The organism is Akkermansia muciniphila, from assembly GCF_900184965.1.
Taxonomy (GTDB): Bacteria; Verrucomicrobiota; Verrucomicrobiia; order Verrucomicrobiales; family Akkermansiaceae; genus Akkermansia; species Akkermansia muciniphila_A.
Genome location: NZ_FXYA01000123.1, coordinates 1 through 57671, shown reverse-complemented (window position 1 = coordinate 57671; position 57671 = coordinate 1). Strand labels below are relative to the sequence as shown.

The window sequence follows — 57671 nt, the reverse complement described above, 5'->3', positions numbered from 1 at the left end:
GATCTGCCCCACATCATTGATGATGACGCGGGTCCCGTTGTTGGCCAGCACATTGTAGGCGGCATACCCGCCCTCGCGCTGCAGATAAGTGGCACCGGAACCGCCCAGGTTCAGGCCAATATAATTATTTCCCTTCCCTTCAATGAACAGGTTGCCTTCACCCGTCTTCCTCCATTCGCGGGCGTAATCCGCGGAGTTCGTAAGCTCCACATGCACGTCCACCCCCGCGTCCACGACATATCCGGCGGAATTCAGCATGTAGCTTTCCCCTTCCGCGGAAGTCAGGCGGAAGGTGGCGGTTCCGCTACCAGCCGCCTTGCTGAAGCGCGTATAGCCTACCCCCTGGTCCACATTTCCATTCAGCACAACACGCTGGACTTCATCCCCTGAAGCGGTGAACACCAGGTCCTGGGTCACGAACAGGTCCGGTATACCGGCGTTCAGGTATCCGTCCCCGTAAGCGTACCAGTTGTTGCTGTTCATGACGTTGTTCAGGCTTTTCCATGTATTGGACCCGGAACGCAGGCCGATGAAGTCCGCCAGCTCATTGCCGGCGGCGTCAGTCACGCTCCCGTGCCACGGCCTGGTGGAAGCGGTGTTACCCTGAATGACCTCTCCCCCGTCCCTCGTCACGGCATTGACGTAAACGGTGTGGTCCGCGCCGCCCAGGGCGCTCCCGCAGTCCACGGCCACATTGTAGTTATCGACTATCTTGCTGGTCCACGCGCAATTGCCGTTAAACTGGGAAAAACGGAAGGAATCACCGGATTGCAAACAGGCCAGGAACTCATACTGGTTCGTCTCCTCATTCCAGATATAGGCGGGACTTCCAGAGTCCCCGCCCAGAGAGACAAAGGGCAGAGGCTTGGCCGCAGTAATGCCGGACGCGCTGAAATTGCTATCTGAAACCGATGTGCGGAAAGCATCCGCGTTATAATGGGTTTCCCCGGTAAGCGTTTCCACGCCGCCGGTAATATACCTGTAGCCGGCGGTCAAACCCGTTTGCTGCATGGAATGGTTATAAACCCCCATCGTGCCGGAGCCGCTGCGGTAAACCTGCTGGCCAACCAGCGCGCTGCCGGAAATATCGCCGCTGTAAATGGCGGCAGGGGAAACATCCGTGATGATTTTGCTCAGGCGCCCCGCCTTGTAATCCGTGGCGGCGCTGCCCGTCTCAAATTTTCCGCTCTTGTCGCGGGTTCTGGAATCCAGCTCTATCGTCTGGTAGCGGATGGCGTAGGAAGCTCCTATGTCATTCGCGGAAAAAGTCACATTGCTATTAAGCCCCACCGTATCAAGCATGTTGGTGGGGTTATGCCATACGGTGGCGATGAAATTATAACCCACGGCGGCGGCGTTCCCCTTGTCCGTCTGGCTTTCAAAGCTGATCATTTCATGGGCCAGCTTCTGGTCCGCCTGGCCGCCCGTGTAGGAAATAATCACCCCGTCAGCATGAAGATGTTGAAGCAGCGCGTTGGTGGCTCCTGTGGAGTAACGCCCCATATTCTGGCCGAAATCCGTATAAGTCTGGAAAGAAGCGTCCTGGTGCATGATGCCGCCCATGGAAACGGACCCAAGCGTAAAACACGGAACGGAAAGAATGCGAATAAGCCGACGGAACAGTTGCAGAGGTAAGCGTACTTTCATACAATTTTCGCGTTAGGGACAAAGCAAAGTTGAAATACGTTTAAAAAAATACGCTCATGAAGTTATTTTTCAAGAGCATTTTTCCAACAAAAACAGATAAAATATTCAACTGCGCCCCGTTTCCCAGCCTCCGCAATCCGGGGAGAAAACATCTTCCCTGCCGGCATCTTTTTGCGTCACCACGCGAATACGTCGTTTCATTCCGGCTCCCGCCTTCGTATACTGTTTTATCCATCATGGGTTCTTCTATCTGGAACAGACGAGATTTTCTGAAAACCGCCGCGGGAACGGCCGGGTTTCTGGCCGCCATGCCCTGCCTGAACGCCGTGGAAGCCCCGGCGGACGCCAAACCGCTCAAGGTGGGCCTGGTAGGGTGCGGAGGCCGCGGCCTGGGCGCCATGAAGAACGCGCTGGACGCCGACCCCGGAACCGTGGTCTGGGCGCTGGCGGACGTGTTCCAGGAACGGCTCGATTTCGGCGCCAACCTGCTGACGGAACAGTACGGCGGCCGCGTCCGGCTGGACAAGAGCCGCCTGTTCAGCGGTCTGGACGGTTACAAGAAACTGCTTCAAACGGATATTGACGTGGCGCTGCTCTGCACCCCTCCCGCTTTCCGCCCGGAACACCTGGCGGCGGCCATTGACGCCGACAAACACATTTATGCGGAAAAACCCGTGGCGGTGGACGTTCCCGGCGTGCTTTCCGTGCTGGAATCCGCACGTCTGGCAAAACTCAAAAACCTGGTGATTCTGGACGGCTTCTGCTGGCGCTACGACAAAGCGAATGAAGAAGCCCACCGCAAGCTTTCCTCCGGGCTGCTGGGCCGCGTGCTTTCCTTTGACGGGTTATATTACACCACTCCCCCCAAGTCTCCGCTGGCCCTGGATTCCCGGCCTGCCTCCGATACGGACGTGGCATGGGCGCTACGCAACTGGACCGCATGGAACTGGCTGAGCGGAGGCCAGTTTGTGGAACAGATCGTCCATACGATTGACGGCATGGTGTGGTCCATGGACGAGCAGCTCCCTCTGGCGGCTTTCGGCTCCGGAGGACGCGCCCAGCGCCGGGATGACGGCGACGTATGGGATCATTACGACGTTTATTTTGAGTACGACCATAACGTAACGGCCCACATTTCATGCAGACAGTGGGTTGGCTGCCACGGGGAAATCGCGGACCGCACCATTTGCGAAAAAGGAACGCTGGTCACCCCCTACCGCCCCTGCATCCAGGCGGATAACCGCTGGCGTTTCCGCGGGGAGCGCGGCAATATGTACGCAGACACGCACGTGGCCTTTTACCGTTTCCTGCGCTCCGGCGTCTGGACCCAGACGCTGGAAAGCGCGGCCAATAAGACCCTGGCCGCCATTATGGGGCGTGAAGCGGCCCATACGGGCCGGCGCATTACCTGGGAACAGATTAAGAAGAGCTCCACGCGGCTGGCGCCCGAAGACCTGACGATGGATACGCCCCTGCCCCCCGCCCGCATCCCGCGCCCGGGCAGAACGGCCTGACGGAGGCGCCAGCCCTTTCTCCCTACGCTTCATGGCCAACATCTTTCCACCCAACACCAACAGGCGCTTTTACGGGATTGCCGCCCTGACGGCGCTCGCTGCCGCGTTCGCGCTGGGGGGAATCTATTACGTTCATTTCTGCATTCCGGAGTATGAACCCGTGCAGCCCGTCCGCTTTTCCCACAAACTCCATGCCGGAGACCTGAACATGGGCTGCACGGCTTGCCATAGCGCCGCACAGCGGTCACCCAGGGCCGGCATTCCGGACACGAAGTCCTGCCTGGGCTGCCACCAGCATATTCTTCCGGACAGCCCTCTCATCGCCCCCCTGAGGGAGGCGGCGGACCCGCAATATCCCGGCTACACAGGGGAGCCGGTCCGCTGGGTGATGGTCAACCGCCTGTCCGGCCACGCCTATTTTAACCACATGGCCCACCTGAACCGGGGCATCGGCTGCACTTCCTGCCATGGGGACGTGGCGGGCATGGAACGCATCAGGGCTCCGCGCGACGCCCGCATGCCATGGTGCCTGGACTGCCACCGCGATCCGGCGCCCCATCTGCGCCCGCTGGAGGAAACGGCCAGTTCCCATTATTCCGCCGCAGATTACCTCCGCACGCATTCCATCCGGGATGAAGAAGGAAAACGCATCCAGACCCCGCTTCAACTGGGAAATTTCCTGAAACGCCAATGGACCATTCAGCCGAAGACGGATTGCACCGCATGCCATCACTAACCACCCTGGCCTGTTTGACATCCGCGGCATTCCCGGATACGGCGTCATCAACGCCTCCCGTTCCCTGCCGATCCGTGATTGGCCCGGAGACAACAACCGCCGTCAATCACCGCTTGATTTCACTCTCCGGATTTCCTAAAAAAAGCCATTCCTGTTTCATCAATCCCCATCACTGCCCGGTTTGACGTCCCCCCCGCCATTTTCCCAGAATGAAATTCCCCGTAACCACCCCGCTTTTCTTCCCGAAGAAGAGCGGGGAATAACGCGGCGTTCCTTCATGAAATGGATGGGCGCGGGAGCGGCCCTGGCGGGGATAGGGCTTCCGGCCTGCCGCCGTGTGGAAAAATACCTGGTGCCCTACAATGAAGGGCCGGAATGGTCCGTTCCCGGCGTGGAAACGGCTTACGCCACCTGCCTGGCCATGGGCGGAAACGCGCAGCCCGTACTGGCCGCCTGTTATGAAGGGCGCCCCGTCAAATTGATTCCCTCCCTGCAATACCCGGAAGGTCCGGGGCTGCCGGCCGCGGCCCAGGCCTCCATTCTGGACCTTTACGACCCCGGCCGCAGCAAGCATATCCTGTTCAACGGCAAGCCGGCCTCCGAAGACGAATTCCGGGGAGCCTTTTCTTCCTGGTCCCGCAATCTTCGGAACGGGGGCAGCGTCGGCCTTCTCCTCCCCCCCTCGAATTCCCCTCTGCTCCATTCCCTGCTGGAGGAAATAACCAGGAAAAACCCGCTCGTGCGCATCTACCGGCATTCCCCTGTGCCCGAACCGGGTTCCGGCATGCAGGCAGGGCTGCCGGAAGAAGTACGATTCCGCGTGCGTTTTGCGCGCGCCAGGCGCATCCTCTCCCTGGATTGCGATTTTCTTCATCAAAACCCCTATGGAAATACGCGCGACTTCATTGCGTCCCGCTCCCCGGAAGGGCTTCATTACAAAGAAGAGAACCCAAACCGTACACGCCTTTACGCTGTAGAGGGCCGCGTTTCCCTGACCGGGGCCCATGCCGACCACAGGCTGCCCGTTTCCCCCGCGCGCCTGGCGTTTTTCCTGGAGGAACTGTTCCGCTATCTTTCCGGCAAAAAAAACTCCGTCCAACCGCCTTCCCCCCCGGAAACGGACTGTTCCCTGACGGAAAGGGAACTCGCCTGGCTCCGCTGCTGCGCGGATGACTTATCCGGCCACCCCGGAGAAAGCGTGGTTCTTCTGGGAGACAATCATCCGAAACTGTCCGGCCTTGTCTGGAAAATCAACCGTCTTCTCGGCTCCCTGGGAACATCCATCCAATTATTCAAGGCTCCGCGGCCGGCTCCTTATGGGACGCTGGAGGATTTCATTCGGGACATCAGGGAGAAAAAGGCGGAAATCGTCTTCTTGCTGGACGCGGGAAATCCCGTGCTGGATTCCGGGCGCAGTTCCGGCCTGTCGGAAGCCCTGAACGGGGTGGAAAGCATCCACCTTGGAATGTATGAAGATGAAACCTCCCGCGTCTGCCGCTGGCATCTGCCGGCGGCCCACTTTCTGGAATCATGGGGAGTGGATCGGGACTGCCGGGGCAGATTCTGCTACCGCCAGCCGGTCATACTTCCCCTGTACGGGGGCGTTTCTCCGGAAGAAGTGCTCTCCGGTCTGCTTTCCACCAAAGGCCAGCTCACCACAGCGGACAATTCCCCCGCCCGCCTCTCCCCCGTTTACCACAGAGCACGCAAATGCTTTGAACGGGCCGTGAATCCGGAAAATAAAGCGGCGGCCTGGGCCCGGGCGCTCCAGCGCGGTTATTCGGAAGAAACGGCCTATGCCCCCCTGTCCCCGCAGGAAGAAACGGCTCTTGGAACCGCCATGGAACAAACGCCCGCAGCATCTCTCGGAGGCCGAGGGAAAAAACCGGAAAACGGGATGCTGGAACTGCAATTCTGCCCGGACTATTCCGTTGGGGACGGGCGCTGGAAACGCAACGCCTGGATGCAGGAATGCCCGGACCCCGTAACGGGCGTCAGCTGGGCGGCGTCCGCACAGGTCTCCCCCGCCACCTTTCTGCGGCTGGGAGGGTCGGATTCCGGGCCCATGCGCTGCACGCTCGCCGCCCCCTCCATGCAAATGGAAGTCATCCTGTGTCCCGTTCCGGGAGTGGCGGATCATCTCATTGTTCTTCCTCTGGGTTACGGCGGCATCAACCACGTAGCGGAAAAGCAGGAAAATTCCGCCGGATATGAGTTCCGCAGACAAATGGAAGAAACGGCGGCACCCGGCATTGCCCCGGCACAGATTGCTCTGGCCCCCCTTCCGGAGCGTACGGAGGCCGTTCAAAGCCCCGTTATGCAGCCTGCCCCTTTCTCCCGGCATCCCGGCCCGGCCCGCTCCTCCTCTCCCCCTCCCGGCGCGGATGCCGTTTACCAGTGGAAAATGGCCATTGACACGTCCCGCTGCATCGGCTGCAACGCCTGCATGATTGCATGCCGCGCGGAAAATAACATTCCCGTGGTGGGCCGTGACCAGATGGCCAGGGGCCGCGCCCTGGACTGGATACGCATTGACAGGTATTTCACGGAGGAAGGGACGCTCACCGCCATCCCCGTGGCCTGCCAGCAGTGCGGCAGCGCCCCATGCGAATCCGTATGCCCCGTCAATGCCACCGTCCATACTACGGAGGGCCTGAACGCCATGGTGTACGCCCGGTGCTGGGGCACCCGGTACTGCGCAACCAACTGCCCGTACAAGGCGCGGCGCTTCAATTTCTTTGATTACGCCAAAGCATCGGAACGGGCCACGCGCCTTCAGCGCAATCCCAATGTCACCGTCCGCTCCCGCGGCGTCATGGAAAAATGCACCTACTGCGTCCAGATGGTGGAACGCGCCAAAATCAGGCACAAAGCCCGCTTGATGAAGGAGCATCCGGGCCAGCCGTCCACCTCCATTCATGTGACGGCTCAAGACATGCGGCTTCCGGACGGGGCGGCTCAAACGGCCTGCCAGCTCGCATGCCCGATGGGGGCCATCACCTTCGGCAATGCGCTGGACCCCGCCGCAGCCGTTTTCCGCGCCAAGTCCCTGCCGCGCCACCAGGACCTTCTCTCCCGCCTGGGCACGTCTCCCGGCACGGGCTACCTGATTCCGGCAGAAAACCCCAACCCGGCCATGGAGAAATTACATGCCCTGCCCGGAAATTGATGAACAACAGCCTTTTATTAAAGAATAAGGCCGCCTTCTTCGGGAGGCGGCCTTACCAGTCAAAGGTTTTTTGATAAGCTGGTCACTTAATCTTCCACAATTTGCTCCACGGTCGTAATCGTTTCCACCACGTCGATGTTGGCGGCGTCGGCAAAATCATTTACCGCCTTGAGCAGGGCCGGCGTCATCAACTTATCCTTTTGAATGCGTTCGCAATTTTCCAGCATGTCCACGATGGTGTCCTGGGCATCTCCGTTCAATTTGGTGATGCGGATAGCCTGCTCGGAAGTAAGTTTCATCTTTTCCATGGACTTGTCCAGCTGCTTGGCCTGCTGGGTCAACGCATTGAGCTGCTTGATGGCGATTTCGACAGCGGCGTTGTCCTTGACGTCGTCCAAAACCTTGTTGGCGGACGAAATCAGGTCGATATTCTGCTTGACCATCTGCACGGGATCGGCAGCGTTCTGGGCAAAGGCGGAGGCGGAGCATACGATGGCCACCACAGGGAGTACTTGATACGTTTGAATCATTGTTTTATCGGTGTTCGGGTTGAAGAAGAAACATCTTCTTTGCCTCTTTAGACGCATTCCGGCAGGCAAATCGTTGCCTTCTTATCTGTCATGCGCCCCTTACAGGCTGACCGTCAGCAAACGGCAGAAAAATAATCTTAACCGGCCACACGCCTCTCCGCCCCGTTTTCCAGCAGAAAACGGAGAGGGCGGTATTTGGCGGATTCCAGATTGGGATCTTCCGCCAGAATAGCCTCCGCCAGCTGACGGCCGCGGTGGATCAGGCGCGCGTCCAGCAGCCATTCCTCAAAGCGCACGCCCTTCAGGCCGCTCTGGGACGTGCCCAGCACGTCTCCTGGGCCGCGGAGCCTCAAATCCTGTTCCGCCAGGTCAAACCCGTTCGCCGTAGTCTCCACGATACGCAGCTTCTCCCATTGCTCATCCTCCGGACGGGCGGCCGTCATCAAAATGCAGTAGGACTTGTGCGAACCGCGGCCGATGCGCCCCCGGAGCTGATGAAGCTGGGAAAGCCCGAAGCTTTCCGCGTTGTTGATAATCATCACCGTGGCATTAGGGACATCCACCCCCACCTCCACCACCGTGGTGGACACCAGCACGCTGACGCGGTTGGCGCGGAAGTCCTTCATCACCGCCTCCTTTTCCTCTGAAGACATCCTGCCGTGCAGCAGCCCCACATCCACATGAGGCAGCAGCGCCTTCCACTCGTCCCATTCCTTCGTCACGGCTTTCCCCTTCCGGGAATCCTCCCCGTCAATCAGGGGGGAAACCACGTAAATCTGCCTCCCTTCCTCCAGCTGGTTCCGAACGAATGCCAGCACTTTTTCCTTATCCTTTTCCGTACGGATGGCCGTCACGACGGCCCCGCGCCCCCCGGGCACGCCGTCCAGGATGGAAACGTCAAGCTCCCCGTAAAAAGTCAGCGTCAGCGTGCGGGGTATGGGGGTAGCGGTCATCACCAGCACGTCGGGGCGCTCTTCCCGGCCAATCAGCTTCTCCCGCTGGTTCACGCCGAATTTGTGCTGTTCGTCAATCACGACCAGCCCCACGCGCTCCGGCACATTTTTCCCGTACAGCAGGGCATGCGTGCCGACCACAATCCCCCCCTGCTTGCCGAACGACACATGGGATTCCTCCTTCCTGTCCGCCGTCACCAGGGAAACGGGCACATCCAGCCTGTCCAGCATCTGCCGGAACTTCAAATAATGCTGTTCCGCCAGAATTTGCGTGGGAGCCATCATCACGGCGGAATAACCGTGCTCCACAGCCAGCAGCATGGCGCACAGAGCCACCAGCGTCTTCCCGGACCCCACATCCCCCTGGAGCAGGCGGTTCATGGAACGGGGAGCTTTCATATCCCGGTAAATCTCCCTCACGCAGCGCTTCTGGGCCTCCGTCAGCTCAAACGGCAGGGAATCCGCCAAATCCTTCACCAAATGGCAGGAGCCTGCGGTCCGCATGCCGGGCACTTCATCCGCCCGCCTTCTCCTGTAAGCCACATTCAACTGCTGAGCCAGGCATTCCTCCAGCGCAAAACGGCGCCTGGCCCGGTCCCGCGCCTCTGCGGTCTCCGGAAAATGAAGATCCCTCAATGCCGTTTTGCACGGAACGTCCGGCACAAACTCGTACACCTCCGGTTCCGGAACCGGGGAAAGCCCGGACAGCGTCTCCCACACGATTTCCCGCAGCCTGCGGACGGCAATCCCCATGCGGCCGCCATACACGGGAACAATGCGGTTCAGATGAATGGACTGCTCATCCCCCTCCCGGATTATTTCAAAATCCGGATGAACCATGCTGAGCTTTTTCCCATACGGTTTCATGCGCCCGTACACAATCATCTCCTGCCCGGCGCACAACATCCTGGCTACGCCCGGCATGCTGAACCACAGGCAGGAAAAACGGGCCTGCCCCAAAGACTGCTCATCCGCCAGCACGGCTTCCACATACCGCCCCCGGCTCTTGCCGCCCCGTCCGCCCCAGCCTTTCCAGCCCACATCCACCACCCTCCCTCTCAAACAGACGGGAACGCCGGAAGACAGGGAATCATAGCGGTCAAACATGCGGCGGTCCTCATACCTGCGCGGAAGCATGAACAGCAAATCCCGTACGGAAGCCATTCCCGCCGCCTGCATGGCCGCCAACTCTCTGGGGCGGATAAAAACGCATTCCTCCAGAGGAGTCGTTAACAGCAATTCTCCAGCCATGAATCCAAAAACATACCCCACCTCAATTCCATCGCGCGCCTCCGTCAGAGCGCCGCGGCGGGACGCGTCTCCAGACAGCGCCTGTAATAGTCCACGCGGGAAATGAACCAGCTCCATTTATGCCCCGGGCGGCCGTTGGTCAGCAGCGGGGCCGGACAGTTCTTGCCCGTCCAGTAATAATGGGGAACCACATTGCGGAGCGGAATATGGTACTGTTTCATCAGCACTGCCGTCAGCTTGGCGGAGCGGTTCCAGGTAACGATGGGGTTGTGGCTCCTTACCTCCCCCATCTCAATGCCGATGGAATACATGTCTCCGGGGCCGCCCCGGTCCGCATGGCGCCCCGTCTCATTCAGCGGAATATGCTGGACGGCATGGTACTGGTCCACCGTAAAATGCCAGTTCAGGGACCCCATGGCCCCCCTTTTCAACGCCCGGGCATGCGCCGCGGCGTCACCCTTGGGATTGGCGGTGCTGTGAATCGTGATAAACCGCGGATGCATGGAATGGGCGGCACGGCGCGCACGGGAGCGCGGGGACATGAAATCGCGGCTGATATGCACCTCTCTGGACATCTGGGACATGGTGCGCGGCACGGGAGGCGCATTCTGAATCCTGAAGCTGACGGCAGGCGGGCGCGGGACGTCCGAACACGCCGCCAGCAGAACCGACAGCATCAGAAACGCCACATTTGCCGACAACATTCTAACATTCATGATTCTTCCCTAGACTATCGCGGGCGAGCTGGCAAGCAGATTTCCAGTCAAAACAGTCTTTTTCACTCTTTCCGGAACACGGCGCCAGGAAAAAGGGCAACCCTGAAGGAAGCCCCCGCGCACGGCCATCCGGCAATCAGGGCAACGCCTTCCCCCGCATGCGGTTTCCATGCCCGGAGAAACAAAACCGCCCCACAAAAAGCCGCACGGGAGACTTGCCAACGGCTATTTCCGCGCGTACACTGTCTGCACCATGAGTACCACTCACGAAGCAGCTAAGAAGTGGGTCGAAGAAATCGCCCAGCTTTGCCAACCCGACTCCATCTACTGGTGCAACGGCTCTCAGGAAGAAAATGACGAGCTTTGCAACATGATGGTAGAAAAGGGCACCTTTATCAAACTGAACCCCGAGAAGCGCCCCGGATGCTTCCTCGCCCGTTCCACCCCCTCCGATGTGGCCCGTGTGGAAGACCGCACGTTCATCTGCAGCGAGAAGGAAGAAGACGCCGGCCCGACCAACCACTGGGCCGATCCCGTTGAAATGAAGGCCAAACTGAAGGGCCTCTTCAATGGCTGCATGAAGGGCCGTACCATGTACGTGATTCCCTTCTGCATGGGTCCCCTGGACTCCCCCCTGGCCAAGATCGGCATTGAAATCACGGACTCTCCCTATGTCGTGACCAACATGCGCATCATGACCAAGATGGGCGAACAGGTTCTCAAGCGCCTTGAAGACGAAGTCAAGGGCGGCGGCAATCCGAAGCGTGACGGTTACGGGACGTTCGTTCCCTGCCTCCACACCGTAGGCGCCCCGCTTGCAGACGGCCAGGTGGACGTGCCGTGGCCCTGCAACGAAGAAAAATACATCTGCCACTTCCCGGAAACGGAAGAAATCTGGTCCTTCGGTTCCGGTTACGGCGGCAACGCCCTGCTCGGCAAAAAGTGCCTGGCCCTGCGCATCGCCACCGCCATCGCCCGCAAGAACAAGTGGATGGCCGAACACATGCTCCTTCTGGGCATCGAATCCCCGGACGGCACCAAGGCCTACGTCGGCGGCGCATTCCCGTCCGCCTGCGGCAAGACCAACCTGGCCATGCTCGTTCCCCCCGCCTCCTACCGGGAAGCCGGCTGGAAAACCTCCATCATCGGTGACGACATCGCCTGGATCTGGCCCCATGAAGACGGAACCTTCCATGCCATCAACCCGGAAAACGGCTACTTCGGCGTGGCTCCCGGCACGTCCTACAAGACGAACCCGATCGCCATGGACACCATCAAGGAAAACGTCATCTTCACCAACGTCGGCCTGACCGACGACGGCGACGTCTGGTGGGAAGGCATGGACGGCCCCGCTCCCGCCCACGCCATCGACTGGCAGGGCAATGACTGGACCCCGGACTGCGGACGCAAGTGCGCTCATCCGAACGCCCGCTTCACCGCCCCCGCCTCCCAGTGCCCGACGATCGATCCCGAATGGCAGAACCCGGAAGGCGTTTCCCTCTCCGCGATCCTGTTCGGCGGCCGCCGCGCCACCACCATGCCCCTTGTCTTCCAGTCCCGCGACTGGACGCACGGCGTTTACGTCGGCGCGACGATGGGTTCCGAAATGACCGCCGCCGCCTTCGGCAACATCGGTCAGGTCCGCCGCGACCCGATGGCCATGCTTCCCTTCATCGGCTACCATGTGGGAGACTACTGGCAGCACTGGCTGGACATGGGCAAGACCGTTGCCAATCCTCCGCTGATCTTCAACGTGAACTGGTTCCGCAAGGACAAGGACGGCAACTTCATCTGGCCGGGCTACGGCGACAACATGCGCGTTCTCGACTGGATTCTGCGCCGCGCCAAGGGCAAGGCTGAAGGCCAGAAGACCGTGCTGGGCGTCTCCCCGACCTATGCCGAACTGGATAAGACGGGCCTCGACTACAGCGAAGAACAGTTCAACGCCAACATGGCTCTCAACCCGAGCGAATGGCAGGCGGAACTGGAAAGCCAGACCGAACTGTTCGATAAGGTGGGCAAGAAGCTCCCGGCCGAACTGGAAGAACAGCGCCAGATCCTCATCAAGAGCTTCTCCTAAAGAACCTCATTTAAGAGAAATCTCTTAATACCCGGACACCGCCCTGTTACCAGGGCGGTGTCTTGTTATTCTGAAAAGAGACTTTCCTGAGAATTAAACTCCTTCCATCATTACTCGCGGGATTACTTCTGCACTTTGGCTTCCTGTTCCGCATTGTAGCGGCTTCCGGCAAGGCCAGAAGACCGTTCCGGGTGTCTCCCCGACCTATGGAACTGAAAAGCCAGACCGAACTGTTCGACAAGGCAGGCAACAAGCTCCCGGACGAACTGGAAGAACAGCCCAAATCCTCATCAAGAGCTTTTCTTAAAAACTCCCCAATTTAGAGCCTCCCTCCTGACATAAAGGCGGTCCACTCAATAAGGAAGGCCTCTTCTGTTCTCCGGCAACGGATTTCAAATCCGTTTTGCAAGGGTAAAGTTCATAATTTTTTCATTTTCTTCATCAAAGAATACAATCGAATAAATGAGAATACAGAAAATTGTATGGTAAAATATTTTCAAAAAACTATCTATCAATGAACAAGGCAGGATAAAAATGCGACGGATTTGAAATCCGTTAAATATTTTTGCATTTACCCATTACTTTGATGATGATCAATCCATTTATTAAAAAGTTGTTTGCCTTGGGAACAGGACTGTTTCTCTGTGGTGCGGCACAGGCAGCGGAGACAACTTATACATGGGATTTTTCCTCCGCAGCTCCCGTCATGGGGGGGACTGCTACAGGCAATTTCACGACCTCCCAGGATCCAGAGAAAGGGTTGGTGCTTACCGGCTCCACCTTTGACGAACGCGGTACAAATGTATTCCGGGAAATGCTGAACGGAGCCCTTTCCGGGGAGGGGACCATGAGCATCACCATGAACATCTCATGGGGAGGCAACAATTCCCTTGAGAATATCATTCACGTTGCCCGCAGCGGGAACGGCTTCAGCCTGGGGCTCAGCAACGGGGCCATTTCCATTAACTCCAACGGCAATCTTTCCGCCGCAGGAGCAATCCCGGGAGCCGGACTGACGGCAAACACGTGGACGAAGGTAACCGTTGACATTCTGGGTCATGACGTAACCGTCACTCTTGATGACGGCGCCGCCACCAGCACAGCCACCGCTTCCATCAGCGACATCAACTGGTATACCGGAAACCTTGACGGAGGAGACACTCAAAATGAGATGTACAGCATTGGACACCGCGCCCCCGGTTGGAATAATGACGGCCTGAACGGCACGAAACTGAGTTCGCTCTCCGTTTCTTATGCCTCTGTTCCGGAACCCTCCGCAGCGGCATTGTCCCTGCTCGCGTTCATGGGATTTGCCGCCCGCAGAAGGAGAAAATAATTTCCTCTTCCTCTTTTATACCGGCCGTTCCTTTCTTCCAAAGGAACGGCTTTTTTATTGCGCCAAAGCAATAACGGCGGCGGCGGCGCTCAAACCGGAATGGGTCATGGTCAGGAGCCAGCCCGTAATGCCCAGCTCCCGGGCGGTTACGCCCGCAGCCCCGTGCAGAAGAATGGAAGGGGCCCCCGCATCATTGCGCACCACTTCCACATCCGTAAAAGCGCACTTCGCCCCAATCCCCGTTCCCAGGGCTTTCGCCACGGCTTCCTTGGCCGCAAAGCGGGCCGCCAGGCGCGGGACGGGGTCCGCGTGCTTCCGGCAATAAGCCCACTCATCCGGGGTGCAGATGCGCAACGCAAACGCCTCCCCGTTTTTCTGAAGGGCCTGGCGTACGCGTTCCAGATCCGCCAAATCCATTCCTAATCCTGCAATGCGGCTCATATTCCGGCAATCGGAATTAATTGAAACGGAAAAATCAGTTCAGGCGGTCGATCGCCTGGCGCATTTCCCTCACGGCCTGTTCCATCCCCACAAAAAGAGCGCGGGATACAATCGTATGGCCGATGTTCAGCTCATGCAGGTAAGGGACGCCAGCCAGCAACTGTTCCAGATTCTGGTAATTGATGCCATGGCCCGCATTCACCTGGATGCCCAGGGAATGGGCCAGTTCCGCCGCGCGTTTCAGACGGGCCAGTTCCGCAGCGCGCTCCTTGCCGGAATGGTTGGCAAAACATCCGGTATGCAACTCAATCATGGGGGCGCCCAGACGGGCGGCAGCCTCCACCTGAGCCGCTTCCGGGTCAATGAACAGGCTCACCTGTATACCGTTGTCGGCCATTCTTGCCATGGTCGGAGCCAGTTCCTTCTCATGAAAAACGGCGTCCAGGCCGCCTTCCGTAGTGATTTCCTCGCGTTTCTCCGGAACCATGCAGATATAGTCCGGTTTTAGCCGCAAGGCAAAATCCACCATTTCCGGGGTATTTCCCATTTCCAGGTTCAGGGGAAGAGCCACGCTCTCCCGGACGCTCAGGGCATCCGCATCCTGCATGTGGCGGCGGTCGCCCCGGACATGGAGGGTGATGGAATCCGCCCCGCCCCTTTGCGCCGCATAAGCGGCATCCAAAACACTCGGCTCCACATTGAAGGAATCCAGCATGGTCGCATAGCGGGCCTGCCTCAATGTGGCGATGTGGTCTATATTTACACCTAGCAGCATATCAGTTTTAAGACAAAGGGACGGGGACGAACATTCAAATTAATGGAGGAAATGCCGGTGTCCCGTAAATACCATGGCAATTCCCGCGGCGTCAGCGGCGGCAATCACTTCCTCGTCGCGGATGGAGCCTCCAGGCTGGATGCAGGCGGTGGCTCCGGCGTCAATGGCGACCTGGAGACCGTCCGCAAACGGGAACATGGCGTCAGACGCTACAACGCTGCCCTTCAGATCCAGTCCGGCCTGTCCGGCCTTCCAGACGGCAATGCGGGCGGAATCCACACGGCTCATCTGCCCGGCGCCGATGCCAAGCGTGCGGTCCGTGCCGCCAAAAACGATGGCGTTGGAATGAACCTGCTTCACGACGCGCCAGTTGAAACGCATGGCGGTCAATTCTTCCTCGGTCGGGGGGCGCTTGGTCACCACCTTGGCCTCCAGATTGTCCAGACCCATCACGTCCGTATCCCGCTTCATGGTCATGAATCCGCCGGGCGCGGAACGGATGATGGGTTCGCGGCGAGCCTGCATCCAGGCTTCCGTGTTCATGCGGATGATGCGGCAATTTTTCTTTTTCTGGAGAATGGCGCGGGCTTCCGCATCATACTCCGGAGCGATGATGACATCCGTGAAAATGGCGCTCAGCACACGGGCCAGGCCTTCCGTCATCGGGCGGTTAACCACGATCACGCCGCCGAAGGGAGCCTGCGTATCCGTTTCAAAAGCCTTCTGCCATGCGTTGCGCAGGTCTTCGTCGTCCTGGCCCACGCCGCAGGGATTCGTGTGCTTCAAAATGCCCACTGTCGGGCGGCGGAACTGGGTAATCAGCTCGGCGGCCCCTTCAATGTCCAGCACGTTCGTATAGGAAAGCTCCTTGCCCTGGAGCTGGTGGAAAATGTCCCCGAAGCTGCCGTACAGGCTGGCTTCCTGGTGGGGGTTGTCCCCGTAACGCAATTCCTGATACAGGGGAGCGCAGATGCAGAAGCTGCCCTTGGTGCTTTCCGCGCTCTGGTGGCCAAGATAATTCGTGATGGCGTTATCGTAATTGGAGGTGCGCATAAACACCTTCACCGCCAGGTTTTCACGGGTTTTCAGGGTCGTGTCCCCCTTGTGGGTCTGCATTTCATCCAGAATGCGCGCGTAATCCGCGGGGTCCGAAACCACCGTGACGGAAGCGTAATTCTTGGCGGCGGAACGGAGCATGGACGGCCCGCCGATATCTATCTTCTCAATAGCTTCCTCCAGCGTGACTCCGGGCCTGGCGACGGTTTCTTCAAAAGGATACAGGTTCACGCAAACCAGGTCGATGGGCTTAATGCCGTTTTCCTTGGCCTGGCGCACATGCTCCTCATTGTCGCGGCGGTGCAGCAGGCCCCCGTGCACCATGGGATGCAGCGTCTTCAGGCGCCCTTCAAACAACTCAGGCTCTCCGGTATAGTCGGAAATTTCAATCACCGGAAGGCCCAGGCCTTTCAGGAAGGCGGCGGTCCCGCCAGTGGAAATAAGCTCTACTCCAAACTCATGCAGGCCCTTGGCAAACCCCTCCAGGCCCGTCTTGTCGGAAACGGATATCAATGCGCGCTGAATAGCCATAAGATCAAATATCTGTAATGTACCCGCGGGCGCCCCCTCCGGGAGGGAACGCGATAAATGCGGTTCCTTTCCCTACATACTACTGCCGCGTGAAGCAAGCGCAATGTCACCAATCATGACAACCGGGAGGATTTTTCCTCCCAAAACATAAAAAAACGCCCTTTTTATCGCTCTTGTCTTGACATTCGGGCGAATACTTACTACTTCAACCGCTCACAAATAACCATTTCTTTTTAGCCATGGCAACGATGGAAGTAATTCTCGCAACAAAAATTGAAGGGCTCGGCGCAGAAGCCGACCTGGTGACCGTTAAGGCTGGCTATGGCCGCAACTACCTCATTCCCAAGGGTCTGGCCCACGAAGCAACGGCTTCCAACCGCCGTTTCATCGCCAATCTTCAGGCCGCTCGCGCCAAGCGCGAAGCGGAAGAACTCAGCGCCGCTCAGGAAGTGGCCGCCAAGATCAGCGGACTGACCGTAGACCTCACCCTTGAAGTGGGCCAGGGCGGCAAGGCGTTCGGCGCCATCACCAACCAGAACATTCACGATGCCCTGACCGCTCAGGGAGTGGAAGTGGACCGCCGGGCTATTGAACTCGAAAAACCGATCAAGAGCGAAGGCGAACACGAAGTCGTCATCAAGGTGCATCCCCAGGTGGAAGCCACGCTCAAGGTGGTCGTCAAGGAAAACGCCTAAGAGGCGCGCATCCCTTTTCCGGCAGGCCCGGTTCCCATCCTGGGGACCGGGCCTCTTTTTGTCACCCTTTTTACTTCCCTTCCCTGTACAAACAAGGCATCATGCCCGCGTTGGGCGTCACTCGACCTCATGCGCGGCATCGTTCCATCCCCCCACCCAAATCAACGGCATGATCCGGCTCTATCGTCAAACCCCGGAAGGCATTGAGCGCACCACCCAGGTGGATGCGGCGGAACAGCACTTGGATTCCGTCTTCTGGATTGACCTCCTTACCCCGGAACCGGCGGAAATCAAGTTTGTGGAACGCCTCTGCGGGCTGGAAATGCCGACCTATGACGAGATGCGGGAGATTGAAGCCACCAGCCGTCTGTACACGGAAGACGGGGCGCGCTTCATGACCACCACGGTTCTCAGCCGGGTGGATACGGAATCCCCCTCCCTGTCGGAAATCACCTTCGTCCTCATGGGGGCTAAAATCATCACCATCCGCCATTCGGACTCCTATTCCTTCCGCGTTTTTTCCCACCAGCTCCTGCGCCAGAAGCAAATCAGCCGGGACCAGGTTTTCACCGGTCTTCTGGAAACCATCGTGGACCGGCAGGCGGACGTGCTGGAACGTTTCGGCGCGGAACTGGACCGCCTTTCCAAAAACATTTTCCGCCGGGACGAACCTGAGGGAAAATCCAGCAAGCGTGTGCCCGTCTCCAGCGCCCTGCGCCTGACGCTCCAGGATCTGGGCCGCGTGGGCGACCTGCTCACCCGCCAACGGGACTGCCTGGTCAACCTTCTGCGCCTGCTCACGTACGCCAGCAATGAAGAGGCTCTGGACGACACCAACTCCACGCTGTACATCAAGCTGCGCCCTCTGAGCCGTGACGTCACCTCCCTTTCCGAATACGCCAACTTTCTTTCCAGCAACGTCAACTTCATGCTGGACGCCGTTCTGGGCCTCATCAACATCGAACAGAACGAAATCGTTAAAATCTTCACCGTGGCGGCCGTGGTCTTCATGCCTCCCACTCTGATCGCCAGCATTTACGGCATGAACTTCGCCCACATGCCCGGCCTGGAAAACGAATACGGCTACTACATCTCCCTGGTGGTCATGCTCGTTTCCATCATTCTTCCCCTGGTTTATTTCAGAAGCAGGCGCCTGCTTTGAACGGGGCCTGCCTCAACATCTCCCTCTCCTTCCGTTAAAACTCCTACCGTTTCATTACTGACATGGACTCCAAAATCACCCGCCTGATTGAACAGGCCTCCGTCATTGTCGGCGCCCTCCCCTACCTCCAGGCCTACAGGGACAAAACATTCCTCATTAAATTCGGCGGCAGCGCCATGGATGACGCCCGCCTGGTCAAGAAGCTCATGCGGGACATCGTTCTGCTGGAGGTCCTGGGCTTCAACCCCGTGATCGTCCACGGCGGAGGCAAAGCCATTTCCAAGGCGATGGCGGAGGCGGGGCTGGAAGCCCGTTTCGTCAACGGGCTCCGCGTCACGACTCCGGAAGCCATTTCCATCGTGGAACGCACCCTCTCCGGAACCATCAATCCCGGCCTGGTCCAAATGTTCCGCGACTACGGCGGCAAGGGCGTAGGCATCCCCGGCACGGAAATCTTCGTGGGGGAACGCATCCATGAAAAAGATGAACAGGGCAACCCCATAGATATCGGTGAAGTGGGCAACGTCATCGGTTGCCTGACGGAGCGCATCACGGAAGCGCTGGAACTTCAGATCACTCCCATCGTCTCTCCGCTGGCAAAAGAGCTGGGAACCCATAAACCGCTCAATGTAAACGCAGACCTGGCGGCAGCCGCCCTGGCCAAGGAACTCAAGCCGGTGAAGCTTATCTATATCTCCGATGTCCCCGGAATCATGAAAGACCCTTCGGATCCCTCCACCCTCATTAAATCCGTCACGCGTACGGAAGCCCTCGACCTCATCAAGGACGGCACCGTGTCCGGCGGCATGATTCCCAAAATCCACTCCGCCATTGACGCCCTGAACGCGGGCGTGCGCAAAGTGCACTTCATTGACGGACGCCTGCCCCATACCCTGCTGCTGGAGATTTTCACTCCGGACGGCATCGGCACGGAAATCATCCGTGAACAACGCTGATTCCCCGCCATGAGATTTTCCTTCTTTCTCCCGGCCCTGTCCCTGCTGGCGGCATCCTGTTCCATGCAGCCCACTCCCGCCAGCCTCTCCGGCTCCTGGACCCAGCCCGTCCCCGGGCAGCCCGGGAACGTGCAGGGAATGCGGCTCCTGCCGGACGGCAGGGCCGTCTCCATCAACATGCACACGCTTCTCTACCAAAGCTGGCAGCTGGACGGCAACCGCCTGACCCTGACAGGGAAAAGCATGGGAAACGGCAATTCCTCCCTCTTCACCGCTACCTCCACCATTGACAGCCTCAGCAGAAACACGCTGATTCTGGACACGGACGGAACCCGGGAGACGTACACCCGCATGCCGGACGCGGACGGGAGATAAGCCCTCCCCGCGGCTGCCGTCATTCATCGTCCAGCAGGGACTTGTTGGCCGCCTTCGCCAGCTCGCAATTCGGGCATTTGTCCATCAGGCGGTCCATCAGGGCTTCAATGCGGGCATCCTTCGCCATCAACTGTTCATCCTTCTTTTTGAGCAGATTCAGCGTATAGTTCACGGCAATCGTCAGAACGCCCAGGCCTCCGATGGCTCCGGCGGAAGACACGGCCGTGTCTGCGGAAATATTGCCCAGGATCGTCGTGCATCCCCCTATGGAAAACAAACACCTGGCTATGGAAAAATTCATCATGGGTCCCGTCTAGCAGACAGTTTTCCCGCCTGCATCACGCCCAACCCGTCCGCATCTTTTGCCCGGCATGGGCGGCAGCAGAATTGCCGCCTGATGCACACACTTTCCTCCGTTGCCGCATTTCCTTCTTCGGCTTTGCGGCGTTTATGCTAAAGTGGCGCCAACCTGCCCGGTCCGGGGCCAGCAATACTTCATTTCATCCAATAGAAAGGCATCAACATCATGCATATGGCGGACGGCTTCATCTCACCGGCGGCAGGCTGTACCATGTGGGCGGCTTCCGCTGCAATGACAATGCTCTGCGCGCGCAAAGTCAGGCAGGAAAAAGAAATGCGGCTCGTCCCGCTCATGGGCGTGCTGGGGGCCTTCATCTTCGCCTGCCAGATGCTGAATTTCACCATTCCGGGCACCGGATCCAGCGGCCATCTGGGCGGCGGCCTCATCCTGGCGATTCTTTTGGGACCGTATGCGGGCTTTCTGGTCATGGCGGCCATCCTGGCGGTGCAGGCGCTTTTCTTTGCGGACGGAGGGCTGCTGGCCCTGGGCTGCAACATCTTCAACATGGGCTTCTTCTCCTGCCTGGTGGCCTACCCCTTCATTTACAGGCCCCTGGCCGGCAAACACCCTGGTACGGGCCGTATTACGCTGTCCTGCGTCACCGCCGCCGTCATCGGGCTTCAGATGGGAGCCTTCGCCGTCGTCCTGGAAACAACGGCCTCCGGCATCTCAGCACTGCCCTTCGCCCAATTCGTGGAACTGATGCTGCCCATTCATCTGGCCATCGGCGCCGTAGAAGGGCTTGCTACGGCCGCCATCGTCATCTTCATCAGCAAGGCACAGCCTTCCCTGCTGCGCCCGGCCGATTTGGAAACCGGAACCGCCAAAAAAGCATCCTGGACCGTGTTGGGCATCTTTGCGGTAGCGGCCCTGCTCTGCGGGGCCGCCCTCTCCTGGTTCGCCTCCGCCTATCCTGACGGGCTGGAATGGTCTGTAGCCGGCGTCACCGGGTCGGAAGAAGCCAGATTGGCGGAACCGTCCCCTCTCCATCAAAGTCTGGAAACCGTCCAGGCGGCCACCGCCATCATGCCGGATTACGCCTTTCCCGCCGGTGACGAGGCAAACACCGCAGAAACGGAATCCGCTTCCTCCATTGTCAACCCTGAAACGAGCATGGCCGGCGTGCTGGGAAGCGTTATCATCGCAGCCCTTATTTTTGCGGCCGGTTTCCTGTTCGGCAGAAAACCGCACAGCCGCAGCCCCCGCTGACCCTTCCCATGCCGCTTTTTACGGACGCCTCGCGCCAATTCCGCCAGATGGACCGGTTTTCCTGCGGAAATACCGGCATCCACCGTCTGGACGCCCGCATTAAAATCGGAGCTTTCCTCGTCTATCAAATCTGCGTTCTTTCCTGGCCTCCGCAGGAAATCACGGGGCTCCTGCCTTTCTTCCTGTTCCCGGTCTGCGTCATCCGCCTGGCGGGCCTTCCCCTGGGCTACCTTCTGAAACGCGCCCTGTGGCTGCTGCCCGTCGCCGTCATGATCGGCATCTTCAACCCTCTGGTGGACAGAACTCCCATGGGAGAATGGTTCGGCATCCCCGTCACGCAGGGCATGATTTCCTTCATCTCCATCATCCTGAGGTGCATGCTCACCATCCTGGGCGCCTTTACCCTGTTGGCCTCCACCGGCTTTGCGCCTCTCTGCCGCGGCCTGAGGCAACTCGGCGCCCCGCGCATTCTCATCACGCTGATGGCCTTCCTGTACCGGTACGCCTTTATCCTGGTGGATGAATGCCAACATATGCTGATGGCCTTCCGCTCCCGGCGGGGAAGCTCCGGGCCCATCCCTCTTTCCACGTGGGGGGCCATGGCCGGACAGCTCCTGCTGCGGACATTCGGGCGGGCGGAACGCATTTACCAGGCCGTCCTGTGCAGAGGCGGGGAAGATCCTGAATTCGCCAGTTCCCGCAGCGTCATCACCGGACGCGGCGCAGCGGGAGGCCTTCTTTTCTGCGTTCTCGTCATTCTGTTCCGCTGTTTCAACATCACCATGCTCGCGGGCCAGTGCGCCCGCAGCCTCATCCCATGAGCCACCACCTTGTAGAAACCATTGACCTGTGTTTCAGCTATCCGGATTCCCCTCCGGCGCTGAACGGCGTCTCCCTGCGCATCACCCACGGGGAATCCGTTGCCGTCGTAGGCGGGAACGGCGCGGGGAAATCCACGCTGCTGCTCCACCTCAACGGCCTGCTGACTCCCTCCTCCGGCCAGGTACGGGTAGGGGACATTCCCGTCACCCCCAAAACCGTCGCCCGCGTCCGGGAAAGCGTGGGAATGGTTTTCCAGCAGGCGGAAGACCAGCTATTCATGCCTACTGTCCGGGAAGACGTGGCTTTCGGTCCGCTCAATATGGGACTCCCCCCGGAGGAAATCCGCCGCCGCGTGGAACAGGCCCTGCGGGATGTTCACGCGGAAGCCCTGGCAGACAAAATGACCCATCACCTTTCCGGCGGGGAAAAACGGGCCGTCTCCATCGCCACGGTCCTCTCCATGAGCCCGGACATCCTGGTACTGGACGAACCGAGCGCCAACCTGGACCCAGCCTCCCGCCGTACCCTCATCAGCCTGTTGCGTCAGTTTACCCATACCAAAATCATTGCTACCCATGATCTGGACATGGTCATGGATCTGTGCACGCGCTGCATCGTGATGAAAGACGGCTCCATCCTGGCAGACGCTCCCGTTCCGGACATCTTCGCGGACTGCTCCCTGCTGGAAGAAGCGCGCCTGGAACAACCCCTCAGCTACCTCCTGATGCGGCAGGAAATGCAACGGAACAATTCCGGGGCATTCTGAAAAAACCTCATACAAACTCCAGCCGGGCTTCCGGCAGGGACTTGAGAAAACGCGCCCCATACCTCTTGGTAGCTACGCGCGGATCAAGAATCACCACCATGCCGGAATCGCTCCTGGTGCGGATCAGCCGCCCTACCCCCTGCCGCAGTTTCAAAATGGCTACAGGCACGGAATATTCGTAAAACGGATTCCCCCCGCGTTCCCTGATACTCTCAAAACGGGATTCCACAAGCGGATGATCCGGCACTTCAAACGGCAGGCGCGTGACAATAACGTTGGAAAGAGATTCTCCCGGCACATCCACCCCGGTCCAGAAACTGTCCGTTCCGAAAAGCACGCTGTCCACATCCTTCCGGAACGCCTCCAGCATGGCATGCCGCTGCATATCCTGCCCCTGCACATACAGCGTCCAGCCCTGTTCCTCGCAAAAAGGGCGCACTTTCTCCGCCGCCTGGACCATCAGCCGATAGCTGGTGAACAGCACGAAAGCCCTGCCGCGGGACTCCGCCAGATACCTTTTAATCCATTCCGGCAGAACTTCCGCATACTCCGGCTGGTCCGGCTCCGGCATGGAACGGGCTACAATCAGCCGCATCTGCTCCCGGTAATTGAACGGGCTTCCAATTTGAAGCTTCCGAACGCTTTCCGCCCCTACGCGCCCCGCAAAATAACTCATGTCCGCATCTCCGGTTCCCAGCGTGGCGGAAGTCAGAATGGCGGAACGTCCGGCGGAAAACAGGCGTTCCCTCAAAATATCCCCCACCTCCACAGGAGCGGAGCACACGCTCATGTTCCTTCCATCCGGACCGGACCGCTCCGCCCAATATACGTGCCCTTCCTCCGTCATGTCCATCAGCACCTTCAGGGAAGCCTGCGCCTCTTCCATCCGGGCGGCCATATCCGCCAGTTCATCCTTCACGGCCGCATTTTCCTCCTGCTTCTCCCTCTCCGTTTTCAATTCTCCGATCAGTTCCATCAAAGGCTGAGAAAGAATATCCTGCGACCACTCCGGCTGAAGAATGCGGACAATCTTGCCGGAACCCGCAAACCCCAGGTCATCCCGCGCATTCTGGAAAAACAGGCCGGAGGCGTCCATGACGTCCTGAACCCGCTGGAACAGGGCCGGATTGTTCAGCGGTTTCAGCAATCCCTTGTGCGTGCGCGGATTGTACATCCGCAGCAACTCATAATTCAAATGCGGTTCCGAGAGCTGGACGCCAAGCTGGCGGGCGGCGATGTTCTCAATCATATGGGCCTCGTCCAGAATCACAAAATCTCCGGGAAACACGAACCCCGCCTCCTCGGAATCCTCCGCCTGGGCCATCAGCCCGAAAAACAGGGTATGGTTAAGCACCACCACTTTGGCCTCCAGAACCCGCTTGCGGGCTATCTGGTACGGGCAGGAAGGGCCGCAATGGCGCATGCTGCACGCATGCGGTTCACTGCATACCATAGCCCATACCTTGGAAGACGGCCGGAATGCCATATCGCTCAGGGTGCCGTCCTGCGTTCTCAGGGCCCAGTCCTGGATCCTCTTCAACTCCGCGGCCTCACCCTGCGTAAAGAGGGAATCCATCTGCGCCAGAGCACGCCGCAGGCGGGTATGGCACAGGTAATTCTGCCTTCCCTTCAGCAGGGCGGCGGAAAAATCAATTCCCAGGGCGGTGCGCAGCAACGGAATATCCTTGTTGAACAACTGCTCCTGCAAATTGATGGTATGCGTGGAAATCACCGCCTTCCGGTCAAAATCCAGGGCAAACTTCACCGCCGGCAGCAAATACCCCAGGGACTTGCCCACGCCTGTGCCGGCCTCCACCAGCAGAGGGGCATCCACCTGGAGCGCCCTCGCCACAGCCAGAGCCATGCTCTGCTGCTCCGCCCGGTATTCAAAATCCCTGGCGCGGGAAAACAGCCCGTCCGGGGCAAATGCCCGGTGGACATAAGCCTCAAAAGCGCTAGCGCCTTCCACGCCCTCTTCCCCGGCGGCCTTCATATGCGGGAACACGCCCCCCCTACTGGCCCACGGGAAGCTGGCGGGAAGAAACCGGCGGAAGATTCACCTTTTCAGGCAAGTCGTAGAACATGGAGCGCAGACCGTTCGCATTCATCCTGGAAGCGTCGATGAACGTCCAGGGCCCCTTATCCTTCAAATCCTTCACCAGCACCAGAACACCGGTATTCTCCACCTTCACGGGCACCCCGTCCGGACGCTTCATGGAAATAACCATCCGCGTGGGAAGCACCACCAGCGCTTCGCTTCCGCCCTTCACCAGATGTTCCGCCGCAGGCTGGCCTATTTCATACGTCTCCACCACCATGCCGCGCTCCTTCATCACGGCAGAGGCGGCCCGCATCTTTTCCCTCATGGTTTCCATGAAAGAGGCCTCCCCGCCCGGAAAGGAAGCGACAAGCTGCTTCTTCATGGGAGGGTACATCTTCTCAATCATCCACATCATATCGCCCGTCTTCACCGCCCCGGAAAGCTCCCGGGCGGCCCGGACGGCGCTGTCCCCGTATTCACCGGCCTGGACGGCGCACACGGCCGCCATCATCACGCCTGCCAACAAACTCTTAATCATGGACGGAGTGTAACGGCATGCCTCCCCCTCCGTCAAGGCAAGGCCTTCCGCGGAATCATGTTTTTACCGCGCGTCATCCTGCATCACCAGGCCGGACCACATCCATAAAGTGGGGTCCAGCTCCCGGGCGGCATCCTCCATCAGCGCGCGTCCGGCTCCTTCATCCTCCACCACGGCGAACATGGTGGAACCGGAACCGGACATCATGGCGCCGCGCACCCCGGGGCGCCCCACCAGCCAGCGCTTCATTTCCGCCAGGAATAAATGCTTTTCAAACACAGGCCTTTCCAGATCATTGACCAGCACATGGCCGTCCACATCCTGCTCCCCGTAGGGAATGCCGGGCAATTCCCGGGAACCGGACCAGCGGCGGTAGGCGTCCGGCGTGGAAACACCAAACGACGGCTTTAATAAGACAATCCTGGGACGCCAATCCTTCCACTCCGGCAAAGGCTCCACCTTCTCCCCGCGCCCGGTGCAGCGGCTCGCCGCGCCATAAATGAAAAACCCCACGTCGGAACCGATTTCCCCGCCCAGCTCCGCCAGACGCTCCCGGGACAAACCTCCGCGTTCCAGCTCATTGAGGGTGCGCAGCACGCATGCGGCGTCACTGCTGCCGCCGCCCAGCCCCGCGCCATGGGGCACCTTCTTCACCAGGCGGACATGCCACGGCATGGGCCTTCCCAGCTCCCGCTCCATCAGACGTCCCGCTTTCATGACCAGGTTGCTTTCATCCAGAGGCACGCCCGGAGCGTCACAGCTCATTTCCAGACGGGCCGCCGGGGAAAACTCCAGCACATCGCACAAATCCAGGGGAACCATCACCGTATCCACCTCATGGAAGCCGTCCGTCCTCTTTCCCAGAATGCGGAGGGAAACGTTCACTTTGCACGGAGCCTTGCAACTGATCATACGCCGTGGATTCCACCAAGGGACGGCCTTCGGGTCAAGCTCCATCGAACGCAAACGGACGGCCCCTCATTTTTTCTTCGCAAATTCCGGGGGCGCCGCTATAATAAGCGCGACCCCGTTGCACATGGCTTACGACGAAAACAGCATCAAAACCCTGGATTGGAGGGAACACATCCGCATGCGCCCGGGGATGTACATCGGCAAACTGGGTGACGGAGCTTCTCCGGACGACGGCATTTACGTCCTTCTGAAAGAAGTCGTCGACAACTCAATCGATGAATTCGTCATGGGATTCGGCAAAAAAATCACCATTGACGTGACTCCGGACGGCCTGTGCGAAGTGCGCGACTTCGGCCGCGGCATCCCGCTGGGCAAACTGCTGGACTGCGCCGCAAAAATCAACACCGGAGCCAAATATGACAGCGACGCCTTCAAAAAATCCGTAGGCCTCAACGGAGTGGGCATCAAGGCGGTCAACGCCCTGTCCGACTTTTTTGAAATCCAGGCCTACCGCGACGGGGAGACGCGGTCCTACCAGTTCTGCCGCGGAAAGGAAATCCCCAAGGGACGGAAGGACGGCGCCACGGAGGAACCCAACGGCACCCGCACGGCGTTCCACGCGGACCCGGACATTTTTCCCGCGGCCACGCAATTCCGGCCGGAGTATATCGAAAAAATGTGCAGATACTACTCCTACCTCAACAAAGGGCTGGCCCTGCATTTCAACGGCCGCCGCTACATCTCCAAAAACGGGTTGCTGGACCTGCTTGCGGAAGCGATGAGCGAGGAGCCATTGTACCCCATCATCCATCTGGAAGGGCATGACATTGAAGTGGCCTTCACCCATGGCGGCCAATACGGGGAGGAGCACTACTCCTTCGTCAACGGGCAGCACACCACCCAGGGAGGCACCCACCAGGCGGCCTTCCGGGAAGCCATCGTCAAAACCCTGAGGGACTTCTTCAAGAAAAACTATGAGGCAGGGGACATCCGTTCCTCCCTCGTAGCCGCCATCTCCATCAAGGTGAAGGAACCCGTCTTCGAATCCCAGACCAAAACCAAGCTGGGGTCCAACACCATCAGCCCGGAAGGGGAAACCATCCGCACCTTTGTGGGCAACTTCATTGCCAGGGAGCTGGACAACTACCTGCACAAAAACCCGGAGACGGCCAAAGCCCTGGAAGCCAAGATCAAGGACTCCGAACGGGACCGCAAGGAACTCTCCGGCATCCAGAAACTGGCGCGCGAAAACGCCCGCAAGGCCAAAATTCACAACAAGAATCTCCGGGACTGCCGGGTGCATTACAACTCCAAGCACTCCCGCGCCGGTGAAACCACCCTCTTCATTACGGAAGGCATCTCCGCCTCCGGCTCCATCACGACGGCGCGCGACGCGGAAACCCAGGCCGTTTTCTCCCTCCGGGGCAAACCGCTGAACTCCTTCGGCATGAGCCGCAAAGTCGTCTATGAAAATGAGGAATTCAACTTCCTCCAGCATGCCCTGAACATTGAAAACGGCCTGGAGGAACTGCGCTACGACAAAGTAGTCATCGCCACGGACGCCGATGACGACGGAATGCACATCCGCATCCTGCTGATGACATTCTTCATCCAGTTCTTTCCGGAATTGATCCGGGAGGGGCACCTCTTCATCCTCCAGACGCCCCTCTTCCGCGTGCGCAACAAGCAGCAAACCATCTACTGCTACTCGGACGCAGAAAGGGAGGAAGCCATCAGCCTGCTGGGGAAAAATCCGGAAATTACCCGGTTCAAAGGCCTGGGAGAAATCTCCCCCCAGGAATTCAAGGCATTTATCGGGGAAGGAATGCGCCTGGACCGCGTCCGGCTGGAAGACTCCCACAAGGTGAAAGACCTGCTGTCCTTCTACATGGGAAAAAACACGCGGGAAAGACAGGAATACATCTTGAAAAACTTGCGTGTTGAACTGGATCCGGTCATGGACTAGAGTAACGGAGCAACGCCTATCTATGCTTACCATTCCCAAGGAAAAACTGCCGACTCACATCGCCTGCATCATGGACGGCAACGGCCGCTGGGCAAACAGCCGTCATCTGCCGCGGCAGGCAGGCCACCGGGCGGGAGCGGATACAGTGGAGCGCTGTGCGGACTTCTGCATAACCCACAATATTCCCTGGCTCACTCTTTACGCCTTTTCCTCGGAAAACTGGAACCGCCCGAAGACGGAAGTGCACGCGTTAATGCTCCTGCTGCACGAATTCCTGAAAAAACGTCTTCGCCAAATGATGGAAAAAGGCGTGCGCCTCCACGCCATAGGCGACCTTTCCCGTCTTCCCGCCCGCACCCGGAAACTGCTTCAGGACAGTCTGGAAGCCACTTCGGGAAACACCAGGCTCAATCTGGTTCTGGCCATTTCCTACGGCAGCCGTGGAGAAATCGCCGCCGCCGCCAGAAAAATAGCGGAAAAAGTCTCCCGCGGAGAACTCCATCCGGACGCCGTAACGGAAAACCTGTTCAGCGAGTATCTGGACACCGCCGGCATGCCGGAACCGGACCTGCTTATCCGCACCTCCGGAGAAATGCGCGTCTCCAACTTTCTTCTCTGGCAAATCAGCTACGCGGAAATTTACGTGACGGACACGTTATGGCCGGACTTTTGCGACCGGGACATGGAAGCCGCCCTGCTGGACTACTCCCGCAGAAAGCGCCGTTTCGGAGCGCTCTGACCCTCTTTAACCCCCATTCCTGCGAAACAGACATGAACCAATACGCTCTTATTCTGGCCGGCGGCAGCGGAACCCGTTTCTGGCCCCTCTCCCGCGACCACCGCCCCAAACAGCTCCTGAACATGTTCGGGGAAGGAACCCTCCTCCGCCAGGCCATCGACAGGCTGGACGGGCTGGTGCCACGGCAAAACATCTTTATCCTGACCAACCATCTGCAGGAAGCGGAAGTGCGCCGCCAGGCCCACGATATTCCCGTGGACAACATCATTTCCGAACCCGTGCGCCGGGACACGGCTCCCGCCATCGCCCTGGGCATCGGACTCATCAAGGCGGCGGACCCGCACGGAGTCATGCTCGTCATCCCCTCCGACCAGCTCATTCAGGACCAGGAATCCTTCCGCACCCTGATGAAAGCCGCCATGGACACGGCTGCCAGGGAAAAAGCGCTTGTCACTGTGGGGATCAAGCCTACCTGGCCCTGCCCCTCCTACGGCTACATTGAACGCGGAGAGGAAATCCACTCCGTTCCGGGCTGTTCCTGCCGTGAAGTCATTCAATTCCGAGAAAAACCGGACACGGCCACGGCCGCAGCCTACCTGAGCCGGGGCAATTTCTGCTGGAACGCCGGCATGTTCGTCTGGAGCATTCCCGCCGTGTGCGAACAGCTGGACAAGCACTGCCCGGAACTGGCCTCCTTCGTGGAACACGTTGCCGATTCTCCGGTTCCGCAGGAAACCATCCGGGAAGAATTTCCGGCGCTCACCCCCATTTCCATAGACTTCGCGCTCATGGAGCATGCGGACAGAGTGCTGAACATAGAAGCCACCTTTGACTGGGACGACGTAGGTTCCTGGATCTCCGTAGCCAACTATCTGGAAACCCACAATAAAAACACCACCAACACGGACATCACCGTGCAGAACGCCTCCGGCAATATTGTTTTCTCCCAGAAGGGAGACAAGCACGTGGCCCTGCTGGGCGTGGAAAACCTGATTGTGGTGGAAACGGCGGACGCCATCCTCATTGCAGATAAAAACAAGGCGGACGAAATCAAGAAAATCGTCAACCAGCTGCCGGACGAACTCAGATGACCAGTCCGCACCCCGCTCTGGGCATCGACTACGGAGAAGCCCGCATCGGCATTGCCGCCACGGACCCCGTGGGCATCATGGCCCATCCCGTAGAAACCATCCACAGGCATCAGACGGACGGAATTTCCCGCATTGTCCAGCTCGTCCAGGAACGGGGAATACGTACTCTGGTGCTGGGTCTTCCCGTCCGCATGGACGGCACGGAAGGAACTGCCGCGGCCAAGGTGCGCGCTTTCGGCAGGGAACTGGCCGCAGTCCTTCCCGGCCTCCCCCTGATCTTCATGGATGAATGCCTCACCACCGTCATTGCCCAGGAAAAACTGCACGCCGCCGGCAAAAAGGCAAAAAATTTCCGCCCCATCATCGACCAGGTAGCCGCTGTGGAAATACTCAACACCTGGCTTGATTCCACGCTGGGCTGAAGCCAAAAGGCGCGCACGCTCCGTCCCTCCCGGCTCTACGCTCCTGTGGAACTCCTTACATCCCGTTTCCTGAGCAAAACCGTTCCCCCGGCAAAAAAACGCCGCCAGCCAACGCCCCCAACCACGGAACGCTGAAAACATCCTTCCAGCATTCCGCAGTACGGGAAAGCGCAAAAACTTCCTTTCCGCGCATCAGGCGCAATCCATGCTCAGCACCACCTTGCCGCTGCGGAACTCCTCCTGGGCCTTCTCCACAGCTTTCCGCACATCGCTCAGCGGATAAACGGTGTCCACGGCCTGCTTCAACCTGCCGTCCGCCATCAGGCGCGCCAGCTTGTCATAGGCGGCCTCAATCTCTGAAACAGGGGCATTCTTAAGCCACTGAGTCACCCACAGCCCTTCCAGTTTAATACCTTTGAAAATCAGAAAACCGTTCGGCACCTTGATGCTCTTCCGGCTCATGGCCCCGTACGTCACCATGCTCCCGCCGGGAGCCAGCATATCCATCAGGCGCAGGGCGCTTTCTCCGCCCACGGCGTTGGAAGCCAGCACAGGCCTCTTTCCATCCAGACGGGCCAGCGTATTCTTCACCACATCCCCGTCATCCTCTCCCACCACCAGATCGGCGCCCAGCGCAGTCAGTTCATCCCTCAGTTCATCCGGCCTTCTCACAAGATTCACTGTCTTCACGCCCATTTCACGGGCCAGTTGAATAATGCACCTTCCCACTCCGGAATTGGCGGCATTCTGCACCAGCCAATCCCCCGGCTCCAGGGAAACGAACCCTTCCAGCATGCGCAGGGCGGTCAGGGGATTCACCTTCAGCATGGCCGCCTGGACGGGATCCACCTTCACCTGAAGCTTCATCACATTCACGGAGGGAACCGCCACATACTCGCTCCAGGAACCCACGCCGCGCAGGAGAATCACTTCATCTCCTTCACGGAATCCCTCTGCGCGAGACTCCTGCACCACGCCGCAGCCTTCCAGGCCGGCGCGGGAGTGCGGCAGTACGGGCTTCAGACCATAAACTCCCTGTACAAAATTGATGTCCGCCGGATTGATCGGGGCAGCCTTCATCCGGACCAGAACTTCTCCCTCCTCCGGAACAGGAATGGAGCCGGAAACGTATTCCAGCACCTCCTGGGGCTTCATGCTGCATTCGGAAAACTCTGCATAATGATTCTCACTCATGCTTTCACTTTCTCATGGAACGCCCCTCCGTGCAAGCGCCGGATACGTTTTACCCGGAAGCAGTCAGCCATAATACCATTGCCATGGGAAAACCCCAGGGCGTAATCTTTACCGCGTCCCGCACTTTTCCTGCGGTGAAAGGACTTCATCCGACCCGGCTATCCGGACTGCCCCTGTTCCCACAGCAGAGCGGGAAAAATACGGAAAAACGCCTCATTCCCCTTTTTATCCGCGATGCCGTTCATCTTCCCGGCTCAGCCCCTCCCCGCTTTCAGCTCAGCCGCCTTTGCAGCCCCTCTTCATCATGGGAGAAAAAACCGGAGTTCACGCAAGAAGAGGCATACTTCCGCACAGTCCGGGATAAATTCCAGGGCTTTCGTCCGGTTGTTCTTGACCTTAGGCAAAAATACGCTAGATTCTCTCTCTCGCATTAACAAATAACTTCGATTGCCATGTCCCGAATTTGCATCATCAGAGGTACCATGCCTCACAAAGGTCGTCGTATCCATCGCTCCGGTCTTGCCAAGAAAAAGGGCGGTATTGGTCGTCACGTCACTAAGACTGTCAATCGTACCGTTTTCCCCAACCTTCAGGAGAAGCGCATCTGGGTTCCTGAACTCGGTCAATTCGTGAAAATGAAGATTTCCGCCAAGGCCCTGCGTACGATCAACAAGAACGGTGCTTACAACACTCTTAAAAAGGTAGGTCTCCTGTAAAAAAGATTCTTTTTTTGAACGTTGTTTCACCACTTGAACTCTAAGGCTTCAACGAGGTGAGCAACTGGCAGAAAAAGATGTCCAAAAAGACAAGGGATCATCTGCTTAAGTGAGGCGCCTCCAAGTTGAAGGTTTTATTGAAACATTAATATGCCAACGGACGTAAACAATACGTCCTCTACTGGAAAAGATCACACAGATGAAAGCCCAAACCAAAATCGCTCTTAGAATTAATGATGACAACCCCAACCACCACCTGTGGAACAACAGGGGGGTGTGGTGGTGCCACGTTACGGTTCACAAGCCGGACTCCACGGCGGAACGCCTGAGATTCTCGCTGAAAACCCGTGACATTGAAAAAGCCCGCGCCCGCCGCGACAAGATTTTCGCCTCCATTCAGCAGCATTTCGGCATCGCCGCCTAGAAAAGCTGTCGGGAGAGATTAAGGCAAGTCAACATCAATCTCTTTTGATAAGAACCGTTCCGGGTCTGCCGGAGCGGTTCTTTATTATTACAACCAATAAAGGCTCTCTTTCCGGGAAGAACCTGCCGGAATTGATGTACAAGATTCGGTTACAGGGGGCATTCGCAACTTCATTCTGCATCCCCCTTGAAATCCGGTAATCTGCCGCAGGTATTGCAGAAAAGCGGTTTTGTAAAGAAGGCTCGTTTCTTCTGGATGCCGGTTCCCCCCCCTCCTGCCACAGACGTTCAGGAGCGGCCTGTTCCCGCCGCCCCTGAACAAATACAAAACCTCCTGCCTCCCTCCCGTCACTTCTTTTTGCTGAACCGGAACATGGACGCTCCATGCCCGTTCAATTCCACCGCCATTTCCCCCTGCACGGTTCCCTGGTCAGCGCGTTTCCAGAGATCCCTTGCCTCATACGCGCCGGAAAGCCCCAATTCCTTCAGATTCACCTTCAAAATTCCTTTCTCCTTTCCGGTATTGAAAAAACCGGCCGCCACGGAACCGTCGGACAACTCCTTCGTCCACACCTGGAAATTTCCCTGGCTCCACGCTTTGCGGGCGGGGCGGGCGGCCGGATCCTGATCCACCGCTATCACCTCGTCATTGGTAAGCAGCCCCATCGTGAACGAATCAATATGCTCCAAATCGCAGGAGACAATGAGCGGAGCGGACAGCAGGCACCACAGGGTCACATGGGTGTACTGTTCATCCGGAGTCAGCCGCGTCTGGACAAATGTGGTGTTGGGCTGGTTGGGCTGGCCCAGCTTTCCGATCTGGAGAATGTCCGGGTCATTCCAATGTCCCGGGCGCATATGCTTCTGCCAGCGTTCCTGGGAAAAACCGATGCTGCTGACGCTGCCCCAGTGGTCCTGGATATCCCCCGTCGTCCGCCATAAATTCGCCAGCTTGCCCAGCTCTTCCGCATGTTCGTACGGAGCGGCATTGGACAGGCTGAGCACGATATCCCTTCCGGACTCGTCCAGCGCCTTGCGGATGCGCTTTGTCGCAGGCACATCATTGGGGTTCCAATCCACCTTCACATAATCGAACCCCCAATCCGCCCATTGTTTAGCGTCACGGTCAAACAGCCAGACGGCTCCCACATGATCCGCCTTTCTGCGATGAACGCCCGGATACCTTCCAAAGATCTGATCCTCCTGCTTGCGCTCCTTTTCCGGAATGGCCATTTCCCCGTAGTTCGACTTGGCGTTGGGCGCGCTCCCTCCGATAAAACCGGCATACGTTCCCATCCAGGGCGTGGAATAAATGCCCGCTTTCATGCCCATGGCGTGAATAGCGTCGCACATGGCCTTCATGTCAGGGAAACGCTTATTGGGTTGAATGGCTCCATACTTCCCTCCGCGCCTGCCCTGCCAGCAGTCGTCAATATTGATATAGGTCCAGCCATGATTGACCAGACCCCGTTCCGCAAAAAGCCGTGCCGTCTTCAGCACATTATCCTGCCCTACAGCCTCACTGTAGGAATACCAGCTGCTCCAGCCCATGGGCGGAGTCAGGCACAATTCGTCCCCCACTTTCAGAATCAGCTCCTTCATATCCTTTCCATGCCTGTTGGAAGCCTGGATATTTACCTTGTATTCCCTCTTCCCGGCCGGGGCGGTACCCGCAATCAATCCGCGCGAATCCATCTTCAGGCCCGGGGGAAGCCCTGCTGCCTGAATCTTCATGGGCCGCTCCCCGGAGACGGGAACCTGGAACAGCATGCGGGAGCCGGGGGTAGCCCCGACGATACGGGCGCCATTAATGGAGGGAGAAAGGGGCGTTTCAGGAGTCAGGCGGACGCCGGGAGCGGGCGCAGGATAGGGATTGGGGAACTCTGCCCCAAAGGAGGCGGATACGGCGGCGCCGACAACGGCAGGAAGTAAAAAACGGCACAATCTCATAAACGGGGTTATTAAGGTGTACCTTAAAAACGTCGTTGCTTTGCCATTCCTTTCATTGGCCCCATTCATCCCTCTTTCCGCAAGTCGTCCCGTTTCCGCGTTTCCTCCGTAGAACATGGCGGACTTTGAAAAAAGGCCGGAACGGACACTCCCGGCAATCCGCCCGTCAGGGAACGGAAATGATCCTCACGCATCACACACCCTGCCGTCGCCAGGGAATCCGCCAGCGCGGCGGAAGACGCCCGGACGCTCACCTGCCTCCCTTCCGTAACGCCCAGCCCCGACCGGGGATCAAGCACGTGGGAATACGCTTTCCCGCCAATCTTCACCATCTGACGGGCGCTCCCGGAGGTGGAAACGGCCGCATGGCTCAACAGCAACACTTCCCCCTGCCCATTTCCCGTATCCACCCGCAGCCGCCATCCCGGCTCCCCGGGAGGAGAAGCGCCAGCCAGAACATCGCTAGTGCTGTCCATGAAAAAAGAACATACTCCCCTTGTTGTCAACAGCTCCGCCATCCGGTCCAAGGCAAAGCCCTTGCCCATGCCTCCCAAATCCAGCCTCATTCCAGGAACCGCCTTGACCGCCATTCCCTGACAGACGGACAACTTTTCCCATCCGCATGCCCGGAGCGCGCATTCCCGTTCCTCGCCGGACGGAAGAATGCCAAGGCGGCGGCTCTTTTTCCACAGACGGATGCAGGGCCCCAACGTGGGATCAAAAGCGCCGTTCGTCAGCCGGGCATAATCCAGCGCCAGAAGAAGCACCCTTTCCAATTCCGGAGAAACAGGTACGGAAATGCCGTATTCCGCAGCATTAAGCCGGGCCAGACCGCTTTCCGCATCCATGGCGGACATCACTTTTTCCCAATGGACGGCACAGGCCAGAGCCTCCCTGCAAATCTTCTCCGCCTCTTCCGCGTCCATGCCGCTCCCGGGATAAGCGCGCACCGTGAATACCGTACCCATAACCGCCCCCCGAACCGTTACCCTCCCATCCGGGGCATGCGCGCAGGAAAGCGGCTCCACAGAAGGAAGCTCCATGCCCCCTTCCTGTCCCCGGACGGCGCCGGCAGCAGACAGCAGACAGGCGCAACATGCAGGAAAAACGGCCTGCCGGAAAAAGGAACTCATGCGCACCCGCGGGGACATAAGCAACAACCTACTCCGTACAAATGAACGGGGGCAAGGGCCGAATATGCCATAGGATGCGTCCCTTGACTGGAATTCCATCACTTGAAAACGGCATCCGCGCTTTCCCGGAACCAAGCCGTAAGCAAGGCAAAGGGACTTTTTACAGGAGTTCCCCTCCCGGCGGGAAAATACAATGCCGCGGCCATCAATCCACACGGGAAGAAATGCACAGGCCGCGGCGCAGGACACCGCGGCCTGGACAATCTGTCCGGAAACGCCCTTCTATCTGGCAAACAGGCTATGAATGCGGCGGCAGACTTCCTCCACGTTTTCCCGTGAATTAAACGCGGAAATGCGGAAGAAACCTTCCCCCCTGGAACCGAAACCGGAACCGGGCGTAATAACCACATTCGCCTCATGCAGCATCTTGTCAAACATTTGCCAGCTGTCCAGACCGTCCGGACACTGTACCCATACATAAGGGGCGTTTTCCCCGCCCCACACGCGCATGCCCGCCTGGCGGCAGGCATTCAGCAGAAGCGAAGCATTCCCCAGGTAATGGCTGATGAGCGCGGCGGTCTGGGCCATGCCCTCCATGGTGAACAGAGCCGCGGCGCCCCGCTGGACAATATAGGAAGCGCCGTTGAATTTCGTGCTGGTGCGGCGGCTCCAGAGCCGGCTGATAGAAACTTTGTTCCCTTCGGAATCATGTCCGTGCAATTCCCTGGGAATCACCACGTAGCCGCAGCGCACCCCTGTAAAGCCCCCTTGCTTGGAGAAGGAACGGAACTCAATGGCGCAATCCCGCGCGCCGGGAATTTCAAAAATGGATCTGGGTATGGAAGAATCCTGTATGAAAGCCTCATAAGCGGAATCATAAAGAATAATGGCATGGTTAGCCCGGGCGTATTCCACCCATTTCAGCAGTTCATTCCGGGAAGCTACAGCCCCGGTGGGATTGTTCGGGAAGCACAGGTAAATCAAATCCACATGCTCATCCGGCAATTGCGGCACAAAATTATTTTCCGGAGTGCACGGCAGATACACCAGCCCTTCATAAGAACCATCCGGGCTGGAACTCCCGGTATTCCCGGCCATGACATTGGTATCTACATATACGGGATAAACCGGGTCCGGCACGGCGATTTTGTTGCCGGGCCCGAAAATATCCAGAATGTTTCCCGTGTCGCATTTGGCTCCGTCAGACACGTAAATCTCGTCCACCTCCACATGCACGCCGTGAACCTGATAGGCTTTTTTGGCGATCGCCTCCCTCAGCCAGAAATACCCCTGCTCCGGACCGTAGCCGTGAAAACGTTCATGAGTGGACAAATCATCCACGGCCAGGTGCATGGCTTCAATAGCCGCCATGGGAAGCGGCTCCGTCACATCGCCGATGCCGCAGCGAATCAGCCTTTTGGCCGCCTCCGGATGGGATTCGGCAAACGCATGTACGCGGCGCCCTATTTCCGGGAACAAATATCCCGCCTGCAACTTGAGGAAGTTATCGTTAATGTTAGGCATGGTTTTAGTAGTAAGCGCTTTTATTCCATACCCGGAACGGGACGGAATCAAGGCCCCTTTCCGGCATGCCGTCCTTCCCTGCGTCACGAAACGGCGCGTCTTTCCCTGATGCTGTTTCCGCCGTGCCAAAGCGGCTGCTCCTATCCCTCTGCATTTCATGCTCCTCATCAAACGTCTTGTCTTCCCTGATTTCCCTGAGTTTCTTTCCGGGCAAGATTCCCAAAAACGGACAGACAGATGCACGGCAAAAAAAACCTTCACTCTGCGGGGCATCATGGTCCTGAAGACGCCGGCAAGCTTCATCCCCCGTTCTGCGCCAGTCCTGCTTTTGAAACCGGAACTTCCAGGAACATGACATGCTTCTCCGGAACGGGAAAGCCTGTTTCCCTGTCTAAAAAGGACAAAAAGAAATCTTATGATCATGAATGAAATGGAAATCATTGACGTCCGCGGCCGTGAAATCATCGACTCACGGGGCAATCCCACCGTGGAAGTGGACGTGGCCCTCGCCGGGGGAGCTATCGGACGCGCATCCGTCCCCAGCGGAGCCTCCACCGGAGAACATGAAGCCTGGGAACTCCGGGATGGAGACGCCAAGCGCTACGGAGGCAAGGGCGTGCTTAAAGCCGTGGAAAACATCAATAAAATCATTGCCCCGGAAATATCAGGGCACGATGCCACCCTGCAGCCGGCCATTGACAAAATCATGATCGACCTGGACGGCACGCCCAATAAATCCCGCCTGGGGGCCAACGCCATCCTGGGCGTCTCCCTGGCCGTGGCAAAAGCCGCCGCCATTCAGCTCAACCTTCCCCTTTTCAAATACCTGGGTGGACCGAACGCCAAGGTTTTGCCCGTCCCCATGATGAACATCATCAATGGTGGAGCCCATTCGGACTCCCCCATCGACTTTCAGGAATTCATGATCATGCCCAAGGGGGCTCCCACTTTCCGGGAATCCCTGCGCTACGGGGCGGAAGTTTTCCATGCGCTCAAGGATGTGCTGCATGACCGCGGCCTTTCCACTGCCGTGGGGGATGAAGGGGGATTCGCCCCAGCTCTGAAATCAGCAGACGACGCCCTGGAATGCATTGCACAGGCCGTAAAACGGGCCGGGTACACCCTGGGCACGGATATCTTCATTGCCCTGGACGTGGCTTCCTCCGAATTCTACGATCCCTCCCGGAACCTGTACGTCTTCAAAAAATCAGACGGCCTGGGCAGAACAGCGGAGGAACTGACGGCTTACTATCAGGAACTCCAGAAAAAATACCCCATCATTTCCATTGAGGACGGCTGTGCGGAAAACGACTGGCTGGGCTGGGAACAGCTAACTAAAGCCATGGGCGGCAATACCCAGCTGGTAGGGGACGACCTGTTCGTGACGAATGTGGAATTCCTGAATCAGGGCATTTCCCGCCATGTAGCGAATGCCGTCCTGGTGAAAGTCAACCAGATAGGTTCCCTGACGGAAACGCTGGATACGGTGGAACTGGCCAAGGATAACAAATACTCTGCCATCATCTCCCACCGCTCCGGGGAAACGGAAGACGCCACAATCGCGGATATTGCCGTAGCGACGAACGCGGGGCAAATCAAAACCGGCTCTCTAAGCCGTTCCGACCGCATGGCCAAATACAATCAATTGCTTAGAATTGAAGAAGAACTGGGAAATGACGCAGTTTATGGTGGTAAAATTCATATTCTATGATCAAAAATATGTTGTTTGACTGCAAGGAATGCTCTGGAGACGCCGCTACTACCACCGTTTTACCCTGGCGGAGCTTGAAATCCGCCGGGAGAAACGTGCCCTGATCGTCCAGAGAGCCCTGCGCCTCTTTGCCATTGTCCTGGCCCTGTGCCTGACGATGCTGCTTTCCCTGGTGTGTTTCAAACCATGGAAGGATCTGCGCTCCCTGGAGCATGAACGTTCCTTCCTTCAGGCTCATCTGGAAAAATCCAGGGAGCAGATGGAACAGGCAAAAAACGAATTCATCTGGATCTCACAGGATCCCCACTACTTTGAAATGATTGCCCGGGACAAAGGCAACCTGGCCCTTCCCGGAGAGCACATTCTCCGCATTGCGGAACCCAAGCGCCTGAAATAAAGCGTTTTTCAGCGGAAAAAGGAAACCATGCGCGCGGTTCCTCCCCCTCTCCCGCCGTAGGAGGTTCCCAAACGCTGGCATGCAGGACGGAATACGGAACAAAGCCAACGCAGCCTTACTCAGGCTGCCTGTCCGGCGCAGTCTTGTCATACTCCCTCATCAATTTGGCGGACCAGCTGATGCTGTCGGGAAAACGGCATGCAGGCGTCGTAGTCAGGTATGTTCCCAGCTTTTTAGCGAGGGGATCCGCATCCTGGTGCCTGGAAAAATACAAATCCCTCTGTTCCTGGGGATCATCCGCCACATTGTAAAACTGCGGAGCGCGATCCGGTACCAGCAGGTACTTCATATCACCGGCCAGCACAGCGGACGTGTAATCCGTGCACCAGAAAAACGTGCGCGGAACGGAAGCTCCCTTGTTCCCCACCAGCTCCAGAATATCCATGCCGTCCAGCTTTCTGGGAATGTGACGGCCATTCGCCTTCAGCAAAGCGGGAAGCAAATCCACGGAGGAAACGGGCTGTCTGCAAACGCTTCCGGGAATCAAACGCTTGTCCGCCGGATATCTGATAATAAAAGGTACGCGAACACCTCCCTCAAAATGCTGCCTCTTGGCACCCCGGAAAGGGGCATTGCAGGAAGAAGCTTCCGGAGCGCCTCCATTGTCCGACAGGAAGACGACGATGGTATCCTTTTCCAAACCGTCCGCTTTCAAGGCATCCAGAATGCGGCCTATTCCCCTGTCCATCGCATATACCATGGCGCAATAAACCCGTCGTTCCCCGTTCTGCACGTTCCTGAATTTGGTGATATCCTCCGGTTTGGCTTCATTGGGCCAATGGGGGGCGTTGTAGGAAACGAACATGAAAAACGGTTTCTTATCCTTTCCGGCTTCCTGCAGGAATTCAACCGCCCGGTCTGTAATATCGTCCGTCAAATAGGTGATGTCCGTCTTATCCGTAAAATTGGATACAATCATGGAGGGATTCAGGCCTTCAGCCTCTTTCTTCACGGGAAAATAATGCCGGGAACCGCCCAGGAACCCCCACCAATGCGTAAAACCGCGCTCCGGAGGCGTATATCCCTTCGTGTGGCCAAGATGCCACTTGCCGAATACCGCGCTCCGGTACCCGCAGGGGGCCAAATACTCCGGAATCAATTTTTCCGTCTGCGGCAGCCCGTAGTGGGACTCCGGAAGATAATCCATCTGGATATTGGGATTCGTCGTGATGCCGTAACGCTTGGGGAAACGCCCCGTCAGCAATCCCATGCGGGAGGGGGAACACATCGGTGCCGTCACATACGCCCGGGAGCAAAACACGCCCTCCTTGGCCAGCCGGTCAATGGAAGGCGTTTTAATCTGCCTGGAACCAGTACAGCCCAAATCCCCATAACCCAGGTCATCCGCCAGAATGACAATCATGTTCGGCGGTGTGGAAAGGCGGGGCTGCGCAACTGCCGCTCCGCAAAACAAACCGCATAGAATCAACAAAAGGCGCACTTTCTTCATCATGCGTTTATCTACGTATCTTAGCCGCCCTATCAATCAAAAAACCTCATTCCGAAATTCCCTGACGCTTCGTTTCCGCAAACCAGATCCTCCGGCGTTCCATGACTTTGCCTGAAACTACGGAACGGCAGAACTACTCTCTCATCTGCCGTAAAAGAGCCGCTATATACTGCCGGGCCTCCGCTTCCTCAATACCCGTACCAAACTCGAATGGCTTTCCTCCCGGCTGCTCCACCACAATTTTATACAGAGTTCCATGATTCCGCCGTATACTGCTTTCCTCGATGGAAATACGGGAATCTTTCTCCAGCAAAAAATGCTGTCGGCGGCCCAGATTACCTACTCCTCGGAACAATTCCCCCCTGCCTGGCGTCAGGATCAGCGTCATGCGGCCAAACAACACATAAAAAGCTCCCGCAAATGTACCAGCCCCAACCAGAACAAAAGGGATTAAAAACAATAGTCCGAACAGATTTTCGCAAGACATTTCCTTCATCACCGCAAACAGGGCAACGCATGTCACAGAATTCCAAAAAATCGAAAACATCAGTAGAAAAAGTCCTACACCTTTTGGTTTCTTATACGTTATTTCCAGCCCCCTCGCCGTTTTCGTCACGCTCATGCGGCGGGGAATGGAATCAAGAATTTCCTCATCCTTTTCCTCCTGAACAATCTCTGAAAATTTGCTTATCTTATTGCAGGAGCGGCATAACACCATATCTGCAGCCATATTCACATCTTCCATAGCCAGAAAGGCGCCGCATGCCGGGCACTTCCATTCAGTGTGGATAGCCATATCAGGCACTCTAACAAACTTCCATATTCGTTAAAGAATAAAAAACATAGCCCGTTCCCACACGCATCCCATTCATGGGAATACCACTTTTTAAAAACAGGAAAAAAGGACGTCGGTCTTTCTCTTCCTACACAATCCGGCTTCATTCTATTTTTACAGATAGAATATAAAACAAACCACATTGGCTGTTTTTACTGCCTTGTCCGGCAAACTATCATCCGTGACACAGGGCGATCCAATGTCATTTTCAAAATGGGGAGCTGGAACCTTCGCCCCTTCCAGCTCCCTCGGAAGGGTCACGCGGACCTCTTGTGAATCATGCGTTTTCCCATCACCTTGATCACAGTGGCGGCTGTATCCATCTTCATATTTTTTATGTAGAATGTCGTGGTATTGGACTTTTTATCCTGACTCATGTTGACAGTTTTCTCTCCGCCAAGCAGAACCGCTTTCACATCACCCTCAAACGAGCAGGGAATGGTCAGCTCTCCATTATCCGGTTTATCATAAACAAAAATATAGGTAATATCTTCCCCCTTTCTGGTAAGGCGTCCCCATGTCAGTTCAATATTCAGCGGATTGGCTCTGGTTCCATAAATGGCTTCACCGTTTTTTTTCATCCAGAAACCGATTTCCTTGAAAATACGGATGCTTTCAGGAGGAATGGATCCGTCGGGCATGGGGCCTATATTAAGCAGAAAGTTCCCTCCGCGGCTAACTGTATCAATTAACTCCCGAATCAGGGCTTGAGATGTTTTCCATTCCTGATTATCCGCTGAATATCCCCATGTTCCATTAAGAGTCTGGCATGCTTCCCAATCTCCATTAATGCCAGTTGCCGGAATATGGTGTTCCGCTGTGGAATAATCCCCTTTCCATGCGGGAGTTACTCTGATTCCCCCTTCACTAAGATGATTTGCAGAATGGTACAAGCGATTATTTTGAATTGCCTTGGGATTTTTTTCAAAAAGATTCTTCATCAATGCTGTCGCATTCCACGCCTTATCTCCCTGAAAACCAGGCTGGCTGAAATCCCACCATACCAGATCTACCGGGGCATAACTGGTCAGCAGCTCATTGAAAATATTGTAAAGGTAATCCTTGTATTTTTCATGGTTCCCGAATTGCCGCCGTCCTTGTTTTTGAGCCTCATAGTTACCCTTAGGATAAGAAATGCCTGAACCTGTCGGATCGTAATCCGGATGGCTCCAGTCAAGAAGGGAAAAATAATATCCTGCCTTCATTCCATATTTTTTACATGCCTCTGCATATTCCTTTACAATATCAACACCCTTGGTCGTTTTAACGTTAAAATCACTGAATTTTGAATCAAACATGTTAAAACCCTCATGATGCCGACTTGTCAGGATTGTATAAACGCACCCGGCCTCTTTGGCCAATTTTACCCATGTCTCAGCCTTTCCGCGTTTGGGCTTAAACCGGGGAAGGGCCTCTCTGGCGTATGTTTCGCTATCCACTCCGGAATACTGCATAATCCATTCCACGCATCCCTTATATTTTTTCCCCTGAATTTCCCCCGCCAGCCCGGAATACAACCCATAATGGATGAACATGCCGAATTTTCCATCTCGCCACCATTTCATTCTTGCGTCCCGGGCATCCTCAGTCTCGGGAGGCGCTCCTTCATGCACCTGCGGTTCCGTTCTTTTTTGAGCATTTTTCTTTAAAGTAAACTTTTGCATAAACTCCAAATACGGTTTGATTTCCTCTTTATTTTGCATCATTCCACTCATAGCCAGCCGTTTAGAGGCATCATGCAATTTCCCCTGCAACTCCATTGCCGCTTTATAAGCCTTCTTGAGCTGAGGGGGACATGATTCTGAAGTAAGCTCAAGAACGGCAACAAGATCGGGATTACGCCCACATTCCTCCACCAAGGCACGGAAATGCTCCATAGCCATAGGAAGATGATCCGGAGATTGAACGGTATCAAGTTCCCGAACCGCACTTTTCAACACTTCATGAAGTTCTTCAAATCCCCTCACGCTGGGGTCGATTCCATATGCCGGAAACAGATGAAAGAACAACATCATTATGGAAAATACATTCGCCTTCATTACCAATGAATACGAAACGCAACACTTTTTCTTTCAGAATTATTCATGCCGGTTCTGCTTTCTTGTTCCCCAATTTCATTTCTCCGGACGGCCTTACTAAAAAGGCCGAAAAGAAAAAAATGCCGATTCCGCATGATGGGAATCGCCTGTTCCGTTAATTTAAGAAGGGCATGACCCGCCTATGCTGACGGTGTCAAATTCCACAATCTTTACAATAATGTTCTCCGCCTCATCCGCCTCCTGATTCCTGATGGCTGCGAGAAGGTCGTCATGCAGCTTCATGGCGCCGGAGTCGTATTGCTTCTCCTGAAGCAGCTTTTCCAGATTCTCCTGCACATGGCGGATGACCACGTTATATAATTCCGAGAGCACCGGATTATGCGTGGCGCGGGCCACGGCGGCATGAAACAGCATGTCATCCTCAATGCCCGGCCTTACCCTGCCGTGGCAGTCTTCCAGGGCATTTTCCAGCTCCTTCAAATCTTCATCCGTCCTTTTAACGGCGGCCAGCCGCGCAATTTCCTTTTCCAAAGCCAGCCGCGCCTCCAGAATCTGAGGCAGCTCGGATTCCTTGAGGCGGTTGCTCACCGCGACGGCAAAGCGGTCTGACGCCATCACGTACGTGCCGTCCCCGGGGCGCGCTTCCAGCATCCCCATGTGAATCAGGGATTGAAGGGCTTCGCGGATGGTGTTGTGGCTGACGGAAAAGGCACGGGCCAGTTCCGCTTCCGCGGGAATGCGGTCTCCAACCTTCCATTTGCCGGACCGTATCATGGATTCCATGGCGGTAAGCACCTGGCGGGCCAGGGACACCCGCACCGGTTTCTTCAGCTCCATTGTCTTGGACTGCTTCATGAAAAATTATCGGATAACGGTCCAGAGACGCCCCTTCTCCGTCTTGATTAACTGGATATCCAGCCCAAAGGCGTCTTTCAGGTTTTCCTCCGTCAGCACCTCGTCCCGGCTTCCATGCGCCACGATTTCTCCAGACTTTAAAATCATGCCGCGGTTAAATACGGGAAGGATATCTTCAATGCGCTGGGTGATGAACACGATGGTCAGATCAGGCCTCGTTTCAGCCAGTTCTTCAATGGTTTTCAATAAAAATTCCCGCCCTGCCAAATCCAGATAAACGCTGGGTTCGTCCAGAATCATCAGTTCCGGATTCGTCATCAGAGCCCGGGCAATCAGCACTTTCACCTGTTCCCCGGAAGACATGGCTACCACCGGTCTGTCTATCAAATGCTTCGCTTTCAGGGATTTCATGATTCCTGCGGCTTTTTCCTCCTCTTCCGGCGTCGGCTCCCTCAAGAGGCCGATAGTGCCGTCGGGGCCGGAAAGCACCATGTCGCGCCCGTTCCAGGAGCCATCCTCCAGCCACTTGTGCATGAACGGACTCACCCACGCAATGGACTTGCGCAATTCCAGCAGGTTCACGTGCCCGAAGGTCTTGCCCAGAACCTGCACCCTGGCTCCGAAGAGCGGCCACGCAAACCCCATCAGCACCTTGACCAGCGTTGTCTTTCCGGCGCCGTTGGCCCCCAGAATAAAACAACGTTCTCCGCGCTGCACCTGCCAGGAAATATTGTGCAGGATTTCGTGCCCACCCAGGTATACCCTGGCGTTTTCTACATTGACGGCCGGTGAGGCATGCTCCATAAACTGAATCAATGGCGGATTTCCGGGAAAAGCCCGGGAATATCCGTGCCGTTCCGCCGCATTCCGGCGGAACGGCACGCGTTCCAGATAAAAGAAACCTTAGTTCCTTTCAAACAGGCTGCGGATCTTGGCGCCCACGATTTCCACCGGGTGCTGGCCCAGGGCTTCGCGCTTGGCCTTGAGGTTGGGAGCGCCCTTGGCTGCTTCTTCCAGCCAGTCCTTGGCGAACTTGCCGGATTCAATGCGCTTGAGGGATTCCTTCATGCGTTCCTTCACCTCTGCGGGCAGGATCTGCGGGCCGTTGTAATATTCGCCGAATTCGGCCGTGTTGGAAATCACGGAGTTCATCTTCTGAATACCGCCGTTGTAAATCAGGTCCACAATGAGCTTGGCCTCATGCACGCATTCAAAGTAGGCCATTTCCGGCGGGTAGCCGGCTTCCGTCAGGGTTTCAAAGCCGTACTTCATCAGGTCCACCAGACCTCCGCACAGAACGTTCTGTTCACCGAACAGGTCTTCATACGTTTCCTGGGCCATGGTGCATTCCAGCACGCCGCCGCGGGTCAGGCCTTCAGCCTTGGCCATGGCGAGAGCCACGTCACGGGCCTTGCCGGAGGGGTTCTGATGCACGGCAATCAGGCCGGGGCAGCCGAACCCTTCTTCAAATACGCGGCGCACTTCCGTGCCCGGCCCCTTGGGGGCCACCATGATTACATCCACATCCGCAGGGGGGACGATGGTATTGAAAACATACGCAAAGCCATGGGAGCAGCAAAGCGTCTTGCCGGCCTTCAGGTGGGGCTTGATTTCAGCTTCATACACGGCGCCGTGGCTTTCATCCGGCAGCAGAATGTGAATGATGTCCGCTTTTTCGGCGGCTTCCGCGACGCTCATCACCTGGAATCCGTCCTGGGCGGCGGCGTCAAAAGACTTGCCGGGGCGAACGCCGATAATCACGTTCACACCGGAATCACGCATGCAAAGTGCCTGGGCGCGGCCCTGGGCGCCATACCCGATCACGGCAACGGTCTTGCCGTTCAATGCGCTGAGATCAGCGGCGTTGTCATGAATAATATCCATTGTTACTCCTTCTTTAAGTAATTCATCCAAACATCCAATGTTTGGATGAATGCAACATACATCACTTCATGCTGATTGCAAGCACATTCCCGCGGATGCCGGAATATTTCCTCGGAACAGCGGGCGTCCGCCCGCACGCAGCCCCCCTTCCCCGAAACGCCAGAAACCGGAATCCAGCGCTCCTTGCCCGGCGCTCCATAAAAGAAAACCGTCCCGCACCAATCCCCTCTCCGCGAAAAACATCGTACCCGCAAACCCTTTCTATTCATTCCGGGATGAACGCTCAGTTCACGCAAAATAAAATTTCTTTCCGCATTCCCCGCCCGCCATGAATCAAAAAAAGTCCTGCCCTGATCCGTAAAATATCCGGCGCATGATCCCGCATCCGGCCCTCCGGGCGATCAACGGCAAAAACTGTTTGATTAAAAAAAATAAATGAATATATTTCCTTTTGAATCTATGAATCTCTGCTCTCTTTTCGCAAAAAGCCTGCTCTTCCTTGCAGGGTCGGCCCTGATATCTCTGGGAGAAGATTTTACCCTCCAGACATCCGGAACAATCTTTCTGCCCGGCGTTTCCGCTGACTCCGGATGGGTCAGCGTAAAAAAACACAACATTACGGATTATAAATACGACGACTCCGCCATGTGCAGCGCCGCCAGCGCGGCCAGCGTCATGGCATGGTGGCGCAATACCAAAGAGGGAGCCGCAATGACCGGGGATGAAATGTACGAAATGTACGACAAAATGTGTTCCTACACCAACTGGACAACGACGACGGCTCGGAGCACATGGACTTCCTACTGCCGGGACGTTTATAAAACGGAATGCAAATTAATCGCTGATTATACAGCCTGCAACAAATTTTCCTATTCCACGGATTTCATACCGGTCAACACCTGTCCATGGGTGGCTCCGGGGCTGGGAGCCTACATGTCCATCTCGGAAGCCCTGCTGTACGGGATAAAGAACGGTTATGGCATGTCTCTCATGCTCAATAATCAGACAGGAGGTCATTCCGTCGCCCTTTGGGGTGCGGACTACACCAACTATGGAGGGGAATTCAACGTGACTTCCCTTTATTTTACAGACTCTGACAGCCAGGGAGGACTGAACAATGGTTCTGTTACAGCCCGCTACGAGGAAGGACAGGGAGGAGGAAGCTCCTCTACCAATTATTACATGAAGTTGAACGGAAGCGAGTGGAGGATTTTTGGGGTAGAATTTCTTTACCACACGCAGGACAATGTCCCGGAACCAGCTTCTTCCCTCCTCTTCATGGCAGGAATGACGGTGCTTTGCTGGCGGCGGCGCTGCTAACCCGCCATCCAGGCGAAGAGACCTGATAATTCTACCCCACCGGGAACGCAGGGGAACCGGAATAAATCAACCGGGAAGTGTCATATCCCAGTTCCTCCGCGCAATGGAGCATCGGTTGAAGCTCATCCTCCTTCAACTGCGGCTCGCGGGCAAGCAGCCACAGATAATTCAGGGAGCCGCCGGAAACCACGGCGCGGGTGTAATCTCTATCCAGAAAAGCCACTTCATACCGACCGTACACCAACGGCACAAAGTACACTTTCAAATGATTGGGGGCATCCCCCTCCACCGCCCGCGCACGGGCCTCCTTCCGCTCCCCGGTTCGAACGTCATAACCGCTGTTAATCACGGTAATGGAACCGTCCTCCCTACGGTCGTACCGGGCAGAAACCTTGCTGAGGCCGCGCTCGAACCAGTTTTCCAGGCGGGCGATTTCGTGCCACTCCCCCAGATAACGTTCCAGATTGAAATCCGGCATGGGTTCGGTTTTGACGGAATGGCCGTGAAACAGGGATGCGACAATGGTCTGTATCATGCTCATGAGCTGACGAAAAATGCTTTGTTAAAAAAAGTGAGGATATCCGGATATTGGAATTGAAACCCTTCCCTCATCAGCGTCTCCGGAAGGGCGCACCGGCCGCCGGTAATCACCTGGGAAGCTTCTCCCATCAACAGCCGCAGCACGGCGTCAGGAATATGGATGGACAGACGGGTGTGGAAGTGTTCTGCGGCGGCCCTGTAGAATTCCCGGTTGGAGGTGCGCTCCGGGGCCGTTATATTGACCGGGCCGGAAATGCCCTCCCTGCCCATAATGAAAACCAGGGCATCCACCAAATCTTCCAGAGCCACCCAGGAAAAAAGATGGTCCGGATTTCCTGCGGCGGCCATAACGCCGAACCGGGCCGGACGCATCATTTCGGGGAGCGCGCCGCCATCCGGAGAAAGCACCACGCCAAAGCGGGTAAGAACCAGCCGTACGGAACCGTTCACCAGCCCGGCCTCCTTTTCCCAGGCTACGCACAATTCCGCCAGAAAGGAATCAGCCTCCGGAGCGTCCTGTTCCCCATGACAGCCGCTGGACGGCCCGTAATACCCGACAGCAGAGGCGGAAATCATCACTTCCGGCGGTTCATGCAGTCTGTTGACCGCTTCCACCAGCTTGCGGGTGGTCATGACGCGGCTTTCCACCAGTTCCTTTTTATAAGCGTCCGTCCAGCGTCGATTGATGGGAGCTCCGGCCAGATTGATAACGGCATGGCACCCAACCAGGGCTTGCGTCAGGCAATCCACGCCATCCTGAGTAAACAGGTAGTGTTGCAGGGGTGCCACCCGATGCCCGAACATCTTGAGGCGCTTGACCAAATGGCTCCCTATAAACCCGCCGGATCCTGTAATGGCTACATTCATCATCTTAAACCAGATGGAGACCCGCCTCTGGAGCGGCGCTCCGGCGCCTCGCCGGAATGCCCCTCATGAAACAGGCAACCTTTGCCGGATAAGACATTTCTTCCACTCCCCTGTGTTCAGAAGAGGACATACTTTGCCGCCTTCCCTCTTCCGGAAAGCATTTCCCGGCATCACGGGAAAAGATAACTTGATTTTCATCAGCCTCTTCTTATGTTGAAGGCCGTCACAACCGTTGCCCTGTCATGAATAAATCTCCCAAAACCGCCTTCTCCCTGCTTATTCCCGCCGTCATCTTCATCGCTGTGGGCGCCGCTATCTTCGCCTTCCAGAATTTCAGCAACAAGCGCGTATTGTCCGGCTTTGCCGGCTATGTTTATTCCAAACCCATTTTCGGACAGAACAGGTTTGAAGGCATCCTGATCGGGCCGTCCTCCACGGGATGGGCGTGGAGAAAGGAAGTCAGCAAGGTTTCCATCACGCCGGATACCACGGTGGAGGAATTCGACGCCCGCAATGGAGGAGCAATCCTGGGCAAGGACAAACTCCCCATCTCCTGCAAGGCCTCTCTTGTTTACCGTCTGGATCCGTCCCGGGTGAAGGAATTCATGGAAGATTACGGAGGCATCGCCCAAAGTTCCGGCCGCAATGACGATGAAGTGGCGGACGAGATCATGCTCTTTGCCTACAAAAATTTCATTCAGCAGCCTTTCCGCACAGCCGTGCGGGCGGAATTAAGCCAGTACAATGCCCTGGACGCCTCCGGCAGCCTGCAAAAAATCTCCGACAACGTTTACACGCAGTTAAGCAAGCGGCTGGACGGCACCCCCTTTATTGTGGACTCCGTAGCCGTGGGAGAAACAAATCCCCCGCAGGCCATCATTGAATCCGTCGTCAGGAAAGTTCAGACGACTCAGGAAAACGAGCGCAAGGAAACGGAACTGCAAATCGCTCGGAAAGATATCGCCATCCAGCGCGCACGCGGGGAGGCGGAAGGCGCCATGAAAATGGAAATAGCGCGCCAGGAAGCAAACGCTAATCTGGCCCGGGGGGAAGCGGAGGCTAAAGTCATTGTCATGCGGGGCAAAGCTCAGGCGGAAGCCGCCTTGGAAGCGGCCCGGGCGGAAGCGGAAGGACTGGCGCTGAAGGAAAAGGCCATGGGACCGAACATGCTCCGCGCCAAAGCTTTTGAAAACATGCTGAACAATGCGAAAGTCTACCTTCCCTCCGGAAAAGATGCGGAAGGAAATATGTCTGTGCTGGGCATCCTGAACCTGGACAAGGAACCCGCCAAATAAACGCAGCCTGTTCCCGGCGCTGCCGGAAAGGCGGCGGCATCACGAATCCGCGGATTCGGAAACGGAAAAACCGCCTCCCTCTCCGGGACATATGACTTGAAGCAACATTAATATAAGAAAAATACCCCTTCTGGCAAGCCTCCCGCCAGGCCACGGGAAAAACCGGAACAACGTTCCCGAACGGAGGTTCTCATCAATACGCCGGGGAAGTAAATCACTCCCGCCGCCAGGAACACGTCCCATACAAAATCCTCCCTTTGCTTCAGGTATAGAATGCCTCCACAATCCGGGCGATGCGCTCCATATCCTGCGGCCCGCAGCGCTGGTCCACGGGGAGCGGCAGAAGATGCAGAGCCAGTTTCCGTTCCAGGCTGCCGGCGGGAGCCTGTTCCAACACCTCCGGCCACAGGAGCGGAATCAGGACGCGTTGATCAATCAGCACGTTCCTCAGCTCGGGGAAAGCCGTCCAAAACGGATAATAACACGGAGCGGACAAGGAATCCGGCTCCACGGAAAGGCGGTTCAAATGGCCCAGCCTTTCATGAAGAAACAGGAAATTATTCATCCGGAGCAGCCGCGCCTGTTCATAATCAATGCCGCTCATCAGTCGCTCCGTCAGCCGGGAAATCCTTCGCAACGGGGTATTCTGCAAGCGCCGTTCATTCCGTTCGCAGGCGGCGGACGCCCTTTCCTGCCCATGCTCCAGGCATTCCAGCAAAAAAGCGGCATCCGGCAGGGATTCGTCCCGTTCCTCCGGTTCCGGCAAGGGCCGCTCCGCCTCCATCACGGCAATCCCCCCATCCGGAAGACCGGAAAACTTGCGCGGACTGTACAGGGAGGCCACTCCGGAACGGGCCGGAGAATACAGGGCCAGCGCATTGTCCACAATCAGGCTGCTTCCATACCGGAAAGCCAGATGATCCACGCACTTCTCTTTGATTCCAAAGTAATTTGTGTACAAAAGGTATTCCCCCTTCTCCAATTCCGGCAGCTCTTCCGGTTCCAGGCGTTCGTCAATGCGGTAAGGAATCACGGGAATGCCAAGCCGTTCCACCGTTTCCACCACCGTCCGGCACGTATACAGGGGCACGCGGACACAGCGCACGTCCCCCAGGCGGCGCAGGATATATTCCAAAGCGCGTCTGCCGGAATTCACGGCTACACTCCTGCCGGGATGCCATTGCGGAAAATTGCCGTACTCCGGCAATTCCAGCCCGAAAAAACCGCCTATGCCCATCCTCCTCTCCATACACCATGCCATACTACATCTCCCCTTTAAAGAAAAGCGCCATCTGGCACGGAATCCTCTTCCGCAGCAATCTGTCTGAAAAATGCAAAAAATGAACATTATTCATGCAGGGCGCGGCGTTCGCGCGCTTCCCCGAAGAGGGAAGTGACGTTCTTCATCGCGTCGTGCATGCAGTAGAGATGTTCCTTCACCTGCGTCCCGTTCGCTTCCCAGCGCGTCATGGCCAGGACGCGCGTGGCCTGAGGTTCCGAGGGGTCCCAGAGGTAGCTGCGCACAAGCACTGGCTTTCCCCGGTCAAGTCGCACTCCGCCACCTGCAGGTAGTCCCGGTAGAGGTAGCGCGCGTGGAAGTTCGCTGTCTCTCCGGACATCAATTACTAGTCAACCAAAATTTTTCAATCTTTGATTGTTGTAATACGCAAAAATTAGTTAGTGATAATTGAAATTTCTTCAAGAATTACCGGATATGATATAACTATGAAAGTGATAGAAAGAATAAGAGCTAAAATATTCATCAAAATTTTATGTCTTTTTAATATAAGTGAAATACTCATAAAAAAACATAAAATGTTTAAAATTGCCGATAAGATCAGTATCACTCGTGCTATCCAATCATACCATAAACTTGCATCTAAAGATATAGACAACAACAACGCGAAAATTATAAATGTTATAATCAGAAGATACCCTGATATTGTTAAAATTAATGGCTTCATTTTTTATATTTTTTAATTAGAATATCATATTTTAATATTCATAACGTCAATAAACAACTATTATCCATGATAAAAATCTTATCACTTGCATGATCTAATGATACTTCCTGTTTTAGATATTAGCATTATTACTTGTTGTTTGTTTCTCAAATACTGCCTTGATTGTAAATACAGTCAAGTTATAAAGGTTATGACAGTGTTTGAGACCTATATACTTAAAAATCATTCACCATATTTTCTTTCTAAGAAATAGAAAGAGTGAAAGTAATTTGCAATTACTTTCACTCTTAATATTCAGACTATCTAAATTCTATTCACTGATTTTAAAAACTCATATATTCAACTAACAAAAAATTCTTGCAGAGCTGCTACTGTATATCTTCTCGATTGACTATCGGGGGACGTTCTTTAGGAACAAAATTTTTATAGTATGAAAAAATTAATTTATTGAAAGGAGTAGATAAATACTGACTTCCAGAATCTATCTTTAATCCATTTTTCTTTTTAGATAACATTATATAATGATAAAAACCCAATAATACTTTTTTTCTATATATATAGAAATCTTTAACTAAATATTCAGGAACTCCCTGAGTCTCCCCTTTTCTAAAATACGAAAAACCTTCCTGGGTAAGATGTTCATGATGATATTCTAATGTATTTCCTCGATAATTTTCTGGCAAAGAACGAAAATTATTTAACTTTCCGACAAGAAAAAAAATACCGAATATCATTATCAAAAATGAAACAATTGAAAAAACTATGATCTTTATCGTTATAATTGCAGACTCCTTATCTATATTTTTATCTTTTATTTTTATTATTCTTTTCATTGCATTATAATAGATTTTTTTTGAAATCAACTCTGAAAATTTAGAAAGCTATTTTCTAGGAACCGCATAATCAGTTTTATCTTTGACGTCATATATAGCACTCCTAAAAATTCTCCCATACTTCCACAAATAAGAGGATATTTTTACCTTTTAGCAAAATTTCCGCATTACAGCCGCAATTAATTATTACTGCATATTGCATAAAACTTCCTCATTGAAAAATATCTTATCGGATGTCTTCATTAGTAATAGAAATGTCATTATGGGGACTTCATAAGTAGTAAATGCTTCACTCTCCGTCAAGCGGATTGAAATGTCGGTAGTTGTAGTAGGCCAGCCCAGTTCATCGTCCACGTTTTCACTTGAGAAGCGGATCCCGCTCTCTTCCTCCCTTTCGAGGTAGATCCAGAAAAAGGGGTTTTCCATGCCTTCCGCCGCGAGGGCGGAGAGGCGGCCTTTGCCGTCATAGGACAGGCGCGCCTGCTGGACGCGGCGTCCGCCCGCGCTTAATTCGTACCCGGCCGGACGGCCGAGCCCGTCATAGAGCTCGGAGACCTGCCAGGCGAGGCCGTTTGCCTCAAGGCTGTCGGTTTCCGGTTCTCCGTAGGGATTGCAGGCGAAGGTCCGCGTTCCGGCGGCATCCGTGATTTGCGTCAATTGACCGAGGTGGTTGTAGGCGAAGCTCTGGCCGGGCGTGGCGTCCGAGTAGCTGATGCCCGCCAGCAGCCCGCGGGCCTGTTCGTAAGTGCAGGTCTTCACGATGCCGCGGGCGTTCGTTTCCGTGGCAAGCCTGTTGAAGGCGTCCCAGGTTTTGTCCACGTGCGTTCCGTCGGCATACGTTTTGCGCGTTTCCAGCCCCGTGGCGTCGTCATGGCTCCAGGCGGTGGTGTCGCCGTCCGCGCGGCCGGTGGGGTCTTCCGCGATGTCTCCTTCCTGCGCCGCGCGGAAGGTGGTCAGGCTCACCAGGCGGTCCGCCTCGTCGTAGCCCATCAGCAGGGGCTGCGTCCCCGTTCCCCATTCGGCCGTTTTCCGGCCTCTGGCGTCGTATCCGGCGCACGTCGTATTTCCCAGCGCGTCCGTCACCACGGCGGCCAGGTCAAAGCGGGCGTCGTACTGCGTGACGGTCTCATTTCCGGCGGCGTCCGTCACGCTGACGGCACGTCCGGCCAGGTCGGTCCGGACCGTCGTTGTGTTGCCGCGGCCGTCCGTGCGGGTCAGGGTCACGCCCGTGGCCGTATAGGCGCGGGCGGCCGTTTCCGTGATGCCCGCGTGGTTCTGCTGCGAGAGCATCAGGCCGTCCGCCGCCACCGTTTGAGCCGTGACGCTGGAAGAGGGGATAACGCTCTTTTGGATTCTTTTCGTATTTTCAGCATACTCCGTCCATTCCGCCGAAGTCAAGCCGCGTTCGTCGATATTTATGGTTTTTGTTTCCAGAACTCCGGAGAGTTCGGACAGGAGCTGCTTCCGTACGGAGACGAGCGGATGTCCATCTGCATGGTAGAGGAGTAAATTGGAACGGAGACAGGTGTTAAAATGAATATCTAAAAACACAACTATTTTTGTATCATCAAAAAAATCCTCACAAGATTAACTTGTGAGGATTTTTTCAACATTACATTTAATTAATTACTTTTCGCGAACACATTCAACAACAAGAAAATTTCCGCGTAGGGTTCTTACAACTTTAGCACGAAAAATATAACCATTTTCCCCCAATCGCTAAAAAAAATCATACTAAGCTTGCGAAATTTTCATTTTTTTCTTATACATTCTAGATTCAATATACTTTATGTCGCCTTCCATAGGAAATATAGTTTTTATTTCTGAAGGCATCTTGACTGAAACAGGAGAATATAAAGTCCAAGAATAATGTTCGTGACTTATGTCTTTTCTTTTTCCTCCTCCGTCGCTCGCAGAAAGAACTATACTAATGGGAGGTAAAGTAATTCCAAGATGTTCATTTAATTTACAGATATCCCATGATTCTTGTTCAGAGTCACATCCTGTTGTTAACAGGATATAAAAAGCAAAAAAATTCTATATAATATACTCACGGAATTATTTACTTTAGTCTTGTTTCGTTGATATTCCCTCATCGGAACAATCTGAAATATAACTGTGCACAAAAACCAGTATTTCCTTAATTAATTCGTACTTCGCTATCTGCAAATACCCTTAATAGAGAACTACCAAAATTGTTTTTACTCTCTTTATAGTACGGCATTCCATATAATCAAAATAAAGAAAAGAACAAATATAGTATTTTACTTGAAAATTTTCATGAAATGTCACCTCTGAAAAATCAGAGGTGACAAAATTAATTTTTTTAATATATTTATTCTTTCTTTTTAATAGAAAAAATCACGCTATTTAAATAGTCCTTTCAATCCTTTATACATCAAGAAAAAAAATGTGTGAACAAAAAGAGGAATGCATCCATAATCCAATAATAAGGGAATAGATTCGTATTCTTCCATATCTATTCCAGGAAGATTCATAGCTAAATAGATTGCACCCCCACCCAACAGAGGAATGCAAGATGATTTTTTGGATTTTATTACAAAGGATTTAAAAAATATTATCCAATTATATAAACTAACAATACTTCCAAAAATAACTAATATCCAAAATAAAATTATATTAATCACCATTTTTTATTAATTCTAATTAAGGTTTATAAATTCTTTGTTTAGCAGGAACGAGTAATTTTATAGCCCCATCAATTCCTTTTCCTCCCGGACATTCGATGGACTTTTTGGGAACGACATACGATTGGACTTTCCAAGGAGGAGAAAATTTATTCCCCATTCCTGGCTGCCATTTTCCAGACCAAATATAATTCCATAATGTTGGCTCTCCTTCCATGACCCAAGTATTAGGTTTTAATTCAGCTCCCCATCTAGATACAGTAGTTACTTCAACATTTTCGGCTTCTACTATGACTGTTGGACAACAAGATTTCACAGGAGTTGATAATGCTTTTGCCCCTAATGCAATTTCTGCACCCGTAGCAATATTTTCGGATAATTGCGGAGAAACACCAACTGCCTTTGCAGCACTAGTTATTGCTTCATGTGTCATTGTTGAATTATATTCTCCAGTAATAAGAACCCTAAGACCAGCTTGGGCAACATCATTTCCATGCACATATAAAATAGCTCCAATGACTTTAGACATTGCTGTAGGCTCTGGAGCCAAAAGACCTGCAGATCCTGCAATTGCTTCAAATCCACCTCCCATTACCTGTAAAGCTCCTTGAAGCCTTGTAGTAATATTATATTTTTCAATAGTTTTTGCAACAACAATTACCTTTCGTTTTATGCCTTTCCACAAAACTTTAGTCAAATTCTTTTTTCTTGAATTTGATGGTACTGATGATGGTATTCTTAATGATTCATACCCAGTAGTACCTGTCCAAACTCCACCAGGAGGAGGAATAGTGCCAAGATAATCAAAATTGATAATGCTGTTATTATTAACAAAGGCGAACAAATTCCACCCACCCTGTTCCGCGATGGGATCCCTGCTGATCCACCTGCCGTCGTGCGGATTGAGATGCCGGTAGTTGTAGTAGATGAGGCCGAGCTCGTCGTCCATGTATTCGCTAGAGAAGCGGAATTTGTTCTCTTGCGCCATGTTGCCTTCCGACGTGACCAGCCCTCCGTACGGACGGTATTCGTACAGGGCGCGGCGTCCGCGCGCTTCCCCGAAGAGGGAAGTGACGTTCTTCATCGCGTCGTGCATGCAGTAGAGATGCTCCTTCACCTGCGTCCCGTTCGCCTCCCAGCGCGTCATGGCCAGGACGCGCGTGGCCTCAGGTTCCGAGGGGTCCCAGAGGTAGCTGCGCACAAGCTTCGGCGTTTCCCCGGTCAAGTCGCACTCCGCCACCTG

At 55.7% G+C, this 57671-nt stretch carries 52 protein-coding genes (1 of these 52 running past the window's edge); 24 read left to right on the top strand and 28 right to left on the bottom strand.

Annotated elements, in window-relative coordinates; all coding sequences use genetic code 11:
- A protein-coding gene (locus tag CI070_RS02175; protein ID WP_094135927.1) for a S6 family peptidase crosses the window boundary here: on the bottom strand, window positions 1–1647 show its beginning. It extends 7389 nt beyond the left edge of the window; 1647 of the gene's 9036 nt are visible here — the first part of the coding sequence; it begins with the start codon at window positions 1645–1647; the stop codon falls past the left edge of the window.
- A 236-nt stretch (window positions 1648–1883) separates the two neighbouring features.
- Here CI070_RS02175 and CI070_RS02170 point away from each other — a divergent pair, with 236 nt between their 5' ends.
- From CI070_RS02170 to CI070_RS02160, 3 genes are all read left to right on the top strand, one after another.
- A complete protein-coding gene (locus CI070_RS02170; protein ID WP_179218338.1) occupies window positions 1884–3161 on the top strand; it encodes a Gfo/Idh/MocA family protein in 1278 nt (425 codons plus the stop codon).
- A gap of 31 nt (window positions 3162–3192) precedes the next feature.
- Window positions 3193–3897 (top strand): cytochrome c3 family protein, encoded by a 705-nt coding sequence (locus CI070_RS02165; RefSeq protein ID WP_094135925.1) that lies wholly within the window; start codon window positions 3193–3195, stop codon window positions 3895–3897.
- A 277-nt stretch (window positions 3898–4174) separates the two neighbouring features.
- Complete coding sequence (locus CI070_RS02160) at window positions 4175–7066, top strand: 4Fe-4S dicluster domain-containing protein (RefSeq protein WP_094135936.1); 2892 nt, start codon at window positions 4175–4177, stop codon at window positions 7064–7066.
- An 86-nt stretch (window positions 7067–7152) separates the two neighbouring features.
- Here CI070_RS02160 and CI070_RS02155 read toward each other — a convergent pair whose 3' ends face one another.
- The 3 genes from CI070_RS02155 to CI070_RS02145 form a co-directional block, all read right to left on the bottom strand.
- A complete protein-coding gene (locus CI070_RS02155) occupies window positions 7153–7596 on the bottom strand; it encodes a hypothetical protein (protein WP_022197033.1) in 444 nt (147 codons plus the stop codon).
- A gap of 137 nt (window positions 7597–7733) precedes the next feature.
- Window positions 7734–9800 (bottom strand): ATP-dependent DNA helicase RecG, encoded by a 2067-nt coding sequence (gene recG, locus CI070_RS02150; RefSeq protein ID WP_218824874.1) that lies wholly within the window; start codon window positions 9798–9800, stop codon window positions 7734–7736.
- Window positions 9801–9844: 44 nt separating this feature from the next.
- A complete protein-coding gene (locus CI070_RS02145) occupies window positions 9845–10516 on the bottom strand; it encodes a peptidoglycan recognition protein family protein (protein ID WP_094135923.1) in 672 nt (223 codons plus the stop codon).
- Between the two features lie 253 nt (window positions 10517–10769).
- Here CI070_RS02145 and CI070_RS02140 point away from each other — a divergent pair, with 253 nt between their 5' ends.
- The 3 genes from CI070_RS02140 (at window position 10770) to CI070_RS02135 (ending at window position 13932) form a co-directional block, all read left to right on the top strand.
- The gene (locus CI070_RS02140) at window positions 10770–12596 is read left to right on the top strand and encodes a phosphoenolpyruvate carboxykinase (GTP) (protein ID WP_094135935.1); all 1827 of its coding nucleotides are present in this window, start codon (window positions 10770–10772) and stop codon (window positions 12594–12596) included.
- A 191-nt stretch (window positions 12597–12787) separates the two neighbouring features.
- Window positions 12788–12919 (top strand): hypothetical protein, encoded by a 132-nt coding sequence (locus CI070_RS14055; RefSeq protein WP_256943694.1) that lies wholly within the window; start codon window positions 12788–12790, stop codon window positions 12917–12919.
- Window positions 12920–13185: 266 nt separating this feature from the next.
- Entirely contained in the window at window positions 13186–13932 is a 747-nt protein-coding gene (locus CI070_RS02135; RefSeq protein ID WP_218824873.1) for a PEP-CTERM sorting domain-containing protein, read from the top strand.
- A 54-nt stretch (window positions 13933–13986) separates the two neighbouring features.
- On the opposite strand, the gene acpS is transcribed toward CI070_RS02135, so the two are convergent.
- The 3 genes from acpS to purH are packed head-to-tail and all read right to left on the bottom strand — an operon-like array spanning window position 13987 to window position 16735.
- Window positions 13987–14373 (bottom strand): holo-ACP synthase, encoded by a 387-nt coding sequence (gene acpS / locus CI070_RS02130; RefSeq protein WP_094135921.1) that lies wholly within the window; start codon window positions 14371–14373, stop codon window positions 13987–13989.
- A 34-nt stretch (window positions 14374–14407) separates the two neighbouring features.
- Window positions 14408–15148, bottom strand: a complete 741-nt coding sequence (locus CI070_RS02125; protein WP_094135920.1) for a pyridoxine 5'-phosphate synthase — start codon at window positions 15146–15148, stop codon at window positions 14408–14410.
- Window positions 15149–15187: 39 nt separating this feature from the next.
- On the bottom strand, window positions 15188–16735 hold the full coding sequence (gene purH / locus CI070_RS02120) for a bifunctional phosphoribosylaminoimidazolecarboxamide formyltransferase/IMP cyclohydrolase (protein WP_094135919.1): 1548 nt from the start codon (window positions 16733–16735) through the stop codon (window positions 15188–15190).
- 239 nt (window positions 16736–16974) lie between these two features.
- Here purH and rplI point away from each other — a divergent pair, with 239 nt between their 5' ends.
- From rplI to CI070_RS02100, 4 genes are all read left to right on the top strand, one after another.
- Window positions 16975–17430, top strand: a complete 456-nt coding sequence (gene rplI, locus CI070_RS02115) for a 50S ribosomal protein L9 (RefSeq protein WP_022197022.1) — start codon at window positions 16975–16977, stop codon at window positions 17428–17430.
- A gap of 169 nt (window positions 17431–17599) precedes the next feature.
- Window positions 17600–18592 (top strand): magnesium transporter CorA family protein, encoded by a 993-nt coding sequence (locus CI070_RS02110; protein WP_094135918.1) that lies wholly within the window; start codon window positions 17600–17602, stop codon window positions 18590–18592.
- Between the two features lie 62 nt (window positions 18593–18654).
- On the top strand, window positions 18655–19548 hold the full coding sequence (gene argB, locus CI070_RS02105; RefSeq protein ID WP_012420243.1) for an acetylglutamate kinase: 894 nt from the start codon (window positions 18655–18657) through the stop codon (window positions 19546–19548).
- Window positions 19549–19557: 9 nt separating this feature from the next.
- Window positions 19558–19923 (top strand): lipocalin family protein, encoded by a 366-nt coding sequence (locus CI070_RS02100; protein WP_094135917.1) that lies wholly within the window; start codon window positions 19558–19560, stop codon window positions 19921–19923.
- Window positions 19924–19942: 19 nt separating this feature from the next.
- On the opposite strand, the gene CI070_RS02095 is transcribed toward CI070_RS02100, so the two are convergent.
- Window positions 19943–20227: a hypothetical protein gene (locus CI070_RS02095; RefSeq protein WP_094135916.1), complete on the bottom strand. Its 285-nt coding sequence runs from the start codon at window positions 20225–20227 to the stop codon at window positions 19943–19945.
- Between the two features lie 222 nt (window positions 20228–20449).
- On the opposite strand from CI070_RS02095, the gene CI070_RS02090 reads away from it, so the two are divergent.
- The 3 genes from CI070_RS02090 to CI070_RS02080 are packed head-to-tail and all read left to right on the top strand — an operon-like array spanning window position 20450 to window position 23081.
- Window positions 20450–21493: an energy-coupling factor ABC transporter permease gene (locus CI070_RS02090; RefSeq protein WP_094135915.1), complete on the top strand. Its 1044-nt coding sequence runs from the start codon at window positions 20450–20452 to the stop codon at window positions 21491–21493.
- A gap of 8 nt (window positions 21494–21501) precedes the next feature.
- Window positions 21502–22314, top strand: a complete 813-nt coding sequence (locus tag CI070_RS02085) for an energy-coupling factor transporter transmembrane component T family protein (protein ID WP_094135914.1) — start codon at window positions 21502–21504, stop codon at window positions 22312–22314.
- Window positions 22311–23081: an energy-coupling factor ABC transporter ATP-binding protein gene (locus CI070_RS02080; RefSeq protein WP_094135913.1), complete on the top strand. Its 771-nt coding sequence runs from the start codon at window positions 22311–22313 to the stop codon at window positions 23079–23081. Before CI070_RS02085 ends, CI070_RS02080 begins: the two co-directional genes overlap by 4 nt.
- 7 nt (window positions 23082–23088) lie before the next feature.
- Here the strand turns inward: CI070_RS02080 and CI070_RS02075 are convergent, their stop codons facing one another.
- From CI070_RS02075 to ispE, 3 genes are all read right to left on the bottom strand, one after another.
- Window positions 23089–25086: an ATP-dependent DNA helicase gene (locus CI070_RS02075; protein WP_256943528.1), complete on the bottom strand. Its 1998-nt coding sequence runs from the start codon at window positions 25084–25086 to the stop codon at window positions 23089–23091.
- 7 nt (window positions 25087–25093) lie between these two features.
- Window positions 25094–25660, bottom strand: coding sequence for a hypothetical protein (locus tag CI070_RS02070; protein ID WP_143245547.1), 567 nt, complete (start codon window positions 25658–25660; stop codon window positions 25094–25096).
- A 63-nt stretch (window positions 25661–25723) separates the two neighbouring features.
- Complete coding sequence (gene ispE / locus CI070_RS02065; RefSeq protein WP_094135910.1) at window positions 25724–26572, bottom strand: 4-(cytidine 5'-diphospho)-2-C-methyl-D-erythritol kinase; 849 nt, start codon at window positions 26570–26572, stop codon at window positions 25724–25726.
- A gap of 124 nt (window positions 26573–26696) precedes the next feature.
- On the opposite strand from ispE, the gene CI070_RS02060 reads away from it, so the two are divergent.
- From CI070_RS02060 to ruvX, 4 genes are read left to right on the top strand one after another with little or no spacing between them, the layout of a single operon-like run.
- The gene (locus CI070_RS02060) at window positions 26697–28538 is read left to right on the top strand and encodes a DNA topoisomerase IV subunit B (RefSeq protein ID WP_094135909.1); all 1842 of its coding nucleotides are present in this window, start codon (window positions 26697–26699) and stop codon (window positions 28536–28538) included.
- 22 nt (window positions 28539–28560) lie between these two features.
- Entirely contained in the window at window positions 28561–29277 is a 717-nt protein-coding gene (locus tag CI070_RS02055; RefSeq protein ID WP_094135908.1) for an isoprenyl transferase, read from the top strand.
- A gap of 32 nt (window positions 29278–29309) precedes the next feature.
- Complete coding sequence (locus CI070_RS02050) at window positions 29310–30368, top strand: mannose-1-phosphate guanylyltransferase (RefSeq protein ID WP_094135907.1); 1059 nt, start codon at window positions 29310–29312, stop codon at window positions 30366–30368.
- Window positions 30365–30790 (top strand): Holliday junction resolvase RuvX, encoded by a 426-nt coding sequence (gene ruvX, locus CI070_RS02045; protein ID WP_094135906.1) that lies wholly within the window; start codon window positions 30365–30367, stop codon window positions 30788–30790. The genes CI070_RS02050 and ruvX overlap by 4 nt, the downstream gene beginning before the upstream one ends.
- 192 nt (window positions 30791–30982) lie before the next feature.
- Here ruvX and CI070_RS02040 read toward each other — a convergent pair whose 3' ends face one another.
- Window positions 30983–31984, bottom strand: a complete 1002-nt coding sequence (locus tag CI070_RS02040; RefSeq protein ID WP_094135905.1) for an MDR family NADPH-dependent oxidoreductase — start codon at window positions 31982–31984, stop codon at window positions 30983–30985.
- Window positions 31985–32436: 452 nt separating this feature from the next.
- Here CI070_RS02040 and rpmB point away from each other — a divergent pair, with 452 nt between their 5' ends.
- Both rpmB and CI070_RS02025 read left to right on the top strand, forming a co-directional pair.
- Entirely contained in the window at window positions 32437–32700 is a 264-nt protein-coding gene (gene rpmB / locus CI070_RS02030) for a 50S ribosomal protein L28 (RefSeq protein ID WP_012420229.1), read from the top strand.
- A gap of 199 nt (window positions 32701–32899) precedes the next feature.
- A complete protein-coding gene (locus tag CI070_RS02025; RefSeq protein ID WP_012420228.1) occupies window positions 32900–33124 on the top strand; it encodes a hypothetical protein in 225 nt (74 codons plus the stop codon).
- A 347-nt stretch (window positions 33125–33471) separates the two neighbouring features.
- Here the strand turns inward: CI070_RS02025 and CI070_RS02020 are convergent, their stop codons facing one another.
- The 3 genes from CI070_RS02020 to CI070_RS02010 form a co-directional block, all read right to left on the bottom strand.
- Window positions 33472–35073 carry a glycoside hydrolase family 27 protein gene (locus tag CI070_RS02020; protein WP_179218337.1) on the bottom strand — a complete coding sequence of 534 codons (1602 nt, stop codon included), beginning with the start codon at window positions 35071–35073 and terminating at the stop codon, window positions 33472–33474.
- A 65-nt stretch (window positions 35074–35138) separates the two neighbouring features.
- Window positions 35139–36206 carry an FAD:protein FMN transferase gene (locus CI070_RS02015; RefSeq protein ID WP_218824872.1) on the bottom strand — a complete coding sequence of 356 codons (1068 nt, stop codon included), beginning with the start codon at window positions 36204–36206 and terminating at the stop codon, window positions 35139–35141.
- A 282-nt stretch (window positions 36207–36488) separates the two neighbouring features.
- The gene (locus tag CI070_RS02010) at window positions 36489–37730 is read right to left on the bottom strand and encodes an LL-diaminopimelate aminotransferase (protein ID WP_094135901.1); all 1242 of its coding nucleotides are present in this window, start codon (window positions 37728–37730) and stop codon (window positions 36489–36491) included.
- Between the two features lie 430 nt (window positions 37731–38160).
- On the opposite strand from CI070_RS02010, the gene eno reads away from it, so the two are divergent.
- Window positions 38161–39441 carry a phosphopyruvate hydratase gene (gene eno, locus CI070_RS01995; RefSeq protein WP_012420224.1) on the top strand — a complete coding sequence of 427 codons (1281 nt, stop codon included), beginning with the start codon at window positions 38161–38163 and terminating at the stop codon, window positions 39439–39441.
- A gap of 28 nt (window positions 39442–39469) precedes the next feature.
- Window positions 39470–39838: an FtsB family cell division protein gene (locus CI070_RS01990; RefSeq protein ID WP_022197005.1), complete on the top strand. Its 369-nt coding sequence runs from the start codon at window positions 39470–39472 to the stop codon at window positions 39836–39838.
- 115 nt (window positions 39839–39953) lie between these two features.
- On the opposite strand, the gene CI070_RS01985 is transcribed toward CI070_RS01990, so the two are convergent.
- The 3 genes from CI070_RS01985 to CI070_RS01975 form a co-directional block, all read right to left on the bottom strand.
- Window positions 39954–41351 carry a sulfatase-like hydrolase/transferase gene (locus CI070_RS01985; protein ID WP_094135898.1) on the bottom strand — a complete coding sequence of 466 codons (1398 nt, stop codon included), beginning with the start codon at window positions 41349–41351 and terminating at the stop codon, window positions 39954–39956.
- A 130-nt stretch (window positions 41352–41481) separates the two neighbouring features.
- Entirely contained in the window at window positions 41482–42078 is a 597-nt protein-coding gene (locus CI070_RS01980) for a hypothetical protein (RefSeq protein ID WP_179218335.1), read from the bottom strand.
- Window positions 42079–42440: 362 nt separating this feature from the next.
- The gene (locus CI070_RS01975) at window positions 42441–44150 is read right to left on the bottom strand and encodes an alpha-L-fucosidase (protein ID WP_218824871.1); all 1710 of its coding nucleotides are present in this window, start codon (window positions 44148–44150) and stop codon (window positions 42441–42443) included.
- Window positions 44151–44167: 17 nt separating this feature from the next.
- On the opposite strand from CI070_RS01975, the gene CI070_RS13835 reads away from it, so the two are divergent.
- On the top strand, window positions 44168–44380 hold the full coding sequence (locus CI070_RS13835) for a hypothetical protein (RefSeq protein ID WP_218824870.1): 213 nt from the start codon (window positions 44168–44170) through the stop codon (window positions 44378–44380).
- A gap of 1 nt (window position 44381) precedes the next feature.
- Here the strand turns inward: CI070_RS13835 and CI070_RS01970 are convergent, their stop codons facing one another.
- From CI070_RS01970 to ilvC, 3 genes are all read right to left on the bottom strand, one after another.
- A complete protein-coding gene (locus tag CI070_RS01970; protein WP_094135895.1) occupies window positions 44382–45077 on the bottom strand; it encodes a FadR/GntR family transcriptional regulator in 696 nt (231 codons plus the stop codon).
- Window positions 45078–45083: 6 nt separating this feature from the next.
- Window positions 45084–45881, bottom strand: coding sequence for an ABC transporter ATP-binding protein (locus CI070_RS01965; protein WP_128804800.1), 798 nt, complete (start codon window positions 45879–45881; stop codon window positions 45084–45086).
- Between the two features lie 99 nt (window positions 45882–45980).
- A complete protein-coding gene (gene ilvC, locus CI070_RS01960) occupies window positions 45981–46961 on the bottom strand; it encodes a ketol-acid reductoisomerase (protein ID WP_012420218.1) in 981 nt (326 codons plus the stop codon).
- 459 nt (window positions 46962–47420) lie between these two features.
- Here ilvC and CI070_RS01955 point away from each other — a divergent pair, with 459 nt between their 5' ends.
- A complete protein-coding gene (locus CI070_RS01955) occupies window positions 47421–48281 on the top strand; it encodes a PEP-CTERM sorting domain-containing protein (RefSeq protein WP_179218334.1) in 861 nt (286 codons plus the stop codon).
- Window positions 48282–48312: 31 nt separating this feature from the next.
- On the opposite strand, the gene CI070_RS01950 is transcribed toward CI070_RS01955, so the two are convergent.
- The gene (locus CI070_RS01950) at window positions 48313–48822 is read right to left on the bottom strand and encodes a lipocalin family protein (protein ID WP_094135892.1); all 510 of its coding nucleotides are present in this window, start codon (window positions 48820–48822) and stop codon (window positions 48313–48315) included.
- Complete coding sequence (locus tag CI070_RS01945; RefSeq protein WP_094135891.1) at window positions 48819–49691, bottom strand: TIGR01777 family oxidoreductase; 873 nt, start codon at window positions 49689–49691, stop codon at window positions 48819–48821. The genes CI070_RS01950 and CI070_RS01945 overlap by 4 nt, the downstream gene beginning before the upstream one ends.
- 239 nt (window positions 49692–49930) lie before the next feature.
- Between CI070_RS01945 and CI070_RS01940 the strand changes: the two genes are divergently transcribed.
- Window positions 49931–50983, top strand: coding sequence for an SPFH domain-containing protein (locus CI070_RS01940; protein ID WP_094135890.1), 1053 nt, complete (start codon window positions 49931–49933; stop codon window positions 50981–50983).
- Between the two features lie 262 nt (window positions 50984–51245).
- On the opposite strand, the gene CI070_RS01935 is transcribed toward CI070_RS01940, so the two are convergent.
- The 5 genes from CI070_RS01935 to CI070_RS01910 form a co-directional block, all read right to left on the bottom strand.
- A complete protein-coding gene (locus CI070_RS01935; RefSeq protein ID WP_143245544.1) occupies window positions 51246–52244 on the bottom strand; it encodes a hypothetical protein in 999 nt (332 codons plus the stop codon).
- Between the two features lie 86 nt (window positions 52245–52330).
- A complete protein-coding gene (locus CI070_RS13395; RefSeq protein ID WP_218824869.1) occupies window positions 52331–52537 on the bottom strand; it encodes a hypothetical protein in 207 nt (68 codons plus the stop codon).
- 778 nt (window positions 52538–53315) lie between these two features.
- The gene (locus CI070_RS01920; RefSeq protein ID WP_094135886.1) at window positions 53316–53780 is read right to left on the bottom strand and encodes a hypothetical protein; all 465 of its coding nucleotides are present in this window, start codon (window positions 53778–53780) and stop codon (window positions 53316–53318) included.
- Between the two features lie 186 nt (window positions 53781–53966).
- Entirely contained in the window at window positions 53967–55331 is a 1365-nt protein-coding gene (locus CI070_RS01915; RefSeq protein ID WP_094135885.1) for an RHS repeat protein, read from the bottom strand.
- 1116 nt (window positions 55332–56447) lie between these two features.
- The gene (locus CI070_RS01910; protein WP_256943695.1) at window positions 56448–57416 is read right to left on the bottom strand and encodes an RHS repeat-associated core domain-containing protein; all 969 of its coding nucleotides are present in this window, start codon (window positions 57414–57416) and stop codon (window positions 56448–56450) included.
- Window positions 57417–57671: the final 255 nt, after the last annotated feature.

What these genes read in the sequence shown, in the direction of transcription:
- CI070_RS02170 (WP_179218338.1), top strand. Translation starts at nt 1,884, where the DNA reads ATGGGTTCTTCTATCTGGAACAGACGAGATTTTCTGAAAACCGCCGCG.
- CI070_RS02165 (WP_094135925.1), top strand. Translation starts at nt 3,193, where the DNA reads ATGGCCAACATCTTTCCACCCAACACCAACAGGCGCTTTTACGGGATT.
- CI070_RS02160 (WP_094135936.1), top strand. Translation starts at nt 4,175, where the DNA reads ATGAAATGGATGGGCGCGGGAGCGGCCCTGGCGGGGATAGGGCTTCCG.
- CI070_RS02155 (WP_022197033.1), bottom strand. Translation starts at nt 7,596, where the DNA reads ATGATTCAAACGTATCAAGTACTCCCTGTGGTGGCCATCGTATGCTCC.
- recG (WP_218824874.1), bottom strand. Translation starts at nt 9,800, where the DNA reads ATGGCTGGAGAATTGCTGTTAACGACTCCTCTGGAGGAATGCGTTTTT.
- CI070_RS02145 (WP_094135923.1), bottom strand. Translation starts at nt 10,516, where the DNA reads ATGAATGTTAGAATGTTGTCGGCAAATGTGGCGTTTCTGATGCTGTCG.
- CI070_RS02140 (WP_094135935.1), top strand. Translation starts at nt 10,770, where the DNA reads ATGAGTACCACTCACGAAGCAGCTAAGAAGTGGGTCGAAGAAATCGCC.
- CI070_RS02135 (WP_218824873.1), top strand. Translation starts at nt 13,186, where the DNA reads ATGATCAATCCATTTATTAAAAAGTTGTTTGCCTTGGGAACAGGACTG.
- acpS (WP_094135921.1), bottom strand. Translation starts at nt 14,373, where the DNA reads ATGAGCCGCATTGCAGGATTAGGAATGGATTTGGCGGATCTGGAACGC.
- CI070_RS02125 (WP_094135920.1), bottom strand. Translation starts at nt 15,148, where the DNA reads ATGCTGCTAGGTGTAAATATAGACCACATCGCCACATTGAGGCAGGCC.
- purH (WP_094135919.1), bottom strand. Translation starts at nt 16,735, where the DNA reads ATGGCTATTCAGCGCGCATTGATATCCGTTTCCGACAAGACGGGCCTG.
- rplI (WP_022197022.1), top strand. Translation starts at nt 16,975, where the DNA reads ATGGCAACGATGGAAGTAATTCTCGCAACAAAAATTGAAGGGCTCGGC.
- CI070_RS02110 (WP_094135918.1), top strand. Translation starts at nt 17,600, where the DNA reads ATGATCCGGCTCTATCGTCAAACCCCGGAAGGCATTGAGCGCACCACC.
- argB (WP_012420243.1), top strand. Translation starts at nt 18,655, where the DNA reads ATGGACTCCAAAATCACCCGCCTGATTGAACAGGCCTCCGTCATTGTC.
- CI070_RS02100 (WP_094135917.1), top strand. Translation starts at nt 19,558, where the DNA reads ATGAGATTTTCCTTCTTTCTCCCGGCCCTGTCCCTGCTGGCGGCATCC.
- CI070_RS02095 (WP_094135916.1), bottom strand. Translation starts at nt 20,227, where the DNA reads ATGATGAATTTTTCCATAGCCAGGTGTTTGTTTTCCATAGGGGGATGC.
- CI070_RS02090 (WP_094135915.1), top strand. Translation starts at nt 20,450, where the DNA reads ATGCATATGGCGGACGGCTTCATCTCACCGGCGGCAGGCTGTACCATG.
- CI070_RS02085 (WP_094135914.1), top strand. Translation starts at nt 21,502, where the DNA reads ATGCCGCTTTTTACGGACGCCTCGCGCCAATTCCGCCAGATGGACCGG.
- CI070_RS02080 (WP_094135913.1), top strand. Translation starts at nt 22,311, where the DNA reads ATGAGCCACCACCTTGTAGAAACCATTGACCTGTGTTTCAGCTATCCG.
- CI070_RS02070 (WP_143245547.1), bottom strand. Translation starts at nt 25,660, where the DNA reads ATGATTAAGAGTTTGTTGGCAGGCGTGATGATGGCGGCCGTGTGCGCC.
- ispE (WP_094135910.1), bottom strand. Translation starts at nt 26,572, where the DNA reads ATGATCAGTTGCAAGGCTCCGTGCAAAGTGAACGTTTCCCTCCGCATT.
- CI070_RS02060 (WP_094135909.1), top strand. Translation starts at nt 26,697, where the DNA reads ATGGCTTACGACGAAAACAGCATCAAAACCCTGGATTGGAGGGAACAC.
- CI070_RS02055 (WP_094135908.1), top strand. Translation starts at nt 28,561, where the DNA reads ATGCTTACCATTCCCAAGGAAAAACTGCCGACTCACATCGCCTGCATC.
- CI070_RS02050 (WP_094135907.1), top strand. Translation starts at nt 29,310, where the DNA reads ATGAACCAATACGCTCTTATTCTGGCCGGCGGCAGCGGAACCCGTTTC.
- ruvX (WP_094135906.1), top strand. Translation starts at nt 30,365, where the DNA reads ATGACCAGTCCGCACCCCGCTCTGGGCATCGACTACGGAGAAGCCCGC.
- CI070_RS02040 (WP_094135905.1), bottom strand. Translation starts at nt 31,984, where the DNA reads ATGAGTGAGAATCATTATGCAGAGTTTTCCGAATGCAGCATGAAGCCC.
- rpmB (WP_012420229.1), top strand. Translation starts at nt 32,437, where the DNA reads ATGTCCCGAATTTGCATCATCAGAGGTACCATGCCTCACAAAGGTCGT.
- CI070_RS02025 (WP_012420228.1), top strand. Translation starts at nt 32,900, where the DNA reads ATGAAAGCCCAAACCAAAATCGCTCTTAGAATTAATGATGACAACCCC.
- CI070_RS02020 (WP_179218337.1), bottom strand. Translation starts at nt 35,073, where the DNA reads ATGAGATTGTGCCGTTTTTTACTTCCTGCCGTTGTCGGCGCCGCCGTA.
- CI070_RS02015 (WP_218824872.1), bottom strand. Translation starts at nt 36,206, where the DNA reads ATGAGTTCCTTTTTCCGGCAGGCCGTTTTTCCTGCATGTTGCGCCTGT.
- CI070_RS02010 (WP_094135901.1), bottom strand. Translation starts at nt 37,730, where the DNA reads ATGCCTAACATTAACGATAACTTCCTCAAGTTGCAGGCGGGATATTTG.
- eno (WP_012420224.1), top strand. Translation starts at nt 38,161, where the DNA reads ATGGAAATCATTGACGTCCGCGGCCGTGAAATCATCGACTCACGGGGC.
- CI070_RS01990 (WP_022197005.1), top strand. Translation starts at nt 39,470, where the DNA reads ATGCTCTGGAGACGCCGCTACTACCACCGTTTTACCCTGGCGGAGCTT.
- CI070_RS01985 (WP_094135898.1), bottom strand. Translation starts at nt 41,351, where the DNA reads ATGATGAAGAAAGTGCGCCTTTTGTTGATTCTATGCGGTTTGTTTTGC.
- CI070_RS01980 (WP_179218335.1), bottom strand. Translation starts at nt 42,078, where the DNA reads ATGGCTGCAGATATGGTGTTATGCCGCTCCTGCAATAAGATAAGCAAA.
- CI070_RS13835 (WP_218824870.1), top strand. Translation starts at nt 44,168, where the DNA reads ATGCCGGAAACAGATGAAAGAACAACATCATTATGGAAAATACATTCG.
- CI070_RS01970 (WP_094135895.1), bottom strand. Translation starts at nt 45,077, where the DNA reads ATGAAGCAGTCCAAGACAATGGAGCTGAAGAAACCGGTGCGGGTGTCC.
- CI070_RS01965 (WP_128804800.1), bottom strand. Translation starts at nt 45,881, where the DNA reads ATGGAGCATGCCTCACCGGCCGTCAATGTAGAAAACGCCAGGGTATAC.
- ilvC (WP_012420218.1), bottom strand. Translation starts at nt 46,961, where the DNA reads ATGGATATTATTCATGACAACGCCGCTGATCTCAGCGCATTGAACGGC.
- CI070_RS01955 (WP_179218334.1), top strand. Translation starts at nt 47,421, where the DNA reads ATGAATCTCTGCTCTCTTTTCGCAAAAAGCCTGCTCTTCCTTGCAGGG.
- CI070_RS01950 (WP_094135892.1), bottom strand. Translation starts at nt 48,822, where the DNA reads ATGAGCATGATACAGACCATTGTCGCATCCCTGTTTCACGGCCATTCC.
- CI070_RS01945 (WP_094135891.1), bottom strand. Translation starts at nt 49,691, where the DNA reads ATGATGAATGTAGCCATTACAGGATCCGGCGGGTTTATAGGGAGCCAT.
- CI070_RS01940 (WP_094135890.1), top strand. Translation starts at nt 49,931, where the DNA reads ATGAATAAATCTCCCAAAACCGCCTTCTCCCTGCTTATTCCCGCCGTC.
- CI070_RS01935 (WP_143245544.1), bottom strand. Translation starts at nt 52,244, where the DNA reads ATGGCATGGTGTATGGAGAGGAGGATGGGCATAGGCGGTTTTTTCGGG.
- CI070_RS01920 (WP_094135886.1), bottom strand. Translation starts at nt 53,780, where the DNA reads ATGAAAAGAATAATAAAAATAAAAGATAAAAATATAGATAAGGAGTCT.
- CI070_RS01910 (WP_256943695.1), bottom strand. Translation starts at nt 57,416, where the DNA reads ATGGCGCAAGAGAACAAATTCCGCTTCTCTAGCGAATACATGGACGAC.